Here is a 44,876-nt window from a genome sequence, read left to right as displayed (position 1 = left end):
CGCCCCCCCCCCCCCCCCCCCCCCCCGCCCCCCCCCCCCCCCCCCCCCCCCCCCCCCGCCGCGCGCCCCCCCCCCCCCCCGGAAGGCGGAGTTTCAGTCCGTCAGGTCCCGGACGACGGCGTCGGCGAGCAGGCGGCCGCGGTCGGTGAGCACCGCCCGGCCCCCGGCGTGCGCGGCGGGCTCCAGCAGGCCGCGGGCGACGGCGTCGGCGGCGCGGGCCCGGCCGGTGTCGGACAGCGCGGTCAGCGGCAGCCCGTCGCGCAGCCGCAGGCCGAGCATGACCGTCTCCAGCGCGCGGTCGGCGGGCTCGAGCACCTCGCGGTCGGCCACCGGGCCCTCCCCCGCCGCCAGCCGCTGCGCGTACGCCGCCGGGTGCTTGACGTTCCACCAGCGCACGCCGCCGACGTGGCTGTGCGCGCCCGGGCCCACGCCCCACCAGTTGGCGTTGGCCCAGTACAGCTCGTTGTGCCGGCAGCGGGCGGCGTCCCCGCGCGACCAGTTGCTGACCTCGTACCAGTCGAACCCGGCGCCGCGCAGCACGGTGTCGGCCTGGACGTAGCGGTCGGCGAGGACGTCGTCGTCGGGCATCGGCAGCTCGCCGCGGGCGATGCGGCGGGCCAGCCGGGTGCCGTCCTCGACGATGAGCGCGTACGCGCTGACGTGGTCGACCGGCGCGGCCAGGACGGCGTCGAGCGAGGCGGCCCAGTCGGCGTCGGTCTCGCCCGGCGTGCCGTAGATGAGGTCCAGGTTGACGTGCTCGAAGCCGGCCGCGACCGCCTCCCGCGCGGCCTGCGCCGCGCGCCCCGGGGTGTGCCGCCGGTCGAGGACGGCGAGCACGTGCTCGGCGGCGGACTGCATCCCGAGGCTGAGCCGGGTGAAGCCGGCCGCGCGCAGGGTCGCCAGCGACCGCGGGGTCACCGACTCGGGGTTGGCCTCGGTGGTCACCTCGACGCCGTCGGCGACCGGGAACAGCTCGCGGACGGCGGCCAGCACGGCGGCGAGGTCCTCGGCGGGCAGCAGCGTCGGGGTGCCGCCGCCGACGAAGACGGTGGAGACCGTCGGCAGGTCGGGGCCGAGGACCCGCGCGGCGCGGTGCAGCTCGGCGATCGCGGTGCCCGCGTACTCGGCGCGGTTGGCGCCGGGGCCGAGCTCGTCGGAGGTGTAGGTGTTGAAGTCGCAGTAGCCGCAGCGGGTGGCGCAGAACGGCACGTGCACGTAGAGGCCGAACGGCGTCGTCGTCAGGTGCTCGCGGGCACCGGCCGGCAGGTCGTCGTCCGCGGGCGGACGCGCCGGCAGCAGCGGCAGGGTGGTGGTCATCTGCTCCCAGTGTGCCGCGCCCCCGCCACCCCGGGGCAGGATGCCCGGGTGAGCTCTGCGCCCGTGGACGAGGACCGGCTGCTGCAGGTGACCGTCGCGGGGGGCGTGGCCCGGCTGGTGCTGGACTCCCCCGGTAACCGCAACGCGCTCTCCCGGGCGCTGCGCGCGCAGCTGCGCGAGGCCCTCGACGCCGCGCTCGCCGACGACGCGGTGCGCGTGGTCGTGCTCGACCACGCCGGGCGGGTGTTCTGCTCGGGGATGGACCTGTCCGAGGCGGCCGGCGCCGGGGCCGGGGACCAGGGGGTGCGCGAGCTCCCCGACCTGCTGCGGACGATCTGGACCGCCCCCAAGCCGGTGGTGGCCGCGGTGCGCGGGCCGGCGCGGGCCGGCGGGGTCGGCCTGGCCGCGGCCTGTGACGTCGTGGTGGCCGCGTCCTCGGCGACGTTCGGCATGTCGGAGGTGCGGCTCGGGCTGGTGCCCGCCGTCATCTCCGCGGTCGTGCTGCCGCGGATGCTCCCGCACGTGGCGCACCGGCTCATGCTCACCGGCGAGGTGTTCGACGCCGCCACCGCCGCGGCCGGCGGGCTGGTGGACCTGGTGGCACCCGACGACGGGGTCGACGCCGCCGTCGACGGGCAGGTGCTGGCGCTGGCCGCCGGGTCGCCGTGGGCGCTGGCCGAGACCAAGCGGCTGCTGCGCGCCGGCGGGCTCCGCGGCTCCTTCGACGACCTGCTCGAGCTCTCGGCGCGGGCCTTCGCCGGCGAGGACGGTCAGGAGGGCATCGCCGCGTTCCGCGAGAGGCGCCCGGCGCGCTGGGTCCCCTCGCTCTAGCGGACCCGGCTCACCCGCGGGACGCTCCGGACATGACCGTTCCCGAGGACCCGCGCGAACGCTTCCGCACCCTGCCCGAGCCGGTCGACCTCGAGGACACCGTGGAGACCGTCGACGCCTCCTCCGCGCAGCCGGTGCTGACGGAGAGCGACGAGCGCGACGCGCTGCTCCGCCAGGCCGGCGGCTGACCTGTCCCGTGCGCGGTCGTGCTCTGCCCCGCCGGTGGGGGCAGAGCACGAGCTGCCCGGACCCGAGGATCCGCGCCGGGAAGTCGTGCCCTGCACACGGGTGTGTGCAGAGCACGACTGCGCTCAGAGCACGTAGGTGGCGATCATCTGGCCGAGCTGGCGGATGTCGGAGTTGCCCTTGAACTCCAGCCGCACCTTGCCCAGCCCGCTGAACCACAGGTCCAGCTCGGCGTCGAGGTCGAAGGTGCCCGCGGTCTCCACCGAGAAGGCCTGGATCCTGCTGTAGGGCAGCGAGGTGAAGTCCTTCTTGCGGCCGGTCATGCCCTGGACGTTCACCGCGATCAGCCGCTTGTCGGTGAAGACGACGAAGTCCCGCACCGTCTTGAACGCGAAGTACAGCTGCTCGCCCGGGATGAGCAGCGGGGCGACGTCGCCGGCGACGTCCTGGGGGTTGCACTGGCTCAGCTTGAACACCGAGCCGCTGGAGAAGTCGATCACCGGGACACGCTAGGTCAGCGGAACGTCACAGTCCGTGTCCCACGCCGGATCAGCGGAGCCGGCGGGTGGCGTCGGGCAGCCGCTGGGTGACCCCGCGCGCGTCGAGCCACTCCATGAGCGGTACGGCCACCCGCCGCGTCGTCCCCCACGCCGAGCGCGCCTGGCTGAGCGTGAACGGCTGCGACACCGCGGCCAGCCGCGCGCGGGCGGCCTCCTCCACGCCCGGCGCCAGGTAGACGCCGTCGGCGATGCGCACCAGCTGCCCGTCGCGCACCGCGGCCGCCAGCTCGCGGGGTCCGAGGCGGGCGGCGCGCAGCTCGTCGGCGTCCGGGGCGGCGAACGGATCGGCGGCCAGCCGCGCCCGGATGGCGTCGACCGCCCGCTGCACCGCCGGCGGCAGGCCGGCGGCGGCCACGACGACCCGGCCCTCGCGCAGCGCCAGCGGCGGCCGCACGACCAGGGCCACCAGGTCGTCGTCGGGCAGGTCCAGCTCCCGGCGGACGACGGCGACCGGCGGCCCGGGCTCCAGCGGGTGCGCCTGCCGGTGCGCGGCCACCAGCCCCGGCACCCGGCGGGCCAGCTCGCCGACCAGCCCCGGCGCCAGCAGCCACGGTCCGGCGCGGACGGCCTCGCCGGGCACCGGCCAGCCCATCGCGGTGAAGTCGTCGGCGCGCACCACCCGGCGGCGGGCGAGGTCGGCGGCGGCACCGGTCGGCCCGGCCTGCTGGCGGCCCAGCTCGCCGGCCCGCTGCCGGGCCGCCCCGCGGCGGCGCAGCTCCGGCGGCGCGACGTCGCGGACGTCGGCGCCGAGCACCCGCCGGGCCCCCGGGTCGCGCAGCAGGACCCGGTCCCCCACCCGCAGCGGCAGGGGGGCGGCCAGCCGCAGCCGCACCGCCCGCCCGTCGAGCGGGCGCAGCCGCACCGGCACCGCCGCCGAGCCGACGTGCAGCACCGCCTCGGCCGGCAGCCGCCCCTCGGGCGCGCGGGCCAGGACGACGTCGGCCTCCGCGGTGGTCCGGAACGCGCCGGGGGTGAGCAGCGCGTCGCCGCGGGAGAGGTCCTCGACGGCGATCCCACGCAGGTTCAGCGCCACCCGCGCGGTCGCCGTCGCCCGCTCCACCGGACGGCCCAGCGACTGCACGCCGCGCACGCCCACCTCGCGGTCGCCGAGCCGCAGCCGGTCGCCGGGTGCGACGGACCCGGCGGCGAGCGTCCCGGTGACCACGGTGCCGGCGCCGCGGATCGGGAACGCGCGGTCGATCCACAGACGCACCGGCGCCTCGGCGTCCGGCGCGGGCAGCCCGGCCAGCAGCGCCTCGAGGGCGGCGGTCAGCTCGGCGACGCCGCGGCCGGTCGGCGCGCTCACCGCCACGCCGGGGACGGCGCCCATCGACGTCGCGGCCAGCCGCTCGGTGGCGTCGGCGAGCACGGGCGCGGGGTCGGCGAGGTCGGCCTTGGTGACGGCGAGCAGCGCGTGCCGCACGCCGAGCGCGTCGAGGACGGCGACGTGCTCGGCGGTCTGCGGCGACCAGCCGTCGTCGGCGGCCACCACGACCAGCACGGCCGGCACGGACCCGACGCCGGCGAGCATGTTGCCGACGAACCGCTCGTGCCCCGGCACGTCGACGACGGCCAGCACCCGGCCCGAGGGCAGCGTCGTCCAGGCGAAGCCGAGGTCGATGGTCAGGCCACGGCGGCGCTCCTCCTCCCACCGGTCGGGCTCCATGCCGGTGAGCGCGCGGACCAGCGTCGACTTGCCGTGGTCCACGTGCCCGGCGGTGGCGATCACGTCCATGCCGCTCAGGGCCACCGCTGCGCCACCTCCAGCACCGCGGCGGCGAGGTCGTCGTCGGCCGACGGCGGCACGCTGCGCAGGTCGAGCAGGGTGCGCCCGTCGGCCACGTACCCGACGACCGGCCGCGCACCCCGCCGCAGCGGCTCGGCGAACGGCTCGGGCAGCGAGACCGCCGCGCTGGGCAGCGGGTGCTCGGGCGCCCCTCCCCCGCCGACCCGGGCGGCGGAGTCGACGGCGTGCGCGTCGACCCCGGCGGCGGCCAGCCGGCCGGCCAGCGCGCGCGCCCGGGCGCGCAGCCCGTCCACGTCGGCGGCGAGCATCTGCTGCACCGGAGGCTGCGGGCCGCGCAGGGTGGCCTCCAGCGCGGCGAGCGTCGTCTTGTCCACCCGCAGCGCCCGGTACAGCGGGTGCCGGCGCAGCCGCTGCACCAGGTCGGCGCGGCCGAGCACCAGGCCGGCCTGCGGGCCGCCGAGCAGCTTGTCCCCGCTGGCGAGCACCAGGTCGGCGCCGTCGGCCAGCGTCGTCTGCAGGTCCGGCTCGTCGGGCAGCGCCGGGTGCGGCCGCAGCAGCCCGGAGCCGACGTCGGCCACCAGCGGCACGCCGCTGTTCGCCAGCGCCTCGGCCAGCTCGTGCACCGGCACGGCCCGCGTGAAGCCGCGGACGACGAAGTTCGACGGGTGCACCTTGAGCACCGCGCCGGTGTCGTCGTGCAGGGCGTCGCGGTAGTCGTCGAGGGTCACCCGGTTCGTCGTCCCCACCTCGCGCAGGCGGGCGCCGGTCGACTCGAGCAGGGCGGGGATGCGGAAGCCGTCGCCGATCTCGACCAGCTCGCCGCGGGCGATGACCAGCTCGCCGCCCAGCGCCGTGGCCACCAACGCCAGCGCGGCCGCGCAGTTGTTCACCACGATCGCGGCCCCGGCGGCGGGGACGGCGGCCAGCAGCGCGGCGATCGCCGCCTCGCCGCGCGGCCCGCGGCGGCCGGTGGACAGGTCCAGCTCGACGTCGGTGGTGCCGCTGGCCGCGACCACCGCCTCGACGGCCGCGGCCGACAGCGGTGCCCGCCCGAGGTTGGTGTGCACGAGGACGCCGGTGGCGTTGAGCACCGGGCGCAGGGCGGACGCGGTCGACGGCAGGCCGGCGAGGACGGCGGCGACCGCGTCGTCGGGCGCGAGCTCGCCCGCGCGGATGCGGGACTGCACGGCGCGGACGGCGTCCTTGACCAGCTCCCGGCCCAGGCGCGAGGCGGCGTCGGCCAGCGCCGGGTCGGCCAGCAGCGTGTCGGTGCGGGGCACTGCCCGCCGCGGGTCGGCGCTCATCGCTGCGGAGCGTATGCGCGCCGGCCCGCGGGGAGGCTGGCGGAGGCGGACGGGAATCGAACCCGCCTGACCGAGCTGCTCGGCCACGTCGGCTTTAGAGGCCGCGGGGGCCACCAGGCGCCCTGACGCCTCCGCCGGCCAGCCTACGGTGGGGCCGTGACCAGCGCGCCCGCACGGATCCGCCTCACCCAGTACGCGCACGGCGGCGGCTGCGCCTGCAAGATCCCGCCCGGGGAGCTCGAGGCCGTCGTCGCGGGGCTCACGCACACCGGCCCGGTCGACCCGGCCGCCGAGCTCGTCGTCGGCCTCGACGACGGCGACGACGCGGCCGTCGTCCGCACCGCCGGCGGGCAGGGGCTGGTGCTCACCACCGACTTCTTCACCCCGGTCGTCGACGACGCGTACACCTTCGGCCGGATCGCCGCGGCCAACGCGCTGTCCGACGTCTACGCGATGGGCGGCACCCCGGTGGTCGCGGTCAACCTGCTCGGCTGGCCGCGGGACGTGCTGCCCGCCGAGCTCGCCGCCGAGGTGCTGCGCGGCGGGCTCGAGGCGGCGCAGGAGGCCGGCTGCCACGTCGGCGGCGGGCACTCGATCGACGACCCCGAGCCCAAGTACGGCATGGCCGTCACCGGCGTCCTCGACCTCGACCGGGTCATCCGCAACGACGCCGCCGTCGCCGGGACGCCGCTGTCGCTGACCAAGCCACTGGGCGTCGGCGTGCTCAACAACCGGATGAAGGCCACCGGCGAGGTCAGCGAGGAGGCGGTGGCCTCGATGACCGCGCTCAACCGGGACGCCTCGCGCGCCGCCCTGGCCGCCGGCGTCCGCGCGGGCACCGACGTCACCGGCTTCGGCCTGCTCGGTCACCTGTACAAGATGGCGCGCGCCAGCGGGGTGACCGCGGTGGTCGACGCCGCCGCCGTCCCCTACCTGGCCGGCGCCCGCGAGGCGCTGGCCGCGGGGTTCGTCTCCGGCGGGACCCGCCGCAACCTCGACTGGGTGCGCCCGCACACCGACCTGTCCGCCGTGGGGGAGGACGAGGCGCTGCTGCTGGCCGACGCGCAGACCTCCGGCGGGCTGCTGCTGGCCGGCGAGGTGCCCGGCGCCCCGGTGATCGGCGAGTTCGTCCCGCGGCAGGAGCACGTCCTCGTCGTCCGCTAGCGTCCGCCGCATGCGCGCCGTCTTCGTCTCCACACCCTCGCCCGACGACCCGCTCTCCGTCCTGGAGGTCGGCGACCGGCCCGAGCCGGAGGTGCCCGACGGCTGGACGACGGTGCAGGTCGAGGCCGTCTCCCTCAACCACCACGACCTGTTCAGCCTGCGCGGCGTCGGCCTGCCCCAGGAGCGGATGCCGATGATCCTGGGCACCGACGCCGCCGGGCTGGACGAGGACGGCAACGAGGTCGTCGTCCACGGCGTCGTCGCCAGCCCCGGGTGGACCGGCGACGAGACGCTCGACCCGAAGCGCACGCTGTTCTCCGAGCTGTACCAGGGCACGATGGCCGAGCGGGTCGCCGTCCCCCGGCGCAACGTGCTGCCCAAGCCCGCGGAGCTGTCCTTCGCCGAGGCCGCCTGCCTGCCCACCGCCTGGCTGACCGCCTACCGGATGCTGTTCGTCCGCTCCGGTCTGCGGCCCGGCCAGACGGTGCTCGTGCAGGGCGCCAGCGGCGGCGTCGCCACCGCGCTGGTCGTCCTGGGGCGGGCCGCCGGCTACCGGGTGTGGGTGACCGGCCGCAGCGAGGAGAAGCGCGCGGCCGCGCTCGAGCTCGGCGCCGACCAGGCCTTCGAGACCGGCGCCCGGCTGCCCGAGCGGGTCGACGGCGTCATGGAGACGGTCGGCAAGGCGACCTGGAGCCACAGCGTCAGGTCCCTGAGGCCCGGCGGCGTCATCGTCACCTCCGGCGCCACCACCGGCTACGACCCGGGCGCCGAGCTCAACCGGGTGTTCTTCACCCAGCTGTCGGTGGTCGGGTCCACCATGGGCACCCGCGACGAGCTCGAGTCGCTGGTCCGGATGTGCGCGGTGACCGGCGTCCGCCCGGTCATCGACGTCGAGCTGCCGCTCGAGGAGGCCCGCGAGGGCTTCAGCCGCATGCTCGAGGGGCGCACCGCCGGGAAGATCGTCTTCACGCTCTGACGAGGAGGCCGGCCGTGGCCAGGACAGCGCGGGTGTGGCGGGGCTGGGTCCGCACCGGGGACGCCGACGCCTACGCCGCCTACGTCGAGGAGACCGGGGTCGGCGAGTACCGGCGGACGCCGGGCAACGAGGGCGCCTGGGTGCTGACCCGCGACCTCGGCGACGGCCGCACCGAGGTCGTCGCGCTGAGCCTGTGGGAGTCGCTGGACGCGGTCCGCGGGTTCGCCGGCGACGACCTCGAGGCCGCCGTCTACTACCCCGAGGACGACCGCTTCCTGGTGCAGCGCGAGGACACCGTCACGCACTACGCGGTGCACGAGCCGCGCTGACCTCGCGCAGCAGCACCAGCGCCGCGACCGCCGCCAGCGCGGCGGCGACCGCGGCGCCGGCGAAGACGGTGTGCAGCTGGGTGAGGACGGCCTGGTCGACGGCCGCCTCGTAGGCGGGGCAGTCGGCCGGGGTGTCCGGGCAGACGGTCAGCGGCGAGCCGAGCGCCGCCACCTCGGCGGTGAACCGGCGCAGCGCCACCGCGGTGAGCAGCGACAGCCCGACCAGCATCCCCACGGTCCGGGCGACGACGGCGAGCGCGCTGGCGCTGCCGTGCACGGCGGGCCCGGTGACCGCCAGCAGCACCGCGTTGACCGGCGCGATCGCCAGGCCGAACCCGAGCCCCGCGGCCAGCAGCACGACCGTGGACCCCCACCGGTCCAGCGACGTCTCGCCCCAGCCGGTCATCGCCCACAGCGCCAGCGCGGCCAGCACCGTGCCGCCCGCGGCGACCAGCCGCGGGGGCAGCACCCGGCACAGCCACCCGCCGGCGACCGCGCCCACCGGGACCGCCACCAGCAGCCGCACCAGCACGAGCGCGGCGCCGAGCTGGTCGCCGGGCGTCGTCGTGGCGCGGGCGAACAGCGGGACGTCGACCAGCGCAGCCACCAGCGCCACCCCGACCAGCAGGTTGACCAGCAGCGCGCCCCACGCGCCGGCCGGTCGCAGCGCGCCCAGCGGCAGCACCGGGTCGGGCGCGCGCCGCTCGTGCAGCCAGAAGCCGGCGGCGGCCAGCGCGGCGACCGGCAGCAGCACCGGGCCGTGGGCGACGACCTCGGTGGCCGGGTCGGCCGCGGCGAAGGACCACACCAGCGCCCCGAGCGCGACGACGGCGAGCAGCGAGCCCAGCGCGTCGACCTCGCGGACCAGCCGCGGCGCCCCGCGCAGCGGCAGCACCGCGCCGTCGGGGTGCGCGAGGCTCCGCGCGACCAGCGCCAGCCCGGCGGCCACGGCGGCCAGCACCAGCGGCGTCGAGGCGGCTCCGCCGTCGGCCAGCGGCACCCAGGCCAGGCCGAGGGTGACGTCCTCGGCCAGCGCGGCCGGCTCGGCCAGCTGCAGGCCCGCGGCGGTGCCGGTGAGCAGCAGCAGGACCAGGCCGACGGGGTCGGGCCGCCGGCGGCCGCCGGTGAGCACCACCCCCGCGGCGAGGACCAGCCCGAGCAGCAGGTTGAGCCAGAAGACCGCCCGCCAGTCGCCGACCGCGAGCACCGCGGCGCCGGCCAGCGGGCCGAGCACCGCGCCGGCCTCCTGCACCGCGCCGACCACGCCCAGCGGCACAGCCCGGCGCTCGGGCGGCCACCGGTCGGCGACCAGTGCCAGCGTGGCCGGGACCAGCCCGCCGGCGCCCACGCCCTGCAGCCCGCGGCCGGCGACGGCGAGGCCCAGGTCGGTCGCCGTGGCGGTCAGCAGGGAGCCCAGCGCGAACAGCAGCAGGCAGCCGGCCAGCACCGGGACCCGGCCGCGCAGGTCGGCCAGCCGGCCCAGCAGCGGCAGCGTGGCGGTGTAGCCGAGCAGGAAGCCGCCGACGATCGGCGTCGCCCGCTGCAGCTCGTCGATGCCGACGCCGACCCCGGTGAGGATGTCCGGCAGCGCCAGGACGACGACGTAGGTGTCGGCCGCGGTGACCAGCACCGCCAGGGTGGCGAGGACGACCAGCGGCAGCCCCGGGACCGCGGGCGCCTGCGGCTCAGCCGACAGGCGGTGCGGTGATCTCGACATCGTCGCCGGGGTCGGAGAGCTCGATGGTGAAGGTGGCGTCCTGGTCGGCCGCGTAGAACGGGCCGGTCAGCTCGGCGCGGCGCAGCTGGCCGGACTCGGTCGCCACGGAGAAGCGGGCCTCCACCGGCTGGCTCGGGTCCTCGCTGGTGAGCACCTGCTCGACCAGGTCGCCGGGGATCTCCGCGGTCACCTCGCGCACCACCTCGCCGTCGACCCGGCGCTCCTCCCCCAGCTCGGCGGCGTCGGCCTGGGCGAGCAGCTGCGAGATGCCGGTGTCGGGGTCCAGCAGCGCGCCGGGGTCGCCGAAGCCGAACTGCGCGGGGTCGACGACGCTGTAGCCGCTGGTGAAGGGCAGCTGCGCGTAGACGGTGCCGTCGACCGAGACGACGGCGAGGTCGAGCGCCGAGCCGACGGCCAGCACCTGCAGCGTGCCCTCGAACGAGGCCGGGCGGAGGACGTCGCCCTCGCCGCCGACCAGCGCGGTGCCGGTGGTGGGGGCGCCCTCGCTGGTCAGCACGAAGTGCAGCGACTCGGTCTCGTCGAGCGTGGCCTTCGCGCGGGCGAGCAGGTCGCCGGCGGACTCCTCCGGCTCGCTCCCGCCGCAGCCGGCCAGCGCGGACACCGCGACCACCAGCCCGGCCACCGTCGCGGCAGCACGGCGCAGCACCATCGTCGTCCTCCCCGCTCCCGCCGGTCGGCTCCCGGCGCGGGCACGGTAGCGCGTCGCGGTGGCCGGCAGACGCAGGCGGCGGGGGTCCCGGGGACGGGGCGGCCGGTTGACGCCGGCGCCGCGTCAGGCCGGGGCGGCGGCCCTCGCGGCGATCCGCGCGGCGAGCTTTGGTTGGTCCTTGACCGGGAACGACGCCAGCGCGGGCTCCAGCTGGGCGATCCGGTACCGCTGGGTGGTGAGCGCGCGGAAGGCCAGGCCGGCGGTGACCCCGTGCTCCGGCCGGTCGACGACGGCGATCTCGTCCCCCGTGCCGACGTCGCCGGTCTCGAGCACCCGCAGGTAGGCGCCGGTGGCGCCGTGCGCGGTGAACCGCTTGACCAGGTCCGGGACGTCCCAGAAGCGGGCGAAGTTGGCGCACGGGATGCGCGGCGCGGTCACCTCGAGCAGCGCCGTCCCCACCCGCCAGCGCTCGCCGATGACCGCCTCGGTGAGGTCCAGGCCCGCCGTCCGGAGGTTCTCGCCGAAGCGGCCCGGCGGCAGGTCGCGGCCGAGGTCGGCGGCCCACCAGTCGGCGTCCTCCTGGGCGTAGGCGTAGACCGCCTGCCCCTCCCCGCCGTGGTGCTTCCGGTTGACCTGGACGTCGCCGTCCAGGCCCAGCTCGCCGACGGCGACGCGGCCGGGCCTCGGCCGCTTGTCGATGCCGCTGCGGTCGGGCCGGCGCCCGGGCAGGGGCAGCAGGTCGGAGCCGGAGACGCAGACGGCGAGCAGCCGGCCGCTCACTTCTTGGCGGCGGAGGGCTCGTTGGTCGACAGCGCGGCGACAAAGGCCTCCTGCGGGACCTCCACGCGGCCGACCATCTTCATCCGCTTCTTGCCCTCCTTCTGCTTCTCCAGCAGCTTCCGCTTGCGGGTGATGTCACCGCCGTAGCACTTGGCGAGGACGTCCTTGCGGATGGCGCGCACGGTCTCGCGGGCGATCACCCGGGAGCCGACGGCGGCCTGGATGGGCACCTCGAACTGCTGCCGCGGGATGAGCTCGCGCAGCTTGCCGGCCATCATCACGCCGTAGCTGTACGCCTTGTCCTTGTGGACGATGGCGCTGAACGCGTCGACGGCCTCGCCCTGCAGCAGGATGTCCACCTTGACCAGCGAGGACTCCTGCTCGCCGGCCTCGGCGTAGTCGAGGCTCGCGTAGCCGCGGGTGCGCGACTTCAGGGCGTCGAAGAAGTCGAAGATGATCTCGCCGAGCGGCAGGGTGTAGCGCAGCTCGACGCGGGACTCGCTCAGGTAGTCCATGCCGCCGAGCTGGCCGCGCCGGCTCTGGCAGAGCTCCATGATCGCGCCGGTGTAGTCGCTGGGCGCGATGATCGTGGCGTTGACGATCGGCTCGTAGACCTTGTCGATCTTGCCCTCGGGCCAGTCGCTGGGGTTGGTGACGGTGTGCTCGGTGCCGTCCTCCATCACCACCCGGTAGACGACGTTGGGCGCCGTGGAGATGAGGCTGATGCCGGCCTCGCGCTCGAGCCGCTCGCGGACGATCTCCAGGTGCAGCAGGCCGAGGAAGCCGACGCGGAAGCCGAAGCCGAGCGCCGCGGAGGTCTCCGGCTCGTAGGTCAGCGCCGCGTCGTTGAGCAGCAGCTTGTCCAGCGCCTCGCGCAGCAGCGGGTACTCGCTGCCGTCGATCGGGTAGAGGCCGGAGTAGACCATCGGCTTGGGGTCGCTGTAGCCGCCGATCGGCTCGGCGGCCGGGCGGTGCTGCAGCGTGACGGTGTCGCCGACGCGGGACTGGCGGACGTCCTTCACCCCGGTGATGAAGTAGCCGACCTCGCCGACGCCGAGGCCGTCGACCGGCTTGGGCTCGGGCGAGATGACGCCGATCTCGAGCAGCTCGTGGGTGGCGCCGGTCGACATCATCCGGATGCGCTCGCGGCTGGAGATCCGCCCGTCGACGACGCGGACGTAGGTGATGACGCCGCGGTAGATGTCGTAGACCGAGTCGAAGATCATCGCGCGGGCCGGGGCCTCGGCGTCGCCCTCCGGCGCGGGGATCTGCGCGACGATCGCGTCCAGCAGCTCCGGCACGCCCTCGCCGGTCTTGCCGCTGACCTTGAGGACGTCCTCGGGCTCGCAGCCGATGATGTGCGCGATCTCGGCGGCGTACCTCTCGGGTTGCGCGGCCGGCAGGTCGATCTTGTTGAGGACGGGGATGATCGTGAGGTCGTTCTCCAGGGCCAGGTAGAGGTTGGCCAGGGTCTGCGCCTCGATGCCCTGCGCGGCGTCGACCAGCAGGACCGCGCCCTCGCAGGCGGCCAGCGACCGGGACACCTCGTAGGTGAAGTCGACGTGGCCGGGGGTGTCGATCATGTCGAGGACGTACTCGGTGTCCCCGACCTTCCAGGGCAGGCGCACGTTCTGCGCCTTGATGGTGATGCCGCGCTCGCGCTCGATGTCCATCCGGTCGAGGTACTGCGCGCGCATCTGCCGCGCCTCGATGATCCCGGTCACCTCGAGCATCCGGTCGGCCAGCGTCGACTTGCCGTGGTCGATGTGGGCGATGATGCAGAAGTTCCGGATCCGGGCGGGATCGGTGGCAGCGGGAGTCGTCACAGTGCCGCCATCGTCCCACGCCGGGGCACGGCGGTGGAGCACCGTGCCGGGGAGGTCCCCCCGCGGCCGGGTTGGGACGGCGCGCCGCACGCTGGTAACCTGGCAGGCCGGTCCGCTGACGCATGCCGTCCGGACGCACCGACAGACCCTTTCCCTCCTGCGAGACACCGAGGCTCACGCGTGGCGAACATCAAGTCCCAGATCAAGCGGAACAAGACGAACGAGAAGGCGCGCCAGCGCAACGTCGCCGTCAAGTCCGCCCTGAAGACGGCCGTCCGCCGCTTCCGCGAGGCCGCCGCCGCCGGCGACACCGAGGCCGCGACCACGGCGCTGCAGAAGGCCAGCAAGGCCCTCGACAAGGCCGCCAGCAAGGGCATCATCCACAAGAACCAGGCCGCCAACCGCAAGTCGGGCATGGCCAAGCAGCTGACCAGCCTCTGAGCTGCGTCCCAGCGCTCCCGGGCCCTCGTCCTCCCCACCGGAGGACGGGGGCCCGTCGCTGTGCGGGGCGGGCCGGCCCGGCCGCTCAGTAGCCGGCGCGGACCCGGCCGCGGCCGGTGGTGGCGCGGATGTCGACGATCCGGCGGATGGCCCGCTCGAGCGCGTAGTCGGCACTCGCGGCGACGCCCTTGACGTCGGCGTTGAGCTCGGCGGCCACCCCGATCGCCTGCTGCAGGCCCTCGATGCTCCAGCCGCGCGCCTGCGTCTGGGCCTTCTTCACCTTCCACGGCGGCAGCTTGAGCGCCCGCGCGAGGTCACCGGTGTTGGTGGTGTTCAGCGAGGTGACCCGGGCCGCGGTCCGGATGCCGTCGGCGATCGCGTCGGCGATGAGCACGTGCGCGACGCCGCGGTCCAGCGCCCAGCGCAGCGTCTCCAGCGAGCCCTGACGGTCCCCCACCAGCACCTTCTCGGCGACGGTGAAGCCGGTGACCTCGGCCTGCCCGCGGTGGAAGCGGGCGACGGCGTCGGCGTCGATGGTCCCGCCGAAGTCGGCGACCAGCTGGGTGGCCGCCGACGACAGCGCCCGCAGGTCCGCGCCGACGGCGTCGACCAGGGCGGCCACCGCGTCGGGGGTGATCCGGCCGCCGGCCGCGCGCACCTCGTTGCGGACGAACGACGCCCGGTCGCCGGGCGAGGAGATCTTGGCGCACTCGTCGAGCGCCGCACCGGCCGCGGTGAACGCCTTGACCAGCGCCTCGTTGCGCTTGCCGCCGTGGTGGACGACGACCAGCGTGAGCTCCGGGTCGGGGTCCTTGCAGTAGCCGGTCAGGGCGTCGACCAGGGCGCCCGCGGCCTCGTGCACCCCGCTGACGACGACCAGGCGGTGCTCGCCGAACAGCGACGGCGCCAGCACGTCGGCGAGCTGCCCGACCGGCAGGCCCGCGGCGACCAGCTCGTGCACCTCCGCGGCGGGGTGGCGCTCGAGGACGGCGGCGCGCACGGCGGCGACGGCGCGGGAGCGCAGCAGCTCCTCCTCGCCGACGACGGCCCGCAGGCGGGAGGTCGGTGCCGGGGGTGCCGCTGCCACGCCCCGATGGTGTCACGGCCCGCCGACGGTCCGGCCGCACCGCGGGTCCTCCCGGCACGCCGTCGTCGCCGGGGTGCACCGGTCCGGCCTGCGCCCCCGGAGCGCCGCGGGCGGCGACGCCCCACTCCCCCACCGAGCCGACGACGGCCAGGTCGCCCTCCCGGTCGGTGCGGTGCACCCGCACCCCGTCCCGGGCCAGCAGCGACAGCAGCCGCGGCGCCGGGTGCCCGTAGGTGTTCTCCGCGCCGACGCTGACCAGCGCCACCCGGGCGCCGGTCGCGGCGAGGAAGGCCGGGTCGACGTCGGCACTGCCGTGGTGCGGGACCTTCAGCACGTCGGCGCGCAGGTCCACGCCCCGGTCGAGGACCCGCGCCTCGGCCGCCGCGCTCAGGTCGCCGGTGAGCAGCACCCGCACGCCGCGCACGGTGACCCGCACGACCAGCGAGAGGTCGTTGGGCTCGGCCGCGGCGGTGGCGATCTCCGGCGGCGGCGCCAGCACCTCGAGCCGGGCGCCGCCGACGTCGCGGCGGTCGCCGGGGACGAGGACCTCGCGGCGAGCGCCCGCCCGGGCGGCGGCGCGGGCCAGGTCGCCGGCCCGGTCGTCGGCCGGGGACAGCGTGCCGGTGGCGACGGCGCCCACCTCCCGCCCGTCCAGCGCCCCGGCCAGCCCGCCGACGTGGTCGGCGTCGAGGTGCGACAGCAGCACCAGCGGCAGCCGGTCGACGCCCAGCCGGTCCAGGCAGCGGTCGACCGCGCCCACCTCCGGGCCGGCGTCGACGAGCACGGCCTCGCCCGGGCCGGTCGGCAGGACCAGCGCGTCGCCCTGGCCGACGTCGCAGGCCACCAGCACGGTCCCCGGCGGCGGCCAGCCGTCGGCCACCTGGCGCAGCGGCCAGCCGAGCAGCACCAGCCCGAGCAGCGCGGCCAGCCCCACCGGGCGCAGCCGCCGGTACCGCCACAGCGCCAGCCCGGCGGCGAGCAGCAGGACGGTCAGCAGCAGCGCACCGCCGGTGCCGGCCGGCCAGCCGGTCGCGCCGTCGGGCAGGGCGGCCGCGGTGCGCGCCACGGCGACCAGCCACCGCACCGGCCAGCCCGCCAGCCACACCAGACCGTCCCCGGCGACCGGCACGACCGGTCCCACGACGGCGGCCAGTAGGCCGAGCACCGTCGCCGGAGCCACCGCCGGCGCGGCGAGCAGGTTGGCCGGGAGCGACACCGGGCTGACCAGCCCGGACAGGCCCGCCACCAGCGGCGCGGTGGCCAGCCCGGCGGCCGCCGCGACCGCCACCGCGTCGGCGGGGGTACGCAGCCAGCCGCGGCGCCGCAGCCGGTGCGACCAGCGGGGCGCCAGCAGCACGATCGCCGCCGTCGCCGCGACCGACAGGGCGAAGCCGGCGTCGCGGGCCAGGCGCGGGTCGAGCAGCAGCAGCACCGCGACCGAGGCGGCCAGCGCGGGGACCGCGGCCCGCGCCCGGCCGGAGGCCAGCGCCAGGAGGGTGACCGCGCCCATGGCCGCCGCCCGGAGGACGCTGGCGTCGGGCCGGACCAGCACCACGAAGCCGGCGAGGACCGCGAGGGCCACGACCGCCTGCACCCGGCGGTCGACCGCCCGTCGGCGCAGCGGCGCGAGCACGCCGGTGAGGACGATCGCCACGTTGGCGCCGGAGACCGCGGTGAGGTGGGACAGGCCCGCGCGGCGGAAGTCCTCCTCCAGCACCGGGTCCAGGCCCCGGGTGTCGCCGACGACCAGGCCGGGCAGCAGCCCGTCCGCGGGTGCGGGCAGCACGCGCCGGGCGGTGGCGGCCAGCCCGTCGCGGACGGCACCGGCGGCGCGCTGCAGCCGGGACGGCTCCTCGACCGGCTCCGGCGGGCCGCGGGCCGACAGCCGCGCGACGACACCGTCGGTGGCGGGCGCGGTCGCCACCGCCACCCGGGTGCGCACCACCTGCCCGGGCAGCACGCCGGTCCAGTCCGGCGCCGGCGCGAACAGCACCGCCCCGGCGGTCAGCGACACGGTGGCCGCCCGGTCGGTCACCGCGGTGACCGTGACGTCGAGGACCAGCCGAGGCGGGCCGGTGCCGGCGACGCGCCGCGGGTCGCCGTCGACCTCCAGGACCGCGTCGACCGTGCGGCCGGCGGCGACGTCGGCGAGCGGGGAGGCGGCGCGGGCGGCGCCGCGGACGGCGGCGACGGTCGCGGTGGTGGCCACGGCGGCGAGCACGGCGAGCAGCACGAGGACGCCGGCCCGTCCCCGGCGCCGGACGAGCAGCAGCGCCGCGAGCGTGGCCGCGCCGGCCAGGACGAGCAGGGCCGGGGGCGACAGCAGGCCGGCGGCGAGGGTGACCGCCCACACCGCGGCGGCGACCGGGACCAGGCGCAGGTCCAGCCACGACCAGCGCCGGTCCGGGCGGGCGCTCACACCCGGACCAGGTCGGCGAGCTCGCCGTAGACGGCGGGGCCGATGCCCGGGACGTCGTCGAGCTGCTCGACGCTGGTGAACCGGCCGTGCTGCCCGCGGTGGTCGACGATGCGCTGGGCGAGCACCGGGCCGATGCCGGGCAGGGCGTCGAGGTCGGCGACCGTGGCGGCGTTGAGGTCCAGCGGGCCGGGCGGGGCGGCTCCCCCGCCGGCCGGCGCGGCGGCCGTGCCGGGGACGCCGACGGCGATCTGCTGCCCGTCGCTGACGACCGCGGCCAGGTTGACCGAGGCGGGATCGGCCTCGGGCAGGAGGCCGCCGGCCGCGGCCACCGCGTCGGCGACGCGGGCGCCCTCGGGCAGCGTCACCAGGCCGGGCGTGACGACGAGGCCGACGACCGAGACCACGACGGTCGTGCGGGCCCCGGCCGCCTCCGCGGGCGCGGGCTCCGTGTCGGCGGCCGGGGCGGGCTCGGGAGCCGGTTCCACCTCCGGCCGCTGCAGCCAGGTCCACCCGGCGAGCAGCAGCGCCGCCACCAGGCCGGTGAGCCACAGCGCCGCGCTGCCTCGGCGGCCGGGGTCCACCCGCACCGCGCGCCCGGGCGCCCGGTGCCGGCCGAGCCCGCCCGGCAGCCGCCCGTCCGCCGGGTCGTCGTCGCGGTCGCCGTCGAGGTCGTCGTCGAGGTCGTCGTCGAGGTCGTCGTCGAGGTCGTCGTCGACCCGGTCCCCACGGGGCTCCGGGCGGCGGAGGAGGGCGACGCCGGTGCGCGGCGGGAACTCGAGCGGGTCGTCGTCGGGCAGCCAGCCCGAGCGCCGGCCCTCGTCGAGCAGCACCCGGAGACGGGCACGGATGACGTCGGCGGCGGGGTCGCGGCGGGAGGTCAGGCGCACGCGGCGGACGCTAGGGAGACCGCCCGCCCGGGAGGACCGGTCCGCGGGGACTGTGGACGGCGGTGGGGGCTGTGGACGGGCGCGGGCCGTCCGGCGGGCGCCGGGTGCACGCTGCGCGCCGTGTCCGCCCTCCGCTCAGTCCCCCTCCGCCGGGGTCACCACGACGCCGACCGCGCCCGGCCCGACGTGCGCGCCGACCGCCGCCCCCAGCTCGCTGACGTGCAGCTCCCGGACGCCGGGCACGGCGCGCTGCAGCTCGGCGGCCAGGCGCTGCGCGCGCTCGGGCGCGGCCAGGTGGTGGACGGCGAGGGAGGCGCCCGGGCCGCCGGCGGCCTCCTCCGCGCGCTTCACCAGCCGGGCGAGGGCGCGCCCGGAGGTGCGCACCCGCTCCAGCGGGACGACCCGCCCCTCGGCCACGTGCAGCACCGGCTTGACCGCCAGCGCGGTGCCCAGCAGCGAGGCGGCCGAGCCGATGCGGCCGCCGCGGCGCAGGTGCTCGAGGGTGTCGACGACGAACAGCGTGCGGGTGCGCGCGGCGGTCCGCGCGGCCACGGCGGCGACCTCGGCCGCGGTGGCGCCGTCGGCCGCGGCGCGGGCGGCGGCGAGGACGGGGAAGCCGGTGCCCATCGCCGTCGACCGCGAGTCGACGACGGTCACGAGGTGCTCCCCCACCTGGGCGGCGGCCAGCCGGGCGGCGTCCCAGGTGCTCGACAGCTCGGCGGACAGGTGGATCGACACCACCCGGTCCGCGCCCTCGGCGAGCCGGCGGCGGTAGGCGGCGACGAAGTCGCCGGGGGTCGGCCGCGAGGTCGAGACGTGCTGCCCGCGGGAGGTCAGCGCCCGGGCGACGTCCTCCGGGGTGATCTCGGTGCCCTCCCGGCCGGAGTGCCCGGCGAGGACGACGTAGAGCGGGACCACCTCGATGCCGTACCGCGCGACGAGGTCGGGCGGCAGGTAGGCCGTGGAGTCGGTGACCACGGCGACGGACACCAGGGGAGGCTAGCCCGACGCCGACCGGCGGCTGACGCGCAGGCGGACGGCCGGTGGCCGGCGGGTGACCTCAGAGGACCGCGTCGGCGTCCTGGGTCGGCGGGGGCGCGGCGCCCTCCGGGGTGGCCGCGGCGTCGGCCGGGACCGGCGCCGGGGCGCCGACGGCCGGTCCCTCGACCCGGCCCGGCAGGGCGGCGACGACGGCGTTGTGCCGCATCAGCCGCCACCGGTCCCCCTGCCGGGCGAGCTCGCTCCAGCCGCAGTTGGCCAGCGGGCCGAACACCCGACGGTGCTGCGGGCCGAGCTCGAGCAGGGCCTCGACGAGCCGGCCGGCGGTCCCGCCGTGGGTGACGACGACGGCCACCTCGGCCGGCGGCAGGTCGCGCAGGGCGGCCAGCGCGCGGCGGGCGACGTCGGTGGCCTCCTCGCCGCCGCGGCCCTGCACCGGCCGGCCCGCGAGCCAGTCGGCGTACTGCTCGGGGTGGCGCTCGGCGACCTCGGCGCGGGTGAGCCCCTCCCAGCAGCCCAGCCCGTGCTCGCGCAGCCGCTCGTCCAGCCGCAGCGGCACGCCGAGCAGGCCGGTCAGGGCGGCGGCGGTGTCGGCGGCGCGGACCAGGTCGCTGGCGACCACGACGGTCGCCTCCGGCGCCAGCCCGGCCGCCACCAGGTGGGGCGCGGTGCGGGCGGCCTGGGCGCGGCCCTCCGCGTCCAGCGGCGGGTCCATCTGGCCCTGGAAGCGCCCGGTGGCGTTCCACTCGGTCCGTCCGTGCCGCCAGACGACCAGCCGGGGCACCGGCAGGTCGAGGGCGGCGGGAGCCGTCACCGGCCGGTCGTCCCCGCGTCCCCGTCGGCGGCGCCGCCGAGGGGCTCCTCCTGGAGCGGGTCGCCCTCGAGGGCGTCCTCGTCGGCCAGTTCGTCGTCGGTGAGGTCGTCCTCGGTGAGGTCCTCGGTCGGGTCGGGTGCCAGCGGGACGGGGTCGGAGCTGCCCGGGTCGACGTCGTCGGTGGACAGCGTGCCGGTCGCGGCGGGCGCCCCGTCGGCGGCGGGCGGGGCGGCGCGGTCGACGAACGGGATGGTCGGGCAGTCCTTCCACAGCCGCTCGAGGGCGTAGTAGGCGCGCTCCTCGGCGTGCTGGACGTGCACCACGACGTCGACGAAGTCCAGCAGCACCCAGCGGGCCTCGGCGACGCCCTCGCGGCGGACCGGCTTCACGCCGTGCCGGCGCAGCCGCTCCTCGACCTCGTCGACGATCGCCTGCACCTGGCGCTCGTTGGGCGCCGCGGCGAGCACGAACGCGTCGGTGATGGCCAGGCGGTCGCTGACGTCGACGATCGAGACGTCGGTGGCGAGCTTGTCCGCGGCGGCCTGGGCGGCGAGCAGCGCGGTCTCCCGGGCCTCGGCGGAGGCGGTCATCGGGGCACCTCCCGGAGGTGGGCAGACGGTGGGTCGGTGGGGTCGGGGTCGGCCGGGTCCGCCTGCGCGGCGGGCGGGAGGCGGTCGTGGGTGGGCCGGTCGCCGCGCGGGCCCGGCGAGCGCCGGCCGCCGGCGCGGTACAGGCCCCGCTTCTCGATGTACTGCACCACGCCGTCGGGCACCAGGTACCAGACCGGCATGCCGCGGGCCACGCGGTCGCGGCAGTCGGTGGAGCTGATCGCCAGGGCCGGGACCTCGACCAGGCTGACCGCGCCCTCGGGCAGGTGCCCGTCGGCGAGGGCGAAACCGGGGCGGGTGACCCCGATGAAGTGGGCCAGCCGGAGGAACCGGTCGCTGTCGCGCCAGCTGAGGATCTGCGCCAGCGCGTCGGCGCCGGTGATGAAGAACAGCTCGGCGTCGGGACGCTGGGCGTGCAGGTCGGTGAGCGTGTCGATCGTGTAGGTCGGGCCCTCGCGGTCGACGTCGACCCGGCTGACGGAGAACCGCGGGTTGGAGGCGGTGGCGATGACGGTCATGAGGTACCGGTCCTCGGCGGGGCTGACCTCGCGCTCGGTCTTCTGCCAGGGCTGGCCGGTGGGGACGAAGACCACCTCGTCGAGACCGAACAGCCCGGCCACCTCGCTGGCGGCGACCAGGTGACCGTGGTGGACGGGGTCGAACGTCCCACCCATCACGCCGATCCGGGTACCAGCCACCGATCGAGCCTAGCCGGGCACCGCACCGGCGGCCCGGGTGCACCCGGCGGATCCGGTCCCGGACGGCCGGGCGCGGGGCGCCGCCGCACCCGGCCGTCGGGACGGGACCGTCCCGGTCGCGACCGGCACCCCCGTGCCGTCGGTCGCGCCGTCCGCGCTCCCGACCGCGACGACGGGAGCACGGGCCGGGCACCGTGTCGCGTCTCGGTGCCCGCGCTGACCAACGGCGCTGCCGGCCACCGGTTACGCGCGGTCTCGCAGAGGGTCCCCCGGGCGTGTCGCTGGAACCGGGTGGTGTCAGAGCGTGGTGACGAACTCCGCCAGCTGGGTGGCGTTGCGGCACTCGACCATGTCGACGACCTCGCCGTAGCGGTCGGCGGCGGAGTCGCCGCTGCCCCACAGCCGCCGCGGCTCGGGGTTGAGCCAGTGCGCCGAGCGGGCGCGGCGGACCAGGTCGGCGAGCACCGGCAGGCCGGGCTGGCGGTAGTTGGTCCGCCCGTCGCCGAGCACCAGCAGCGAGGTCTTCGGCCCCACGGCGGTGGGCCAGCGGTCGGCGAACACCTCCAGGGCGTTGCCGTAGTCGCTGTGCCCGTCGAAGGCGACGACGTCGGCCTCGCGGCCGATCCGCGCGACGGCGCCGGCGACGTCGGCGCCGGGCCGGAAGAACCGGGTCACCTCGTCGGTGGAGTCGACGAAGGCGAACGCCCGGACGCCGGAGAAGTGCTCGCGCAGCGCCTGGGTGAGCATCAGCGTGAAGTGGCTGAACCCGGCCACCGAGCCGCTGACGTCGCAGAGCACGACCAGCTCGGGCTTGTGCACCTTGCGCGGCCGGTGGTGGGTGACCACCGGCACCCCGCCGGTGCCGAGGGAGGCGCGCACGGTCCTGCGGAAGTCCAGCCGGCCCTGGCGGCCCATCCGCCGCCGCGCCGACAGCCGCACCGCGAGCCGGCGGGCCAGCGGCGCCACCGCCCGCCGCAGCTCGGCGAGGTCGGACTGCTGGGCGCGCAGGAAGTCGACCTGCTCGGCCAGCGGCCGCACCGCGCTCTTCGCCACCCGGTCGCGCCCGCGGTCGGCCGCGGCCCGGCGGCGCACCTCGGCGTCGACGGCGGTGCGGAAGGCGGCCAGCCGCTCGCGGACGGTCTGCCGGGCCACCTGCTCGGCCAGCCCGCCGCGGCCCCCGTCGCCGAGCAGCCCGGCCAGGAGCTGCGTGACCAGGGTGTCCGGCGACAGCGCCCGCATCACCCGGTAGCCGAAGTAGGACTGCCCCGACGGCGACGCCGGCGCCCGCCCGAGCTGCTCGACCGCCTGGCGGGCGAAGCGGCGCAGCGCCTCGTCGTCGCCCTCGAGCAGCAGCCGGGCCAGCTGCTCGCGCATCCGCTGCGCGAGGTCGCGCTCGTCGCCGTCGCCGTGCCCGTCGGGCAGGTCCAGGGTCGAGCCGTCGGCCTGCGGCTCGCCGTCGGCGGGGTCCGCGTCGTCGCCGGCGGGGCCGGGAGCGGGCCGGTCCGACAGCGGCCACCACAGGTCGAACAGCACGTCGTAGGCCGGGCGCTGCGAGGCGCGCTGCAGCAGCACCGCCGCCAGCCCGTGCCGCAGCTGTTCGCGGTCGAGCAGGTCGACGACGGTGAGGATCTCCGCGGCGTCGACGGCCTGGCTGATCCCGACCGGGATGCCGGCCTCCCGCACCGCCCGCACGAAGCCGTCGAGGTGACCGGCCAGCCCCCCGGCGGGCGCCGACGGCGCGGACATCAGTTGAGCCGCAGCTCGGCGGCGGCGCGGTCCTGGTCGCTGGCGTGCTTGAGCACCACGCCGAGCGTCGAGCGCACCGCGGTCTCGTCGAGGGTGTCCAGGCCGAGCTCGAGCAGGGTCTGCGCCCAGTCGAGGGTCTCGGAGATCGACGGCGACTTCTTCAGCTCCATCGCGCGCAGCGCCCGGATGGTGCGCACCAGCTGCTCGGCCAGCCCCGGCGCGAGGTCGGGCACCCGGGAGAGCACGATCTCCCGCTCCCGCTCGGCCGAGGGGTAGTCCAGCGACAGGTACAGGCAGCGCCGCTTGAGCGCCTCGGACAGCTCGCGGGTGGCGTTGGAGGTGAGGACGACGGTCGGCCGGCGGGTGGCGGTCACCGTGCCGAGCTCGGGGATCGTCACCTGGAAGTCGCTGAGCACCTCCAGCAGCAGGCCCTCGACCTCGACGTCGGCCTTGTCGGTCTCGTCGATGAGCAGGACGGTCGGCTCGGTGCGCCGGATCGCGGTCAGCAGCGGCCGGGAGAGCAGGAACTCCTCGCCGAAGATGTCGTCGTGGACGGTGTCCCAGTCCGCGCCGTCCCCACCCTGCGCCGCCTGGATCCGCAGCAGCTGCTTCTTGTAGTTCCACTCGTACAGCGCCCGCGCCTCGTCCAGGCCCTCGTAGCACTGCAGCCGGATCAGCTCCGAGCCCGTGGCCGCCGCCAGCGCCTTGGCCAGCTCGGTCTTGCCGGTGCCCGCCGGGCCCTCGACCAGCAGCGGCTTGCCCAGCCGGTCGGCGAGGAAGACTGTCGTCGCGATCTGCGCGTCGGGCAGGTACCCGGCGGTCGACAGCCGCTTGCTCACGTCGGCCACCGAGGAGAACTGGGGCGACTGCGTCGGCGGGCGGGGCATGCGACTCCTCGGATCGGGGGCCGGGATCAGCGGGTGTGGCCGTTCCCGGTGACGACGTAGGTGGTGCTGGTCAGCTCGGGCAGGCCCAGCGGCCCGCGCGCGTGCAGCTTCTGGGTGGAGATGCCGATCTCGGCGCCGAAGCCGAACTCGCCGCCGTCGGTGAACCGGGTGGAGGCGTTGACCAGGACGGCGGCGGCGTCGACCCCGGCGGTGAACGCCGCGATGGCCGACGCGGAGTCGGCGACGATCGCCTCGCTGTGCCCGCTCCCCCACGTCGCGATGTGCCCGAGCGCGGCCGGCAGGTCGTCGACGACGCGCACCGCCATGTCCATCGACAGGTACTCGGTGGCCCAGTCCTCGTCGGTGGCCGGGACGACGGCCTGGAGACCGGACTGCGCAGCGGCGTCGATCGTCGCCTGGTCGCCGTGCAGGGTGACGCCGGCGTCGACCAGCGCCGACAGCAGGCGCGGGAGGAACGGCACGTCGCGGTGCACGAGCAGCGTCTCCGCGGAGTTGCAGACGCTCACCCGGTGGGTCTTGGAGTTGAGCACGATCGCCTCGGCCATCGCCGGGTCGGCGGAGGCGTCGACGTAGACGTGGCAGTTGCCGACGCCGGTCTCGATCACCGGGACCTGCGCCTCGCGGACCACCCGCTGGATGAGCGAGGCGCCGCCGCGCGGGATGACCAGGTCGACGTGCCCGCGCGCGGACAGCAGCTCGCCCACCGAGGCGCGGTCGGCCGGCAGCAGCTCGACCGAGCCCTCGGGCAGCCCGGCCTTCTGCCCGGCCTCCATGAGCACGGTGACCAGCGCGAGGTTGGTCCGGTACGCCGAGGCCGACCCGCGCAGGAGCGCCGCGTTGCCGCTCTTGAGGCACAGGCCGGCGGCGTCGACGGTCACGTTCGGGCGGGCCTCGTAGACGATCCCGACCACGCCGAAGGGCACCCGGACCTGCCGCAGCTCCAGCCCGTTGGGCAGCCGCGAGCCGCGGACGACGTCACCGACCGGGTCGGGCAGGGCGACCAGCTCGCGCAGCGCGGCGGCCACCCCGGCCACCCGCCCGGCGTCCAGCCGCAGCCGGTCGAGCACCGACGCCGGCGTGCCGTCGGCCTCGGCGGCCGCGACGTCCTGGGCGTTGGCGGCCAGCACCTCGTCGGTCCGCTCGACCAGCGCCTCGGCCATCGCGGTGAGCGCGGCGTCCTTGACGTCGGTCGGGAGGGTGCGCAGGACGCGGGACGCGGCGCGGGCACGCAGCGCGGCGGCCCCGATCAGCGGCAGGTCGGCGGCGTCGGACACGCCCCGCAGGGTACGCGCCGCCCCCTCCGGCCGGGCACCTCCGCCGCTGTGTGAGAATGGTTCTCATGAGCACGACGACGCGCGCCCTCGCCGCGACCACCGCCGCCGCCACCGTCCTGCTGCTGGCCGCGTGCGGCTCCTCCGGGGAGGACGAGGCCGCGGCCGCGGACGGCGTCTCGGTCCAGGCCGCCTTCTACCCCCTGCAGTGGGCGGCCGAGCGGGTCGGCGGTGACCGCGTCGACGTCGAGTCGCTGACCCCGCCGGGCGCCGAGCCGCACGACCTGGAGCTCACCCCGCAGGACGTCGCGTCACTGACGGAGGCCGACCTCGTCGTCTACCTCGCCGGCTTCCAGCCCGGCCTCGACGACGCCGTCGCCGAGGCCGGGGACGCCGCCTGGGACGCCGGCGAGGCCGCCGACCTGTCGCTGACCGCCGAGGAGCACGGCCACGAGGGCGAGAGCGAGGAGGAGCACGCCGAGCACGCCGGCGAGGAGGGCGAGGCCGTCGACCCGCACTTCTGGCTCGACCCCACCCGGCTGGCCGACGTCGGCGACGCCCTGGCCGACCGGCTGGCCGAGGTCGACCCCGACGGCGCGGACACCTACCGGGAGAACGCCGCGGCGCTGCGCACCGACCTCGAGGCGCTCGACGCCGAGATGGAGCAGGGGCTGGCGGACTGGGGGGGGTCCACGCTGGTCACCCCGCCCCACGCCTTCGGCTACCACCGCGAGCGGTTAGGCCTAGCCCTGGTGGGGGGCAGGGGGGTGTTCCCGTCCCCCCCCCCCCCCCGCCCCCCCCCCCCCCCCCCCCCCCCCCCCCCCCCCCCCCCCCCCCCCCCCCCCCCCCCCCCCCCCCCCCCCCCCCCCCCCCCCCCCCCCCCCCCCACGACGCGTTCGGCTACCTCGGCGAGCGGTACGGCCTCGACGTGGTGGGCGTCAGCGGGCTGAGCCCGTCGACCGAGCCCAGCCCGGCGCAGCTGGCCGAGATCTCTACGCTGGTCCGGGAGCGCGGGGTGACGACCGTCTACACCGAGACCCTCGTCGACCCCGCCGTGGCCGAGACCGTCGCCGAGGAGGCCGGTGTGCGAACCGCCGTCCTCGACCCGATTGAGGGCCTGACCGACGAGTCGGCCGGCGAGGACTACCTCGCGGTCATGCGCGCGGACCTCGCCACGCTGCAGGAGGGACAGGGCTGCGCATGAACGACGCCGCGCTCCGGCTGGCCGGCGCCACGATCGGCTATGGCGACGTGGCCATCGTCCGCGACGCCGGCCTGACCGTCCGGCGCGGCGAGGCCGTCGCGGTCCTCGGCTCCAACGGCTCGGGCAAGACCACCCTCATGCGGGGCGTGCTGGGCCTGGCCACCGTCCTGGGCGGCACGGTCGAGGTGCTCGGCGCCCCGGTCGGCCGGCTGCGCGAGCGCGGCCGCGTGGGCTACGTCCCGCAGCGGCACACCGTCAGCGGCGCGATGCCGGCCACCGTGCGCGAGGTGGTCGGCGTCGGGCGGCTGCCGCGGCTGGGACTGTTCCGCCGGCCCGGCCCGCGCGACCGGGCGGCCGTCGCCGAGGCGGTCGACGCCGTGGGCCTCGCCGACCGGCTCGAGGACCCGGTCGCCTCCCTCTCGGGGGGCCAGCAGCGCCGGGTGCTGGTGGCGCGGGCGCTGGCCGCCGAGCCGGAGCTGCTGGTCATGGACGAGCCGACCGCCGGCGTCGACGCCGCCAGCCAGGCCGCGCTGGCCGCGGTGCTGACCCGCGTCGCGGCCGCCGGGACGACACTCGTCGTCGTGACCCACGAGACCGGCCCCCTCGCTGGCGTCCTGGCGCGCGCGGTCGTCGTCGACTCCGGCCGGCTCACCTACGACGGGCCGCTGGCCGGCGCCGGCCCCGCCGGCCCCGACTGCCACCACCCCGGGGAGAGCACCGAGCCGGCGGCGCGCGGCTACCGCCTGGACCAGCCGCGGCCGGCGCCGGACGCCGTGCGCGTGCGCGACGGGAGCCGCTGACGTGGAGCTGCTCGAGTACGGGTTCATGCAGCGGGCGCTGCTGGCCTCGCTGATGGTCGGGCTGGTCGCGCCCGCCGTCGGCGTCTTCCTAGTGCAGCGCCGGCTGTCGCTGCTCGGTGACGGCCTCGGGCACGTGGCGCTGACCGGCGTCGGCATCGGGGTGCTCACCTCCACCGCGCCGGTGGGGACGGCGCTGGTCGCCGCCGTGCTGGGCGCGGTGCTCATCGAGCTGGTCCGCGCGCGCGGGCGGACCAGTGGCGACGTCGCCCTCGCGGTGCTGTTCTACGGCGGCATCGCCGGCGGCGTGGTGCTGCTGTCGCTGGCGCCGCGCGGGCAGGCCACCAACCTCGACGCCTACCTGTTCGGCGCGATCACCACGACGACCGGCGCCGACGTCGCCGTCTTCGGCGTCATCACCGTCGTCGTCCTCGCGGTCGTGTGGCTGCTCGGCCGGCGGCTGTACGCGGTCAGCGACGACGAGGAGTACGCCCGGGCGGTCGGCCTGCCGGTGCTGCCGCTCAACGTGGTGCTGGCCGCGCTGGTCGCCTCGACCGTCGTCCTGTCGATGCGCGTGGTCGGCCTGCTGCTGATCAGCGCGCTGATGATCCTGCCGAGCGCGGTCGCCCAGCTGGTCGGGCGCAGCTTCCGCGCCACGCTGCACCTGGCCTGCGCGATCGGCCTGGTGGTCAGCGTCGGGGGGACGGCGGCGTCGTACTACACCGGAACCCCCTCCGGCGGCACGATCGTGCTGCTGGCCATCGCCCTGTTCCTGCTGGTCACGGTGGTCGTGACGCTGCGCGAGGCGACGGCGCGGCGCCGGCACGGGCGGCGGGTGCAGGTGCACGCCGCGCACCCGCACGAGCACGGCGACGGCTGCGGGCACCGCCCGGTGCCGCACGGCGACCACGTCGACTACGACCACGACGGGCACCTGCACGCGCCGCACCGCACCGGCACGGGCGTGCACTACGACGAGCACGACGGGCCTGCCCACCCGCCCGCCGCCGCCGTCCCGCCGACGGTGGGGACGGAGCGGCCGTGAGCGCACCCGAGGTCCCGGTCCGCCGCCAGACCCGCCAGCGGACCGCGGTCATGGCCCTGCTCGAGGAGCTCGACGGGTTCCGCACCGCCCAGGACCTGCACGCCCTGCTGCGCGAGCGCGGCGACGCGGTCGGCCTGGCCACCGTCTACCGGGCCCTGCAGGCGCTGGTGGACGACGGCCTGGTCGACGTGCTGCGCGGCGAGGACGGCGAGGCCGCCTACCGGCGCTGCTCGCCGGTGCACCACCACCACCTGGTCTGCCGCTCCTGCGGGACCACCGTGGAGGTCGCCGACCCGCCCGTGGAGCGCTGGGCCGCGAGGGTGGCCGCCGAGCACGGCTTCGCCGACGTGCAGCACCAGCTGGAGGTCTTCGGCACCTGCGGCAGCTGCACCGCCGCTCAGCGGTAGGGGTCGGTCACCTCGCGCAGCCGGGTGAGCGCCGCACGGAGCTGGGCCGTGGCCTCCTCGCCGAGGTGGGCCGTCCACTCGGCCTCGACCTCGGCCTCCACCCGGCGGGCGATCGCCACCAGCTCCCGCCCGCGCTCGGCGATCTGCACCAGCCGGGCGCGGGCGTCGGTGGGGTCGGGGACGCGGCGGACGTAGCCGGCACGCTGGAGCTGGTCGACCAGGTGACCGGCGGTCTGCTTGGTGACCAGCGCCTGCGCGGCCAGGTCGGTCAGCCGGGTGCCGGACGGGCCGATCCGGGCGGCGACGCGCGCCTGGGCGAGGGTGAGGTCGTCGTGGCCCTCGGCCGCCAGCGTCGCGAGGAGCCGGGCCTCCATCGCCCGGTGCGGGTAGAAGCACAGCAGGGCCAGGTTCTGGTACCCCTGCTCCCCGTCGTCCCGGCCCGGGCGGTCCCCGTCCTGCCGGACCTCGTCGCGAACGCTCACGCCGCCCCTTGACGTTGGTCAGATGATCTGACTGAATGGTCAGACCATCTTACCAACACCGGGGAGGTCGTCGTGGACCTCGACGACGTGTGGCGCACCATCGACGCCCAGCGCCTGAGCCTGGCCGACCTGCTCGACGACCTGTCGCCGGCCGAGTGGGAGACCCCGTCCCTGTGCGACGCCTGGCGGGTGCGCGACGTCGCCGCGCACCTGACGCTGGCGCAGATGGGCCCGTGGCCCCTGACGGTCGCCGCGATCCGGGCGGGCGGCAGCTTCAACCGGATCATCCGGGACACGGCCCTGCGCGTCGGCCCGCTGCCCGACGACGAGTACGGCCGGCGGATCCGGGCGATGGTCGGCTCCCGGCGGCGGGCGCCGTTCGTCTCCCCCATCGAGCCGCTCACCGACGTCCTCGTGCACGGGCAGGACATCGCCCTGCCGCTGGGCCGCGAGCGGCCGATCCCGCCGGTCCCCGCGGCCGTGTCGGCGAGGCGGGCCTGGGCGATGAGCTTCCCGTTCGGGGTGCGGAAGCGGCTGGCCGGCCTGCAGCTGCGGGCCACCGACAGCGACCTCGTGCTGGGCGAGGGTGCTCCGGTCGAGGGCACGACCGGCGACCTGCTCCTGCTGATCACGGGGCGCACCGCCACGGTGCACCGGCTCTCCGGCGAGGGCCGGCAACGGCTGCCGGCGGCGGACGGCCGCCGGGAGGAGTCGAGGAGGACGACATGACCCTGGGCGTGATCACGGACGTGTCCGCACCCGTGGAGCTCTACGACGCCGTGCACGCGGCGATGCTCGAGCGGATCGAGCAGATCGGCCCGGCCCTCGACGGGCTGCTGCTGCACCTGGCCCGCCCCACCGCGGACGGCTTCCAGGTGATCGGGGTGTGGGAGTCGCGCGAGGACTACGAGCGCGGGAACCGGGAGGTGGTCGGACCGGTGTTCGCCGAGGTCCTGCGGGGGCAGGCACCCCCCGCTTCCGTGGACACCGAGTTCGAGGTCCGCGGCCTCGTGCTGCCGCGGGCCGGCGTCGCGGTCTGACGTCGCGCTCTCGTCGGAGAGGGGGACGAGGTCATGTGGGCGGTGATCGAGGACGCGTCCGCACCGGCGGAGCAGCCGTACGACGTGGTGGAGCTGTACGACACCGTGCACCGGCTGCACCTCGAGCGCACCGGTGGGGAGGTCGACGGGCGGCTGGTCCAGCTGGCCTGGGCGACCGCCGACGGGTTGCGGGAGGTGGCGGTGTGGGAGTCCCGCGAGCAGTACGACCGCTACGGCCGCGAGGGCATCGGGCCGCTGGTCGCGGAGGTCCTCGCGGGGCGGCCGTGGCCGACCGTGGTGGTCACCCCGTTCGACGTCCGCGGCCTGGTCGTCCCGGCCGGCGGGGTGGCACTCCCCGCCGGCCGGTGACCCGCCGGTTCAGTTGAGGGCGCGGGTGCCGGGCGGCAGGACGCCGCCGCCGACCATCTCGACGACGGCGTCCTGCAGCGCGGTGAGCGCGACCCGCTGGGTGAACGGGCCGGTGGAGACGCGGGCCACGCCGAGCTCCTGCATCTCGCGGGCCGGCAGCGACGCGCCGGGCACGCTGATCAGCGTCAGCCTGTTCCGCCCCAGGCCCTCGACCACCGCGGCGATCTCGTCGCGGTCGACCAGGCGGGGCACGAACACGACCGGCGCGCCGGCCTCCAGGTAGGCCTTCCCCCGGCGGATCGCCTCGGCGACCAGCTCGCCGCGGTCGGCGCCCTGGGGAGCGCGGACGAAGGCGTCGGTGCGGGCGTTGAGCACGAAGTCGATGCCGGCGTCGCGCCCGGCGCGCACCACCGCCTCGACGGCGGCCACGGCCTCGTCCAGCGGCTTCATCTGGTCCTCGAGGTTGCCGCCGACGACGCCCTTCCCGATGGCCCGCCGGGCGGTCTCGCCGGCGTCGCCGTAGCCGGCCTCCATGTCCATGCTGACCGGCAGGTCCACGGCGGCGGTGATCCGGCCGACCATGTCCAGGTGCAGGTCCAGCGGGATGTTCTCGCCGTCCTCGTAGCCGAAGGTGGCGGCGATGCCGTGGCTGGCGGTGGCCAGGGCCCGCACCCCGTCGGTGGCCGCCACCACCTGCGCGGAGACGACGTCCCACACGTTGGTGAGGACGAGGATCTCCGGGGCGGTGTGCAGGTCGAGCAGGGTCCGGGCGCGGGTGGCGAGGTCGGTCACGGGACCCGACCGTACGGCCTCGTCCAGAGGCTCGCACCGGGCTCGCGAGGGGTGAGGAGGACGAGGTCCTTCACCGGTCGCGCAGCGCGCGCAGGGCGGCCTTGCGGGCCTCGCCGGCGAGCCGGTCGAGGAACACCTTCCCGTCGAGGTGGTCCACCTCGTGCTGCAGGCAGCGGGCCATGAGCCCGGTGCCCGCCAGCCGCAGCGGCTCCCCGTGCACGTCGAAGCCCTCGACGACGGCGGACATCGCGCGCACCGTGGGCGCCCAGAGCCCCGGGATGGACAGGCAGCCCTCGTCGCCGTCCTGGGTCTCCTCCGACAGCTCCACGACCCGCGGGTTGACCAGGTGGCCGATCTCGCCGTCGACGTTGTAGCTGAACACCCGGGCGCTCACCCCGATCTGCGGGGCGGCCAGCCCGGCGCGGCCGGGGTGGTCGACGGTCTCCTCGAGGTCGCGGACCAGGGCGGCCAGTTCCTTGTCGAAGGCCCGCACCTCGTCGGCGGGCGTGCGGAGCACGGGGTCACCGAGCTCGCGGATGGGGCGGATCGTCACCCGGGCAGTCTCGCAGCCGTCCGCAGCCGCCCGACCAGCACCATCTCGTCGCGGTGCACCACCTCGCGCCGGTACTCCGGGTCGAGGTCGGTCGTGCGGCGGCCGAGCAGCGCCGGCAGCTCCCGGGCGTCGTAGGCGACTAGTCCGCGGGCGACGACGGTGCCGTCGGGCCCCACGAGCTCGACCGGGTCGTCGGCCAGGAAGTCGCCGTCGACGCCGGTGACCCCGGCGGCCAGCAGCGAGGCGTGCCGCTCGCGGACCGCGCGCACCGCGCCGTCGTCGAGCACCAGCCGCCCGCGCGGCCGGCTGGCGTAGCGCAGCCAGAACTGCCGGCCCGAGGGACGGCGGCCCGAGGGCTCGAACAGCGTGCCGACCCGCTCGCCGGCCAGCGCGGCCGCGGCCTGCGGCGTCGAGGTGACCACGACCGGCACGCCCGCGCCCGAGGCGATCAGCGCCGCCTCGACCTTGGTGGCCATGCCGCCGGTGCCGACGCCGTTGCGCCGGGCGGTGCCGAGGGTGACCGCGGCGAGGTCACCCGGGCCGCGGACGGTGTCGAGCAGCTGCGCCGGGCCGGTGCGCGGGTCGCCGTCGTAGACGCCGTCGACGTCGGACAGCAGCACGAGCGCGCCGGCGGCGGCCACGTGCGCCACCAGGGCGGCGAGCCGGTCGTTGTCGCCGAAGCGGATCTCGTCGGTGGCGACCGTGTCGTTCTCGTTGACGATCGGGATCACGCCGAGGGTGAGCAGCCGCTCCAGCGTCTGCCGGGCGTTGCGGTAGTGCCCGCGGCGGGTGAGGTCGTCGGCGGTCAGCAGCACCTGCCCGACGGTGACGCCGTGCCGGTCGAAGGCGTCGGCGTAGGTCTGCACCAGCCGCAGCTGGCCGACGCTGGCCGCCGCCTGCGCCGTCGCCAGGTCCCGCGGCCGGCCCTCGACGCCGAGCGGCGCCAGGCCCGCCGCGATCGCGCCGGAGGACACCAGCACCACCTCGCGGCCCTGCGCCCGCACCGCCGCGAGGACGTCGACCAGCGCGGCGAGCCGGTCGGCGTCCAGGCCGCCGGGCAGCGTGGTCAGCGACGAGGACCCGACCTTGACGACGACCCGGGGCGCGCCGGCGACCTGCGGACGGGCGGTCACTCGGTCTCCCCGGGCAGGTCGTCGTCGGTCCACGTCTCGGTGAGCTCGTAGGGCACCCGGCGGGCCTTCTTCGCCGCCAGCCGCTCGGCCGCGCGCACGCGGTGCGGCGCGTCGATGCGGTTGTCGGTGCCCCGGCCGCCCAGGCCCGCGGTCTCCTCGGCCAGCGGCGTGCCGGCGGGCAGGCTGGGCGCGAAGTCGAAGGCCACGTCGCCGATGACGACGGTGTCGCCCTCCTGCGCGCCGAGCTCCGTCAGCTCGTCCTCGACGCCGAGCCGGTTGAGCCGGTCGGCCAGGTAGCCGACCGCCTCGTCGTTGGTGAAGTCGGTCTGCCGCACCCAGCGCTCGGGCTTCACGCCGCGGACGACGTAGGCCTCGTCCTCGGCGTCGAAGGCGACGGTGAACCCGGAGTCGTCGACGGCGCGCGGGGTGAGCGTGACGCGGGCGGGCTCGGGCGCCGGCAGCGCGGCGCGGTGCTCCTCGACGGCGGCGGCCAGCGCGTAGCCGAGCTCGGGCAGCCCCTCCCCGGTCGCGGCGCTGACCGGGAACACCCGCAGCCCGCGCTCCTCCAGCGCCGGGCGGACGAGGTCGACCAGCTCGCGGCCGTCCGGCACGTCGATCTTGTTGAGGACGGCGAAGCGCAACCGGCCCACCAGGTCCAGCTCGTCGCCGCCGGCCGCGCCCTCGGAGTACAGGGCGAGCTCGCGCTCCAGCGCCTCGATGTCGCTCTCCGGGTCCCGGCCGGGCTCGAGCGTCGCCGTGTCGACCACGTGCACGAGCACCGCGCAGCGCTCGACGTGGCGGAGGAACTGCAGGCCCAGGCCCTTGCCGGTGGCCGCGCCCGGGATCAGCCCGGGCACGTCGGCCATCGTGAACACGGTGTCGCCGGCGCGGACGACGCCGAGGTTGGGCACCAGCGTGGTGAACGGGTAGTCGGCGATCTTGGGCCGGGCCGCGGACATCGCCGCGATCAGCGAGGACTTGCCCGCCGAGGGGAACCCGACCAGGCCGACGTCGGCGACGCTCTTGAGCTCGAGGACGGCGTCGAAGCCCTCCCCCGGCTCCCCGAGCAGCGCGAAGCCCGGGGCCTTGCGCCGGGGGTTGGCCAGCGCGGCGTTGCCCAGCCCGCCCTTGCCGCCGTGCGCGAGCACGACGCGGGTGCCGGCACCCATGAGGTCGGCGACCACCTCGCCACCGACGCTGACGACGGTGCCCTCGGGGACGCGCAGCACGCGGTCCTCGCCGCGGGCGCCGTGCCGGTGGCTGCCGGCGCCGGGCCGGCCGTTGCCCGCCCGCTGGTGCGGGCGGTGGTGGAAGTCGAGGAGCGTGTGGACCGAGGGGTCCACCTCGAGGACGACGTCGCCGCCGTCCCCTCCGTTGCCGCCGTCGGGTCCGCCGAGGGGCTTGTACTTCTCGCGGTGCACGGACGCGACGCCGTGACCGCCGTTGCCCGCGGCGACGTGCACGACGACGCGGTCGACGAACGCGGCCATGTCTGCTCTACCTGCTCACTGCTCGCTCAACGACGACGAGCGCACGGGCCCGAAGCCCGTGCGCTCGTCCTCGTGCTGTCCGTGGTGACCTCACGGTCGGCCCCGCCGCAGGGCCCCGCCCCGAGCGGAGCGAGGGGTGGGGGCGGTGGGGTCCTTCCTCAGGCCTCGACCGTGGTGATCGAGACGGTCTTGCGGCCCCGGCTGGTGCCGAAGGTGACCGCACCGGGGGTCAGCGCGAACAGCGTGTCGTCGCCGCCGCGGCCGACGCCCAGGCCCGGGTGGAAGTGGGTGCCGCGCTGGCGCACGATGATCTCGCCGGCCTTGACGACCTGGCCGCCGAAGCGCTTGACGCCGAGGCGCTGGGCGTTCGAGTCGCGGCCGTTGCGGGAGGACGAGGCGCCCTTCTTGTGTGCCATGTCGTCGTCAGCCCTTCGTGATGTCGCGGACGACCACGTCGGTCAGCGGCTGACGGTGGCCCTGACGCTTGTGGTAGCCCGTCTTGTTCTTGAACTTGTGGATGCGGATCTTCGGGCCCTTGCCGTGGCCGACGATCTCGCCGGTCACGGTCACGCCGGCCAGCGCCTGCGCGTCACTGGTGACGGTCTCGCCGTCGACCAGGAGCAGGGCCGGGAGGGTGACGGTGTCGCCCGCCTCACCCGCGAGACGGTTGACCGTGAACCGGTCGCCCACGGCCACCTTGTGCTGCCGGCCCCCGGCCTTCACGACTGCGTACACCACTGAACTCCTCGATCGCTGCTGTCTGTCCCCGCGCTGCGTCCTGCGCGCACCCCGGCGCGGGCGCCGGGTGCTGGACGGGCCGCTCCGCCTGCGCGGGACCGGGAGACCCGGTCCGGGGCGGTGCAACCCGACCAGCGTACCCGAGCAGCCGGGACCGGGTCGAACGCGGCCCCGGCTGCCCGGAGGGTCTAGCTGGCCGGCGGCCCGGCCGGGCGGCTGGCGGCCCGGCGGCGGCGCGGGCGCGCCCCGCCCACCGCGGCACCGGTGCCGTCGTCGGCCACCGGCGGCTGCGCCTCGGCGGCCGGGGTCTCCTCGGCCGGGGCCTCCTCGGTCGGGACCTCCTCGGCCGGGACTTGGCCGCCGGGGGCCTGCGGGTCCGCCGCCGGGGCCGGGTCGTCGGGGCCGGCGCCCGCGGGGACCGCCTCCTCCTCCTCGCCCGGGCCCTGCGGCTCCGCGGAGGCGGCGTCCACCGGGACGGGGGCGTCGGTGACCAGCAGGCCGGGGTCGGCCTGCGGGGCCTCCCCCGCGTCCTCCGGCTCCGCGACCGCGGGCTCCGCGACCTCGGGCTCCGCGACCTCGGGCTCCGCGGTCAGGGGCCGCGCCGGCCCGGGCTGCGGCGCCTCCTCCGGCTCGGTCACCTCGGCGCCCGGCACCTCGGCGCCGACCGCAGCCGTGACCTCGACCTCGGGGGCCTCGTCGGCGGCCGCGGCCGGACCGGCGACGGCCTGCTCCGCGACGGCCTCCTCGGACGTCCCGGCGTCGGCGGGCTCCTCGCCGGAGGCGGCGGCGAGCACCGCGGCGTCCTCGGCGGCGCGCTCCTCACCGGACTGGCCGCGGTTGCGCCGTCCCCGGTTGCGCCGCCCGCCGCCGGACCGCTGGCCCTCGCCGTTCTCGGCGGCGTCGGGCCCGGCGCCGGGCGCGGTGACCTCGGCCTCGGTCCGGTCGGCGTCCTTGCGGTCGGCGTCCTTGCGGTCGGCGTCCTTGCGCTCGGTGTCCTTGCGCTCGGTGTCCTTGCGCTCGGTGTCCTTGCGCTCGGTGTCCTTGCGCTCGGCGCGCTCGGCGTCCTTGCGGCCCCCCTGGTCGCGCCGGCCGCCGTTGCCGGAGCCCGGGCCGTGCCCGCCCGAGCCGTTGCCGCCGCGGCGACGGTCGTCGACCGGGTCGGTGTGCACGATGACGCCGCGGCCGCGGCAGTGCTCGCACGGCTCGGAGAACACCTCGAGCAGGCCCTGGCCCACCCGCTTGCGGGTCATCTGCACCAGGCCCAGCGACGTCACCTCGGCGACCTGGTGCTTGGTGCGGTCGCGGCCCAGGCACTCGGTCAGCCGCCGCAGCACCAGGTCGCGGTTGCTCTCGAGCACCATGTCGATGAAGTCGATGACGATGATGCCGCCGACGTCGCGCAGCCGGAGCTGGCGGACGATCTCCTCGGCCGCCTCCATGTTGTTGCGCGTGACGGTCTGCTCGAGGTTGCCGCCGGACCCGGTGAACTTGCCGGTGTTGACGTCGATGACCGTCATCGCCTCGGTGCGGTCGATGACCAGGGAGCCGCCCGAGGGCAGCCAGACCTTGCGGTCCAGCGCCTTGGCCAGCTGCTCGTCGATGCGCAGGTCGCGGAAGACGTCGCCCTCGCCGGTGTGCCGGGTCAGCCGCCCGGTGAGCTCCGGGGAGACATGCGCGACGTAGGCCTCGACGGTGTCCCACGCGTCGTCGCCCTGGACGACGAGCTCGCTGAAGTCCTCGTTGAAGACGTCGCGGATGACCCGGATGGCGAGGTCGGGCTCGCCGTAGAGCAGCGCCGGGGCGTTGTTCGACGACTCCGACTTCTGCCGGATGACCTCCCACTGCGCCTGCAGCCGGGCGACGTCGCGGGTGAGCTCCTCCTCCGAGGCGCCCTCCGCGGCGGTGCGGATGATCACGCCGGCGTCGTCGGGGACGATCTTCTTCAGGATGTCCTTGAGTCGCTGGCGCTCGGTGTCGGGCAGCTTGCGGCTGATGCCGGTCATCGACCCGCCGGGCACGTAGACCAGGAACCGGCCGGGCAGGTTGACCTGCTGGGTCAGCCGGGCGCCCTTGTGGCCGATCGGGTCCTTGGTGACCTGCACCAGCACCTTGTCGCCGGACTTGAGCGCCTGCTCGATCGAGCGCTGCTTGCCGCTGAGCCCGGCGACGTCCCAGTTGACCTCGCCGGCGTACAGGACGGCGTTGCGGCCCTTGCCGATGTCGACGAACGCCGCCTCCATGCTGGGCAGCACGTTCTGCACCCGGCCGAGGTAGACGTTCCCGGCGAACGACGTCGCCTGGGCCTGGGTGACGTAGTGCTCGACCAGCACGCCGTCCTCGAGGACGGCGATCTGGGTGCGCTCGCCGCGCTGGCGGATCACCATCCGGCGCTCCACCGCCTCGCGGCGGGCGAGGAACTCGGCCTCGGTGAGGATCGGCGCGCGACGGCGGCCGCTGTCCCGGCCCTCGCGGCGGCGCTGGCGCTTGGCCTCCAGCCGGGTGGAACCGGTGACGCCGCGGACGTCGTCGTCGCTGGTGCTGCGGCCGTTGCGGCCGGCGCGCTCGGGGCGGTCGTCGTCGTCCTCGGCCGCGGCCGCCTCGCCGTCCCCGCCGCGGCGGCGGCGCCGGCGGCGGCGCCGCGTGGTCGACGTGCCCTCGGCGCCCTCGCCGTCGTCGCCCTCGGCGTCCTCGCCGGCCTCCGCGTCGGTGTCCTCGTCCTCGGCGTCCTCGTCGTCGGAGGCGCGCTCGGCGGTGTCCTCGTCGGCGTCGGTGTCCGCGGCGTCGTCCCCGTTGCGGCCGCGGCCGCGGCCGCGGCGGCCCCGGCGGCGGCGCCGGCTGCCGCCGGCGGTCTCGTCGCGGTCGGCCTCGTCGCGGTCGGCCTCGTCGCGGTCGGCGTCGTCGCGGTCGGCCTCGTCGCGGTCGGCGTCGGCGCGGTCGGCCTCGTCAGCGGTGTCCTCGTCGGCGTCCTCGGCGGTCCCGACGACGGCCCGCTCGTCGGCGGGCGGCTCCTCGGCGGCCCCGCCGCGGCGGCGCGACCGACTGCGGCGCGAGCGCGGCGCCGGGGTCTCCTCGTCGTCCTCCGCCGGCGCCGCGACGTCCTCGACGTCGGGCGACTCGGGCAGCGGCCGGCGGCTGCGCCGGCGCGGCGCCGGCGTCACCTCCGCCTCGGGGGCCACGAAGCTCACGAAGGCCGGCACCACCGGGGCGGCGACCGGCGGGGGCGGCGTCCAGGCGGCGGGCTCGGGGGCGGCCGCCGGGCGGGTGGCGCGGCGGCGGGGCCGGGCGATGACCGCGGTCGGCTCCGGTGAGCTGAACTGGGCGCCGAACGGCGACCGGTCCGGCTCGTCCTCCGGCTCCTCCTCGGGCTCCGGGGCGGGCGGGGGCTCCGGGTCTGGGTGGGACTCCGGGTCGGCCTCCGCCGGCGGCTCGGCCGCGGCGGTCTCCGCCGGCTCCTCGTCCGGGGTCCCCCCGGTCGCCGCCTCGCCGCTCAGCACCTCCGCGACCGGCGCGTCGCCGGGCGGGAGGGCGGGCGCGCTGCCGGCGTCGGTGGTCGGGGTGTCGGTGGTCGGGGTGTCGCTGTCCTGGTCGGCCACGAGGGCTCGCCTCCTGTGTGGTGCTCCCGGGCGCCGGTCCCCACCGGGGACGGGCGGCCGCGCAGGAGCACGGGTTGGGCGGGCCGGGCGGCCGCACGGGGTGCGGCGGCGAGCCCGGCTCGCGAAGTCTGTGGTCGGTCCCGCGCGGCGGTCGCCGCGGCCGGGGCCGGACTGCTGGTGGAGCGGTGGTGCCGATGGTCTCGGGTGGTGCCGGTCCTGGGCGGCACGTCTGGCAGCCGTGTCGCTCGACGTCGCGGTGGCTCCCGGGTCGCCCGGTCAGACGGCGGCGTGCTCCCCCTGGCAGCGGGTGCGCGCCGCACGGTCGGGACCGAGCGGATCGGCCACGGTCCCGCTGCCGTCGAGCCGGCCCTGCGCCTCACGCACGGCCCGGGGGGGCGACGGCGGGCGCAGGTCGGCGACGGCGGCGAGAGCGGCCACCACGTCGTCGGGTCGAACGGCGGGCGTCACCTGCCGGACGACCACGTGCAGTATGGCACATCCTGCCTCCCCGCCCGCGGACGCGGACGCGACGGGGCCGCGCGCATCGACGTCGCGGAGGCCGTTCTTGGTGCGCTTGGCGACCAGCACCTCCTCCCGGGCCAGGAAGGCGTCGACCGCCGCGGCGAGGGTCGCGGGCTCGACGCCGGACAGCTCGATCCGCCACCGCGCGGCGTCGATCCGGTCGGCCAGCGAGCCGCCGCCCTCGGCGGCCTCCACGCACTCGAGGACGTCGATGCCCGGGGGCAGCGACGCGTCCAGCGCGGCCCGGACCTCCTCGGGGTCGCGCCGCTCGGCCAGGCCGATCTCCAGGTACTCCGCCTCGCTGGCCGCCCCGGTCGGCGCCGCGCCCACGTAGCTGATCTTCGGGTGCGGGGTGAAGCCGGCGGAGTAGGCCATCGGCACCCGCGCGCGGCGCAGCGCCCGCTCCAGCGCGCGGGCGAGGTCGCGGTGGGAGGCGAAGCGCAGCGGGCCGCGCTTGGCGTAGCGCAGCCGCAGGCGCTGGACGGTCGGCGGCGGGGGCGGGCCCTCCGGGGTGCGGGCCACGGTCAGCGGCCGACGACGGTGAGCGGCAGCAGGCTGCGCCCGGTGGGGCCGATCTGGATCTCGGTGCCGTTGGTCGGGCAGACGCCGCAGTCGTAGCAGGGGGTCCAGCGGCAGTCGGCGACCTCCTCCTCCGACAGCGCGTCCTGCCAGTCGTCCCAGAGCCACTCCTTGTCCAGCCCGGAGTCCAGGTGGTCCCAGGGCAGGACCTCGTCCTGGGTGCGCTCGCGGGTGGTGAACCAGTCGAGGTCCACGCCGAGCGGGGTGAGCTCCGCGGCGGCCGCGGCGGTCCAGCGCTCGTAGGAGAAGTGCTCGCTCCAGCCGTCGAACCGGCCGCCCTCGCGCCACACCCGCTCGACGACCCGGCCCACCCGGCGGTCGCCGCGGGACAGCAGGCCCTCGATGACGCCGGGCTTGCCGTCGTGGTAGCGCAGGCCGATGGAGCGGCCGATCCGGCGGTCGGCGTTGATCGCCTGCCGCAGGACCCTCAGGCGGTGGTCGATGGTCTCCGCGCTCGCCTGCCCGGCCCACTGAAACGGCGTGTGCGGCTTGGGCACGAACCCGCCGATGGACACGGTGCAGCGGATGTCCTTGCGGCCGCTGGCCTCGCGGCCCGCCCGGATGACCTCCACGGCGAGCTCGGCGATCTCCAGGACGTCCTCGTCGGTCTCCGTGGGGAGCCCGCACATGAAGTAGAGCTTCACCTGCTGCCAGCCGTTGGCGTAGGCGGTGGTGACCGTGGCGACCAGGTCCTCCTTGGACACGGTCTTGTTGATCACCCGGCGGATCCGCTCGCTGCCGCCCTCGGGCGCGAAGGTCAGCCCCGAGCGGCGGCCGTTGCGGGACAGCTCGTTGGCGAGGGTGACGTTGAAGGCGTCGACGCGGGTGCTCGGCAGCGACAGCCCGGTGTTGGTGCCCTCGTAGCGGTCGGCGAGCTCCTTGGCGACCTGGCCGATCTCGGAGTGGTCGGCGCTGGACAGCGACAGCAGCCCGACCTCCTCGTAGCCGGTCGCGCGCAGGCCCTGGTCGACCATCGAGCCGATGCCGGTGATCGTCCGCTCGCGCACCGGGCGGGTGATCATCCCGGCCTGGCAGAACCGGCAGCCGCGGGTGCAGCCGCGGAAGATCTCGACGCTCATCCGCTCGTGCACGCTCTCGGCCAGCGGCACCAGCGGCGTCTTCGGGTAGGGCCACTCGTCGAGGTCCATGACGGTGCGCTTGCCGACCCGGGCCGGGACGTCGTCGCGGGTGCGGGTCACCGCGGCGATCGCGCCGTCGGGACCGTAGGAGACGGCGTAGAAGCGCGGCACGTACACGCCGTCGACGCGGGACAGCCGGGCCAGCAGCTCCTCGCGGCCGCCGGGGCGGCCCTGCTCCTTCCACGCCTTGACGACATCGGTGACGTCCCCGACGACCTGCTCGCCGTCGCCGAGGACGGCGCAGTCGACGAAGTCGGCGATCGGCTCCGGGTTGAACGCCGCGTGCCCGCCGGCGACGACGACCGGGTGCGTCTCGTCGCGGTCGGCCGCGTGCAGCGGGATCCCGGCGAGGTCGAGGGCCTCGAGCAGGTTCGTGTAGCCCAGCTCGGTGGCGAAGCTGACCCCGAGGACGTCGAAGTCGCGCACCGGGCGGTGGGCGTCGACGGTGAACTGGCCGACGTCGTGCTCGCGCATGAGCGCGGCGAGGTCGGGCCAGACGGCGTAGGTGCGCTCGGCGAGGGCGTCGGGGCGCTCGTTGAGCACCTCGTACAGGATCATGAGGCCCTGGTTGGGCAGCCCCACCTCGTAGGCGTCCGGGTACATCAGCGCCCAGCGCACGGCGACGTCGTCCCAGGCCTTGACCTGCGCGTTCAGCTCACCGCCCACGTACTGGATGGGCTTCTGCACCTGGGCCAGCAGGGGCTCGAGACGGGGGTACAGGCTCTCTCCGCTCATGACCCGTCCAGGGTAGACGGCTCCCCCGCCGTCCCCGGCCCGGTTCTCGACCGGCGGCTCACCGTGATCGCGCCTAAACTGTCGGTGACCAGCAGGACGGCCTCCGAGGAGGAGCATGGTCCCGCCGGCCGGGAGCACCGGTGCACTGCGCGACGCCGACGGCGTCTCCCCGACCCGACCCTCCGGCCGGCTCCCGCACCCGCTGCCCCGGGGCCGGGCGATGTCGCCGCTGCCCCGGGGCCGGGCGATGTCCCTGCTGCCCCGGGGCCGGGCGATGTCGCCGCTGCCCCGGGGCCGGGCGATGTCGCCGCTGCCCCGGGGCCGGGCGATGTCCCTGCTGCCCCGGGGCCGGGCGATGCCGGCGGAGCAGTGGGCCGCCCACCACCTCCTCGTCCTCCGGACGCTGCTGGTGCTGGTCGCCGCGGTCCCGGTCTACGCGCTGGTCCGCGGGAGCGGCGTCGTCCCAGCGGTGCTGCACACCGCACCCCTGGCCCTGCTGACCGCGCTGGCCTGGGCCCCGGGGCTGGGCCGCAACACCCGCGCCGCGGCCGCCGCCCTCGGGCTGATGGCCGCCGCCGCCCTGGGCGTGTGGCTGTCCGACGGCGCCACCGAGGCGCACTTCCTGTTCTTCGCCCTGCTCCCGCTCGCCGCCCTCTACGCCGCGCGGGCGCCGTTCCTGCTCGCGGTCGGTTTCGTGGCCCTCCACCACCTGGTGCTGGGCACGCTGTGGCCGCACGCGGTGTTCGCGCACTCCGTCCCGGCGCTGCCGATGGCCGCCCTGCACGCGGCGTTCGTGCTGCTGGAGAGCTGGGCGTGCCTGGCGGCCTGGCGGCGCTTCGACGACCGGCGCGAGCGCGTCGAGCAGCTGGTCGCCGAGCGCACCGCCGAGCTGCGCGCCCAGCGCGACGAGCTGGCCCGGCTGGCCGCCGTCGTCCAGACCACCGACGACGCCGTCGTGACGACGACCCCCGACGGCCGGATCACCAGCTGGAACCCGGGCGCGGAGCGGCTCTACGGCTGGACCGCCGCGGAGGCCCTCGGCCGGCACGTGTCGATGCTGTCCGCGGGCGCCCCGCTGCCCGCGGACCTGACCCGGCTGCCGCCCGGCAGCCACGAGCGGCGGCACCGCCGGGAGGACGGCTCGGTCTTCGACGCCCTGGTCACCTCCTCCCTCATCCGCGACGAGGACGGCACCCCGACCGGCGTCGCCGGGATCACCCGGGACATCACCGGCCGCAAGCGCGAGGAGGCCGAGGCCCGCGCCGCCGCCCGCCAGCTCGAGCAGCAGGCCGGCGAGCTGGCCCGGATGGCGCTGCACGACCCGCTCACGGGCCTGGCGAACCGGGCGCTCCTGCAGGACCGGCTCGAGCACGCCCTCGCCGACCGCCGCGCCCGCCGGCACGCGGTCCTGCTGCTCGACCTCGACGACTTCAAGGCGGTCAACGACGACTGCGGGCACGAGGCGGGCGACGCCGTCCTGACCGCCGTCGCCCGGCGGCTGGAGTCGCACGTGCGGCCGGCCGACACCGTCGCCCGCCTCGGCGGCGACGAGTTCGTCGTGCTCATGGAGGACGTCGAGGGCCGCTGCGACGTCCTGGCCGTGGCCGATCGGCTGCTGCGAGCGCTGCGCGAGCCCGTGGCCTGGGGCGACGAGCGGTTCACCGTGGGCGGCAGCGTCGGGGTCACGCTCACCGACGCCGGCGACCGGCGCGGCATGGACGACCTGCTCCGCGACGCCGACCTCGCGATGTACGTGGCCAAGTCCGGCGGCAAGGACCGGGTGCGGGTGTTCGAGCACGGCATGCGCGAGGAGGTCGCCGCGCAGGACGAGCTGGTCCGCGACCTGCGCGCCGCCGTCGACTCCGGCGAGCTGCGGGTGCTCTACCAGCCGCAGGTGGACCTGCGCAGCGGCGCGGTCACCGGCGTGGAGGCGCTGGCCCGCTGGCAGTCGCGCACCCGCGGGCTGGTGGAGCCGGCCGGCTTCATCCCGGTCGCCGAGGCCACCGGCGTCATCGACGCGATCGACGACTGGGTGATCGGCCGGGCCTGTGCCCAGCTGCGCGCGTGGGACGACGCCGGCCTGCCCCCGCTGCGGGTGGCGGTCAACGTCTCCCCGCGCCGGCTGGCCACCGGCGGCCTCGCCGTCAGCATCGCCGCGGCCGCCCGGGACGCGGGCGTGGACCCCGGGCGGCTGGAGATCGAGGTCCCCGAGGCCGTCGCCGCCGGCCCCGACGCCGCGGCCGGGATCCGCGAGGTGCGGGCGCTGGGCGTGCACGTGGCCATCGACGACTTCGGGACCGGCGCGTCGTCGCTGTCCCGGCTGCAGGACCTGCCGCTGGACCGGCTGAAGATCGACCCCTCGTCGGTGGCGCCGCTGGCCGCCGGCGCCGCCGCCGGCTCGGTCGCCGACGCCGTCATCGCGCTGGGCAACAGCCTGGGCCTGCAGGTGGTGGCCGAGGGGGTCGAGCAGCCCGCCCAGCTGGCGGCACTCCGGTCGCTGGGCTGCGACACCGCCCAGGGCCACCTGTTCGGCTCCCCGGTGCCGGCCGACACCGTCGAGCGGCTGGTCCGCGCCGGCCGCCCCCTGCCGGGTGCCGCCTAACGGAGCAGCAGCCGCCCCAGGCGGCGGGCGCCCACCGCGAGGCCCGCCACGCCCAGCACCGCGAGGTAGGCGACCGAGACCAGCAGCCCCCACCGGACGTCGCCGGTCACCAGCCCGCGGACGAGCTCGATGCCGTGGTAGAGCGGCGTGCACTCGACGACGACCTGCAGCGGCCGCGGGTAGGTCGACAGCGGGTAGAAGGTCGTGGAGAACAGGAACAGCGGCAGGATCACCACCTGCACGAACTCGAAGTCCTGCCAGCCGCGGAGGAAGGTGCTCGCGGCCAGCCCGACGGCGGCGAAGGCGAAGCCGATGAGCACCGCCGCGGGCAGGGCGAGCAGCGCCCACCACGAGCCGACCAGCCCCATCGC

43 protein-coding genes, 1 tRNA gene and 1 pseudogene (1 of these 45 running past the window's edge) are annotated in these 44,876 nt (G+C 76.7%); 15 read left to right on the top strand and 30 right to left on the bottom strand.

The features are described from left to right. Positions 1 to 93 precede the first annotated feature (93 nt). Positions 94 to 1,317 (bottom strand): radical SAM family heme chaperone HemW, encoded by a 1,224-nt coding sequence (gene hemW / locus ACI79Z_RS10305; RefSeq protein ID WP_456902566.1) that lies wholly within the window; start codon positions 1,315 to 1,317, stop codon positions 94 to 96. 48 nt (positions 1,318 to 1,365) lie between these two features. On the opposite strand from hemW, the gene ACI79Z_RS10300 reads away from it, so the two are divergent. Together ACI79Z_RS10300 and ACI79Z_RS10295 are read left to right on the top strand one after the other, a co-directional pair. Further along, on the top strand, positions 1,366 to 2,148 hold the full coding sequence (locus ACI79Z_RS10300; RefSeq protein ID WP_456902565.1) for an enoyl-CoA hydratase-related protein: 783 nt from the start codon (positions 1,366 to 1,368) through the stop codon (positions 2,146 to 2,148). 32 nt (positions 2,149 to 2,180) lie between these two features. Next, on the top strand, positions 2,181 to 2,336 hold the full coding sequence (locus ACI79Z_RS10295; RefSeq protein WP_387985315.1) for a hypothetical protein: 156 nt from the start codon (positions 2,181 to 2,183) through the stop codon (positions 2,334 to 2,336). Positions 2,337 to 2,459: 123 nt separating this feature from the next. On the opposite strand, the gene ACI79Z_RS10290 is transcribed toward ACI79Z_RS10295, so the two are convergent. The 4 genes from ACI79Z_RS10290 to ACI79Z_RS10275 all read right to left on the bottom strand — a co-directional run bounded on the left by ACI79Z_RS10290 (position 2,460) and on the right by ACI79Z_RS10275 (position 6,078). Beyond that, positions 2,460 to 2,834 carry a PH domain-containing protein gene (locus ACI79Z_RS10290; RefSeq protein ID WP_387985318.1) on the bottom strand — a complete coding sequence of 125 codons (375 nt, stop codon included), beginning with the start codon at positions 2,832 to 2,834 and terminating at the stop codon, positions 2,460 to 2,462. 49 nt (positions 2,835 to 2,883) lie between these two features. Further along, positions 2,884 to 4,644: a selenocysteine-specific translation elongation factor gene (selB, locus tag ACI79Z_RS10285; protein WP_456902564.1), complete on the bottom strand. Its 1,761-nt coding sequence runs from the start codon at positions 4,642 to 4,644 to the stop codon at positions 2,884 to 2,886. Further along, complete coding sequence (gene selA, locus ACI79Z_RS10280) at positions 4,635 to 5,945, bottom strand: L-seryl-tRNA(Sec) selenium transferase (protein ID WP_456902563.1); 1,311 nt, start codon at positions 5,943 to 5,945, stop codon at positions 4,635 to 4,637. The genes selB and selA overlap by 10 nt, the downstream gene beginning before the upstream one ends. 37 nt (positions 5,946 to 5,982) lie before the next feature. Then, a tRNA-OTHER gene (locus ACI79Z_RS10275) sits at positions 5,983 to 6,078 on the bottom strand. A gap of 23 nt (positions 6,079 to 6,101) precedes the next feature. Between ACI79Z_RS10275 and selD the strand changes: the two genes are divergently transcribed. From selD to ACI79Z_RS10260, 3 genes are read left to right on the top strand one after another with little or no spacing between them, the layout of a single operon-like run. Then, complete coding sequence (selD, locus tag ACI79Z_RS10270; protein ID WP_387985327.1) at positions 6,102 to 7,109, top strand: selenide, water dikinase SelD; 1,008 nt, start codon at positions 6,102 to 6,104, stop codon at positions 7,107 to 7,109. A 10-nt stretch (positions 7,110 to 7,119) separates the two neighbouring features. Continuing rightward, on the top strand, positions 7,120 to 8,085 hold the full coding sequence (locus ACI79Z_RS10265) for a zinc-binding dehydrogenase (protein ID WP_456902562.1): 966 nt from the start codon (positions 7,120 to 7,122) through the stop codon (positions 8,083 to 8,085). A gap of 14 nt (positions 8,086 to 8,099) precedes the next feature. Continuing rightward, a complete protein-coding gene (locus ACI79Z_RS10260) occupies positions 8,100 to 8,414 on the top strand; it encodes a hypothetical protein (RefSeq protein ID WP_387985332.1) in 315 nt (104 codons plus the stop codon). On the opposite strand, the gene ACI79Z_RS10255 is transcribed toward ACI79Z_RS10260, so the two are convergent. From ACI79Z_RS10255 to lepA, 4 genes are all read right to left on the bottom strand, one after another. Continuing rightward, on the bottom strand, positions 8,383 to 10,131 hold the full coding sequence (locus ACI79Z_RS10255) for an MFS transporter (protein WP_456902561.1): 1,749 nt from the start codon (positions 10,129 to 10,131) through the stop codon (positions 8,383 to 8,385). The two genes, ACI79Z_RS10260 and ACI79Z_RS10255, sit on opposite strands and share 32 nt — an antisense overlap. Further along, positions 10,100 to 10,801 (bottom strand): LppX_LprAFG lipoprotein, encoded by a 702-nt coding sequence (locus ACI79Z_RS10250; protein ID WP_456902560.1) that lies wholly within the window; start codon positions 10,799 to 10,801, stop codon positions 10,100 to 10,102. The genes ACI79Z_RS10255 and ACI79Z_RS10250 overlap by 32 nt, the downstream gene beginning before the upstream one ends. A gap of 123 nt (positions 10,802 to 10,924) precedes the next feature. Further along, positions 10,925 to 11,581 (bottom strand): MOSC domain-containing protein, encoded by a 657-nt coding sequence (locus ACI79Z_RS10245; RefSeq protein WP_456902559.1) that lies wholly within the window; start codon positions 11,579 to 11,581, stop codon positions 10,925 to 10,927. Then, entirely contained in the window at positions 11,578 to 13,407 is a 1,830-nt protein-coding gene (lepA, locus tag ACI79Z_RS10240; RefSeq protein ID WP_387985342.1) for a translation elongation factor 4, read from the bottom strand. The genes ACI79Z_RS10245 and lepA overlap by 4 nt, the downstream gene beginning before the upstream one ends. Positions 13,408 to 13,587: 180 nt before the next feature. On the opposite strand from lepA, the gene rpsT reads away from it, so the two are divergent. Continuing rightward, the gene (gene rpsT, locus ACI79Z_RS10235; RefSeq protein ID WP_387985345.1) at positions 13,588 to 13,848 is read left to right on the top strand and encodes a 30S ribosomal protein S20; all 261 of its coding nucleotides are present in this window, start codon (positions 13,588 to 13,590) and stop codon (positions 13,846 to 13,848) included. Between the two features lie 85 nt (positions 13,849 to 13,933). On the opposite strand, the gene holA is transcribed toward rpsT, so the two are convergent. The 10 genes and pseudogenes from holA to ACI79Z_RS10185 form a co-directional block, all read right to left on the bottom strand. Next, positions 13,934 to 14,848: a DNA polymerase III subunit delta gene (gene holA / locus ACI79Z_RS10230; protein WP_456902558.1), complete on the bottom strand. Its 915-nt coding sequence runs from the start codon at positions 14,846 to 14,848 to the stop codon at positions 13,934 to 13,936. Between the two features lie 400 nt (positions 14,849 to 15,248). Then, positions 15,249 to 16,721: pseudogene (locus ACI79Z_RS10225) on the bottom strand (ComEC/Rec2 family competence protein); the annotation flags it as partial. Positions 16,722 to 17,350: 629 nt separating this feature from the next. Next, on the bottom strand, positions 17,351 to 18,241 hold the full coding sequence (locus ACI79Z_RS10220) for a ComEA family DNA-binding protein (protein ID WP_456902557.1): 891 nt from the start codon (positions 18,239 to 18,241) through the stop codon (positions 17,351 to 17,353). A 135-nt stretch (positions 18,242 to 18,376) separates the two neighbouring features. After that, the gene (locus ACI79Z_RS10215; RefSeq protein WP_387985353.1) at positions 18,377 to 19,231 is read right to left on the bottom strand and encodes a DegV family protein; all 855 of its coding nucleotides are present in this window, start codon (positions 19,229 to 19,231) and stop codon (positions 18,377 to 18,379) included. A 70-nt stretch (positions 19,232 to 19,301) separates the two neighbouring features. Beyond that, on the bottom strand, positions 19,302 to 20,054 hold the full coding sequence (locus ACI79Z_RS10210; RefSeq protein ID WP_456902556.1) for a histidine phosphatase family protein: 753 nt from the start codon (positions 20,052 to 20,054) through the stop codon (positions 19,302 to 19,304). Beyond that, positions 20,051 to 20,644 carry a ribosome silencing factor gene (rsfS, locus tag ACI79Z_RS10205; RefSeq protein ID WP_387985357.1) on the bottom strand — a complete coding sequence of 198 codons (594 nt, stop codon included), beginning with the start codon at positions 20,642 to 20,644 and terminating at the stop codon, positions 20,051 to 20,053. Before rsfS ends, ACI79Z_RS10210 begins: the two co-directional genes overlap by 4 nt. After that, on the bottom strand, positions 20,641 to 21,360 hold the full coding sequence (nadD, locus tag ACI79Z_RS10200; protein WP_456902555.1) for a nicotinate-nucleotide adenylyltransferase: 720 nt from the start codon (positions 21,358 to 21,360) through the stop codon (positions 20,641 to 20,643). The genes rsfS and nadD overlap by 4 nt, the downstream gene beginning before the upstream one ends. 297 nt (positions 21,361 to 21,657) lie before the next feature. Continuing rightward, positions 21,658 to 23,106 (bottom strand): vWA domain-containing protein, encoded by a 1,449-nt coding sequence (locus ACI79Z_RS10195; protein ID WP_456902554.1) that lies wholly within the window; start codon positions 23,104 to 23,106, stop codon positions 21,658 to 21,660. Further along, the gene (locus tag ACI79Z_RS10190) at positions 23,106 to 23,993 is read right to left on the bottom strand and encodes an AAA family ATPase (protein WP_387985364.1); all 888 of its coding nucleotides are present in this window, start codon (positions 23,991 to 23,993) and stop codon (positions 23,106 to 23,108) included. The genes ACI79Z_RS10195 and ACI79Z_RS10190 overlap by 1 nt, the downstream gene beginning before the upstream one ends. Before the next feature lie 26 nt (positions 23,994 to 24,019). Further along, positions 24,020 to 25,288 (bottom strand): glutamate-5-semialdehyde dehydrogenase, encoded by a 1,269-nt coding sequence (locus ACI79Z_RS10185; protein WP_456902553.1) that lies wholly within the window; start codon positions 25,286 to 25,288, stop codon positions 24,020 to 24,022. Positions 25,289 to 25,353: 65 nt separating this feature from the next. Between ACI79Z_RS10185 and ACI79Z_RS10180 the strand changes: the two genes are divergently transcribed. The 5 genes from ACI79Z_RS10180 to ACI79Z_RS10160 are packed head-to-tail and all read left to right on the top strand — an operon-like array spanning position 25,354 to position 28,738. Further along, a complete protein-coding gene (locus tag ACI79Z_RS10180) occupies positions 25,354 to 26,235 on the top strand; it encodes a metal ABC transporter substrate-binding protein (protein ID WP_456902552.1) in 882 nt (293 codons plus the stop codon). Continuing rightward, on the top strand, positions 26,214 to 26,489 hold the full coding sequence (locus tag ACI79Z_RS10175) for a metal ABC transporter substrate-binding protein (protein WP_456902551.1): 276 nt from the start codon (positions 26,214 to 26,216) through the stop codon (positions 26,487 to 26,489). The genes ACI79Z_RS10180 and ACI79Z_RS10175 overlap by 22 nt, the downstream gene beginning before the upstream one ends. Further along, the gene (locus ACI79Z_RS10170; RefSeq protein WP_387985370.1) at positions 26,486 to 27,289 is read left to right on the top strand and encodes a metal ABC transporter ATP-binding protein; all 804 of its coding nucleotides are present in this window, start codon (positions 26,486 to 26,488) and stop codon (positions 27,287 to 27,289) included. The genes ACI79Z_RS10175 and ACI79Z_RS10170 overlap by 4 nt, the downstream gene beginning before the upstream one ends. A 1-nt stretch (position 27,290) precedes the next feature. Continuing rightward, the gene (locus ACI79Z_RS10165) at positions 27,291 to 28,331 is read left to right on the top strand and encodes an iron chelate uptake ABC transporter family permease subunit (RefSeq protein ID WP_456902550.1); all 1,041 of its coding nucleotides are present in this window, start codon (positions 27,291 to 27,293) and stop codon (positions 28,329 to 28,331) included. Then, complete coding sequence (locus ACI79Z_RS10160) at positions 28,328 to 28,738, top strand: Fur family transcriptional regulator (RefSeq protein WP_387985374.1); 411 nt, start codon at positions 28,328 to 28,330, stop codon at positions 28,736 to 28,738. The genes ACI79Z_RS10165 and ACI79Z_RS10160 overlap by 4 nt, the downstream gene beginning before the upstream one ends. On the opposite strand, the gene ACI79Z_RS10155 is transcribed toward ACI79Z_RS10160, so the two are convergent. Next, a complete protein-coding gene (locus ACI79Z_RS10155; RefSeq protein ID WP_387985377.1) occupies positions 28,729 to 29,220 on the bottom strand; it encodes a MarR family winged helix-turn-helix transcriptional regulator in 492 nt (163 codons plus the stop codon). The two genes, ACI79Z_RS10160 and ACI79Z_RS10155, sit on opposite strands and share 10 nt — an antisense overlap. Before the next feature lie 72 nt (positions 29,221 to 29,292). Here ACI79Z_RS10155 and ACI79Z_RS10150 point away from each other — a divergent pair, with 72 nt between their 5' ends. From ACI79Z_RS10150 to ACI79Z_RS10140, 3 genes are read left to right on the top strand one after another with little or no spacing between them, the layout of a single operon-like run. Further along, the gene (locus ACI79Z_RS10150) at positions 29,293 to 29,949 is read left to right on the top strand and encodes a maleylpyruvate isomerase family mycothiol-dependent enzyme (RefSeq protein WP_456902548.1); all 657 of its coding nucleotides are present in this window, start codon (positions 29,293 to 29,295) and stop codon (positions 29,947 to 29,949) included. Next, positions 29,946 to 30,260, top strand: coding sequence for a hypothetical protein (locus tag ACI79Z_RS10145; RefSeq protein WP_110007157.1), 315 nt, complete (start codon positions 29,946 to 29,948; stop codon positions 30,258 to 30,260). Before ACI79Z_RS10150 ends, ACI79Z_RS10145 begins: the two co-directional genes overlap by 4 nt. A 33-nt stretch (positions 30,261 to 30,293) precedes the next feature. Then, on the top strand, positions 30,294 to 30,629 hold the full coding sequence (locus ACI79Z_RS10140) for a hypothetical protein (RefSeq protein WP_387985383.1): 336 nt from the start codon (positions 30,294 to 30,296) through the stop codon (positions 30,627 to 30,629). 9 nt (positions 30,630 to 30,638) lie between these two features. On the opposite strand, the gene ACI79Z_RS10135 is transcribed toward ACI79Z_RS10140, so the two are convergent. From ACI79Z_RS10135 to ACI79Z_RS10095, 9 genes are all read right to left on the bottom strand, one after another. Next, entirely contained in the window at positions 30,639 to 31,421 is a 783-nt protein-coding gene (locus ACI79Z_RS10135; RefSeq protein WP_387985385.1) for an isocitrate lyase/PEP mutase family protein, read from the bottom strand. Between the two features lie 70 nt (positions 31,422 to 31,491). After that, positions 31,492 to 31,974 carry a peptide deformylase gene (gene def, locus ACI79Z_RS10130; RefSeq protein ID WP_456902547.1) on the bottom strand — a complete coding sequence of 161 codons (483 nt, stop codon included), beginning with the start codon at positions 31,972 to 31,974 and terminating at the stop codon, positions 31,492 to 31,494. Continuing rightward, complete coding sequence (proB, locus tag ACI79Z_RS10125) at positions 31,971 to 33,107, bottom strand: glutamate 5-kinase (RefSeq protein WP_456902546.1); 1,137 nt, start codon at positions 33,105 to 33,107, stop codon at positions 31,971 to 31,973. Before proB ends, def begins: the two co-directional genes overlap by 4 nt. Further along, positions 33,104 to 34,597 (bottom strand): GTPase ObgE, encoded by a 1,494-nt coding sequence (obgE, locus tag ACI79Z_RS10120; RefSeq protein WP_456902545.1) that lies wholly within the window; start codon positions 34,595 to 34,597, stop codon positions 33,104 to 33,106. The genes proB and obgE overlap by 4 nt, the downstream gene beginning before the upstream one ends. 158 nt (positions 34,598 to 34,755) lie before the next feature. After that, positions 34,756 to 35,013 (bottom strand): 50S ribosomal protein L27, encoded by a 258-nt coding sequence (gene rpmA / locus ACI79Z_RS10115; protein WP_387985394.1) that lies wholly within the window; start codon positions 35,011 to 35,013, stop codon positions 34,756 to 34,758. A 7-nt stretch (positions 35,014 to 35,020) separates the two neighbouring features. Further along, positions 35,021 to 35,332, bottom strand: coding sequence for a 50S ribosomal protein L21 (gene rplU, locus ACI79Z_RS10110; RefSeq protein ID WP_110007164.1), 312 nt, complete (start codon positions 35,330 to 35,332; stop codon positions 35,021 to 35,023). Between the two features lie 191 nt (positions 35,333 to 35,523). Beyond that, positions 35,524 to 38,928 carry an Rne/Rng family ribonuclease gene (locus tag ACI79Z_RS10105; protein WP_456902544.1) on the bottom strand — a complete coding sequence of 1,135 codons (3,405 nt, stop codon included), beginning with the start codon at positions 38,926 to 38,928 and terminating at the stop codon, positions 35,524 to 35,526. A 276-nt stretch (positions 38,929 to 39,204) separates the two neighbouring features. Further along, positions 39,205 to 39,972 (bottom strand): TIGR03936 family radical SAM-associated protein, encoded by a 768-nt coding sequence (locus ACI79Z_RS10100; RefSeq protein ID WP_387985398.1) that lies wholly within the window; start codon positions 39,970 to 39,972, stop codon positions 39,205 to 39,207. Between the two features lie 2 nt (positions 39,973 to 39,974). Continuing rightward, positions 39,975 to 41,903, bottom strand: coding sequence for a TIGR03960 family B12-binding radical SAM protein (locus ACI79Z_RS10095; RefSeq protein WP_456902543.1), 1,929 nt, complete (start codon positions 41,901 to 41,903; stop codon positions 39,975 to 39,977). A 115-nt stretch (positions 41,904 to 42,018) separates the two neighbouring features. Here ACI79Z_RS10095 and ACI79Z_RS10090 point away from each other — a divergent pair, with 115 nt between their 5' ends. Continuing rightward, positions 42,019 to 44,505, top strand: a complete 2,487-nt coding sequence (locus tag ACI79Z_RS10090) for a putative bifunctional diguanylate cyclase/phosphodiesterase (RefSeq protein WP_456902542.1) — start codon at positions 42,019 to 42,021, stop codon at positions 44,503 to 44,505. Here the strand turns inward: ACI79Z_RS10090 and ACI79Z_RS10085 are convergent. Beyond that, a protein-coding gene (locus tag ACI79Z_RS10085) for an ABC transporter permease (protein ID WP_456902541.1) crosses the window boundary here: on the bottom strand, positions 44,502 to 44,876 show its 3' portion. Its footprint extends 459 nt past the window's final position; the window shows 375 of its 834 coding nt (coding positions 460–834); the start codon falls outside the window, past its right edge — the gene reads right to left on this strand; its stop codon occupies positions 44,502 to 44,504. The two genes, ACI79Z_RS10090 and ACI79Z_RS10085, sit on opposite strands and share 4 nt — an antisense overlap.

The sequence above is a fragment of the Geodermatophilus sp. SYSU D00663 genome, from assembly GCF_054050655.1.
This window is presented reverse-complemented; position numbering and strand designations above follow the sequence as displayed.

Coding starts and splice junctions, on each gene's coding strand:
- hemW (WP_456902566.1), bottom strand. CDS start 1,317: ATGACCACCACCCTGCCGCTGCTGCCGGCGCGTCCGCCCGCGGACGAC.
- ACI79Z_RS10295 (WP_387985315.1), top strand. CDS start 2,181: ATGACCGTTCCCGAGGACCCGCGCGAACGCTTCCGCACCCTGCCCGAG.
- selA (WP_456902563.1), bottom strand. CDS start 5,945: ATGAGCGCCGACCCGCGGCGGGCAGTGCCCCGCACCGACACGCTGCTG.
- ACI79Z_RS10265 (WP_456902562.1), top strand. CDS start 7,120: ATGCGCGCCGTCTTCGTCTCCACACCCTCGCCCGACGACCCGCTCTCC.
- ACI79Z_RS10255 (WP_456902561.1), bottom strand. CDS start 10,131: ATGTCGAGATCACCGCACCGCCTGTCGGCTGAGCCGCAGGCGCCCGCG.
- ACI79Z_RS10250 (WP_456902560.1), bottom strand. CDS start 10,801: ATGGTGCTGCGCCGTGCTGCCGCGACGGTGGCCGGGCTGGTGGTCGCG.
- rsfS (WP_387985357.1), bottom strand. CDS start 20,644: ATGACCGCCTCCGCCGAGGCCCGGGAGACCGCGCTGCTCGCCGCCCAG.
- ACI79Z_RS10195 (WP_456902554.1), bottom strand. CDS start 23,106: ATGTCCGCGCCGTCGGCGCCCGCCGGGGGGCTGGCCGGTCACCTCGAC.
- ACI79Z_RS10190 (WP_387985364.1), bottom strand. CDS start 23,993: ATGCCCCGCCCGCCGACGCAGTCGCCCCAGTTCTCCTCGGTGGCCGAC.
- ACI79Z_RS10180 (WP_456902552.1), top strand. CDS start 25,354: ATGAGCACGACGACGCGCGCCCTCGCCGCGACCACCGCCGCCGCCACC.
- ACI79Z_RS10170 (WP_387985370.1), top strand. CDS start 26,486: ATGAACGACGCCGCGCTCCGGCTGGCCGGCGCCACGATCGGCTATGGC.
- ACI79Z_RS10145 (WP_110007157.1), top strand. CDS start 29,946: ATGACCCTGGGCGTGATCACGGACGTGTCCGCACCCGTGGAGCTCTAC.
- ACI79Z_RS10140 (WP_387985383.1), top strand. CDS start 30,294: ATGTGGGCGGTGATCGAGGACGCGTCCGCACCGGCGGAGCAGCCGTAC.
- obgE (WP_456902545.1), bottom strand. CDS start 34,597: ATGGCCGCGTTCGTCGACCGCGTCGTCGTGCACGTCGCCGCGGGCAAC.
- rpmA (WP_387985394.1), bottom strand. CDS start 35,013: ATGGCACACAAGAAGGGCGCCTCGTCCTCCCGCAACGGCCGCGACTCG.
- ACI79Z_RS10095 (WP_456902543.1), bottom strand. CDS start 41,903: ATGAGCGGAGAGAGCCTGTACCCCCGTCTCGAGCCCCTGCTGGCCCAG.
- ACI79Z_RS10090 (WP_456902542.1), top strand. CDS start 42,019: ATGGTCCCGCCGGCCGGGAGCACCGGTGCACTGCGCGACGCCGACGGC.